This is a genomic window from Vibrio sp. LB10LO1 (genome assembly GCF_010092875.1).
GTDB classification, from domain to species: domain Bacteria; phylum Pseudomonadota; class Gammaproteobacteria; order Enterobacterales; family Vibrionaceae; genus Vibrio; species Vibrio campbellii.
This window is the reverse complement of sequence record NZ_JAADJW010000001.1, coordinates 57,672-115,342: the sequence shown is the minus strand read 5'-3', so window position 1 is coordinate 115,342 and position 57,671 is coordinate 57,672. Positions and strand designations below refer to the sequence as shown.

At 44.6% G+C, this 57,671-nt stretch carries 50 protein-coding genes (2 of these 50 cut by a window edge); 23 read left to right on the top strand and 27 right to left on the bottom strand.

Annotation, left to right across the window (positions count from 1 at the left end; genetic code table 11):
• Window positions 1–1,507: the 3' portion of a bifunctional acetate--CoA ligase family protein/GNAT family N-acetyltransferase gene (locus tag GXP65_RS00485; protein WP_162091705.1), read on the top strand. Its footprint begins 1,127 nt before the window's first position; only the last 1,507 of its 2,634 coding nucleotides appear in the window; its start codon lies beyond the left edge, outside the window; it ends in the stop codon at window positions 1,505–1,507.
• 123 nt (window positions 1,508–1,630) lie between these two features.
• Here the strand turns inward: GXP65_RS00485 and GXP65_RS00480 are convergent, their stop codons facing one another.
• Complete coding sequence (locus GXP65_RS00480) at window positions 1,631–2,518, bottom strand: LysR family transcriptional regulator (RefSeq protein ID WP_162091704.1); 888 nt, start codon at window positions 2,516–2,518, stop codon at window positions 1,631–1,633.
• 234 nt (window positions 2,519–2,752) lie between these two features.
• On the opposite strand from GXP65_RS00480, the gene GXP65_RS00475 reads away from it, so the two are divergent.
• Complete coding sequence (locus GXP65_RS00475) at window positions 2,753–4,891, top strand: TonB-dependent hemoglobin/transferrin/lactoferrin family receptor (protein ID WP_045373531.1); 2,139 nt, start codon at window positions 2,753–2,755, stop codon at window positions 4,889–4,891.
• A 340-nt stretch (window positions 4,892–5,231) separates the two neighbouring features.
• Here GXP65_RS00475 and galE read toward each other — a convergent pair whose 3' ends face one another.
• Together galE and GXP65_RS00465 are read right to left on the bottom strand one after the other, a co-directional pair.
• Window positions 5,232–6,248, bottom strand: coding sequence for a UDP-glucose 4-epimerase GalE (gene galE / locus GXP65_RS00470; RefSeq protein WP_005531327.1), 1,017 nt, complete (start codon window positions 6,246–6,248; stop codon window positions 5,232–5,234).
• Between the two features lie 54 nt (window positions 6,249–6,302).
• Window positions 6,303–8,261, bottom strand: coding sequence for a diguanylate cyclase (locus tag GXP65_RS00465; protein ID WP_045373527.1), 1,959 nt, complete (start codon window positions 8,259–8,261; stop codon window positions 6,303–6,305).
• Window positions 8,262–8,547: 286 nt separating this feature from the next.
• On the opposite strand from GXP65_RS00465, the gene GXP65_RS00460 reads away from it, so the two are divergent.
• From GXP65_RS00460 to GXP65_RS00450, 3 genes are read left to right on the top strand one after another with little or no spacing between them, the layout of a single operon-like run.
• On the top strand, window positions 8,548–9,303 hold the full coding sequence (locus GXP65_RS00460; RefSeq protein WP_045373524.1) for a 5-oxoprolinase subunit PxpA: 756 nt from the start codon (window positions 8,548–8,550) through the stop codon (window positions 9,301–9,303).
• Window positions 9,303–9,986 (top strand): carboxyltransferase domain-containing protein, encoded by a 684-nt coding sequence (locus GXP65_RS00455; RefSeq protein WP_162091703.1) that lies wholly within the window; start codon window positions 9,303–9,305, stop codon window positions 9,984–9,986. Before GXP65_RS00460 ends, GXP65_RS00455 begins: the two co-directional genes overlap by 1 nt.
• Window positions 9,983–10,918: a biotin-dependent carboxyltransferase family protein gene (locus GXP65_RS00450; RefSeq protein WP_050917735.1), complete on the top strand. Its 936-nt coding sequence runs from the start codon at window positions 9,983–9,985 to the stop codon at window positions 10,916–10,918. The genes GXP65_RS00455 and GXP65_RS00450 overlap by 4 nt, the downstream gene beginning before the upstream one ends.
• A 54-nt stretch (window positions 10,919–10,972) precedes the next feature.
• Here the strand turns inward: GXP65_RS00450 and GXP65_RS00445 are convergent, their stop codons facing one another.
• The 3 genes from GXP65_RS00445 to GXP65_RS00435 all read right to left on the bottom strand — a co-directional run bounded on the left by GXP65_RS00445 (window position 10,973) and on the right by GXP65_RS00435 (window position 15,908).
• A complete protein-coding gene (locus GXP65_RS00445; RefSeq protein WP_162091702.1) occupies window positions 10,973–12,406 on the bottom strand; it encodes an FAD-dependent oxidoreductase in 1,434 nt (477 codons plus the stop codon).
• A 353-nt stretch (window positions 12,407–12,759) separates the two neighbouring features.
• Window positions 12,760–15,216 (bottom strand): FtsX-like permease family protein, encoded by a 2,457-nt coding sequence (locus GXP65_RS00440; protein ID WP_162091701.1) that lies wholly within the window; start codon window positions 15,214–15,216, stop codon window positions 12,760–12,762.
• The gene (locus GXP65_RS00435; protein ID WP_005430709.1) at window positions 15,207–15,908 is read right to left on the bottom strand and encodes an ABC transporter ATP-binding protein; all 702 of its coding nucleotides are present in this window, start codon (window positions 15,906–15,908) and stop codon (window positions 15,207–15,209) included. The genes GXP65_RS00440 and GXP65_RS00435 overlap by 10 nt, the downstream gene beginning before the upstream one ends.
• On the opposite strand from GXP65_RS00435, the gene tesA reads away from it, so the two are divergent.
• The 4 genes from tesA (at window position 15,907) to GXP65_RS00415 (ending at window position 21,637) form a co-directional block, all read left to right on the top strand.
• Complete coding sequence (gene tesA / locus GXP65_RS00430; protein ID WP_038889230.1) at window positions 15,907–16,509, top strand: multifunctional acyl-CoA thioesterase I/protease I/lysophospholipase L1; 603 nt, start codon at window positions 15,907–15,909, stop codon at window positions 16,507–16,509. The two genes, GXP65_RS00435 and tesA, sit on opposite strands and share 2 nt — an antisense overlap.
• 83 nt (window positions 16,510–16,592) lie before the next feature.
• Complete coding sequence (gene fabV / locus GXP65_RS00425; protein ID WP_162091700.1) at window positions 16,593–17,792, top strand: enoyl-ACP reductase FabV; 1,200 nt, start codon at window positions 16,593–16,595, stop codon at window positions 17,790–17,792.
• A 206-nt stretch (window positions 17,793–17,998) separates the two neighbouring features.
• Window positions 17,999–19,909 carry an EAL domain-containing protein gene (locus GXP65_RS00420; protein ID WP_162091699.1) on the top strand — a complete coding sequence of 637 codons (1,911 nt, stop codon included), beginning with the start codon at window positions 17,999–18,001 and terminating at the stop codon, window positions 19,907–19,909.
• 72 nt (window positions 19,910–19,981) lie between these two features.
• Window positions 19,982–21,637: an ABC-ATPase domain-containing protein gene (locus GXP65_RS00415; RefSeq protein WP_162091698.1), complete on the top strand. Its 1,656-nt coding sequence runs from the start codon at window positions 19,982–19,984 to the stop codon at window positions 21,635–21,637.
• A gap of 115 nt (window positions 21,638–21,752) precedes the next feature.
• On the opposite strand, the gene GXP65_RS00410 is transcribed toward GXP65_RS00415, so the two are convergent.
• Together GXP65_RS00410 and GXP65_RS00405 are read right to left on the bottom strand one after the other, a co-directional pair.
• The gene (locus GXP65_RS00410; protein WP_045373500.1) at window positions 21,753–22,373 is read right to left on the bottom strand and encodes a DNA-J related domain-containing protein; all 621 of its coding nucleotides are present in this window, start codon (window positions 22,371–22,373) and stop codon (window positions 21,753–21,755) included.
• A 113-nt stretch (window positions 22,374–22,486) separates the two neighbouring features.
• A complete protein-coding gene (locus GXP65_RS00405) occupies window positions 22,487–23,326 on the bottom strand; it encodes a 2OG-Fe(II) oxygenase family protein (RefSeq protein WP_012129391.1) in 840 nt (279 codons plus the stop codon).
• Window positions 23,327–23,548: 222 nt separating this feature from the next.
• Here GXP65_RS00405 and GXP65_RS00400 point away from each other — a divergent pair, with 222 nt between their 5' ends.
• Window positions 23,549–24,145 (top strand): DUF2238 domain-containing protein, encoded by a 597-nt coding sequence (locus GXP65_RS00400; protein WP_162091697.1) that lies wholly within the window; start codon window positions 23,549–23,551, stop codon window positions 24,143–24,145.
• Here GXP65_RS00400 and cutA read toward each other — a convergent pair.
• The 5 genes from cutA to GXP65_RS00375 all read right to left on the bottom strand — a co-directional run bounded on the left by cutA (window position 24,107) and on the right by GXP65_RS00375 (window position 27,153).
• Window positions 24,107–24,439 carry a divalent-cation tolerance protein CutA gene (cutA, locus tag GXP65_RS00395; protein ID WP_005424977.1) on the bottom strand — a complete coding sequence of 111 codons (333 nt, stop codon included), beginning with the start codon at window positions 24,437–24,439 and terminating at the stop codon, window positions 24,107–24,109. The two genes, GXP65_RS00400 and cutA, sit on opposite strands and share 39 nt — an antisense overlap.
• 9 nt (window positions 24,440–24,448) lie before the next feature.
• Window positions 24,449–24,700, bottom strand: coding sequence for a hypothetical protein (locus tag GXP65_RS00390; RefSeq protein ID WP_005531301.1), 252 nt, complete (start codon window positions 24,698–24,700; stop codon window positions 24,449–24,451).
• On the bottom strand, window positions 24,684–26,390 hold the full coding sequence (locus tag GXP65_RS00385) for an SgrR family transcriptional regulator (protein ID WP_162091696.1): 1,707 nt from the start codon (window positions 26,388–26,390) through the stop codon (window positions 24,684–24,686). Before GXP65_RS00385 ends, GXP65_RS00390 begins: the two co-directional genes overlap by 17 nt.
• A gap of 79 nt (window positions 26,391–26,469) precedes the next feature.
• A complete protein-coding gene (locus GXP65_RS00380; protein ID WP_005424989.1) occupies window positions 26,470–26,703 on the bottom strand; it encodes a DUF3389 domain-containing protein in 234 nt (77 codons plus the stop codon).
• A 12-nt stretch (window positions 26,704–26,715) separates the two neighbouring features.
• Window positions 26,716–27,153, bottom strand: coding sequence for a hotdog fold thioesterase (locus GXP65_RS00375; RefSeq protein WP_012129397.1), 438 nt, complete (start codon window positions 27,151–27,153; stop codon window positions 26,716–26,718).
• A 192-nt stretch (window positions 27,154–27,345) separates the two neighbouring features.
• Here GXP65_RS00375 and GXP65_RS00370 point away from each other — a divergent pair, with 192 nt between their 5' ends.
• A complete protein-coding gene (locus GXP65_RS00370; RefSeq protein ID WP_205455416.1) occupies window positions 27,346–28,131 on the top strand; it encodes a M48 family metallopeptidase in 786 nt (261 codons plus the stop codon).
• A gap of 77 nt (window positions 28,132–28,208) precedes the next feature.
• Here the strand turns inward: GXP65_RS00370 and GXP65_RS00365 are convergent, their stop codons facing one another.
• Complete coding sequence (locus tag GXP65_RS00365; RefSeq protein ID WP_045420777.1) at window positions 28,209–29,237, bottom strand: site-2 protease family protein; 1,029 nt, start codon at window positions 29,235–29,237, stop codon at window positions 28,209–28,211.
• Between the two features lie 412 nt (window positions 29,238–29,649).
• On the opposite strand from GXP65_RS00365, the gene GXP65_RS00360 reads away from it, so the two are divergent.
• From GXP65_RS00360 to GXP65_RS00340, 5 genes are all read left to right on the top strand, one after another.
• Window positions 29,650–30,906: an outer membrane protein transport protein gene (locus tag GXP65_RS00360; RefSeq protein ID WP_162091694.1), complete on the top strand. Its 1,257-nt coding sequence runs from the start codon at window positions 29,650–29,652 to the stop codon at window positions 30,904–30,906.
• 22 nt (window positions 30,907–30,928) lie between these two features.
• Complete coding sequence (locus GXP65_RS00355; protein ID WP_162091693.1) at window positions 30,929–33,337, top strand: VolA/Pla-1 family phospholipase; 2,409 nt, start codon at window positions 30,929–30,931, stop codon at window positions 33,335–33,337.
• A gap of 133 nt (window positions 33,338–33,470) precedes the next feature.
• Entirely contained in the window at window positions 33,471–33,680 is a 210-nt protein-coding gene (locus GXP65_RS00350) for a YgdI/YgdR family lipoprotein (RefSeq protein WP_012129402.1), read from the top strand.
• Window positions 33,681–33,959: 279 nt separating this feature from the next.
• Window positions 33,960–34,517, top strand: coding sequence for an alkylphosphonate utilization protein (locus GXP65_RS00345; RefSeq protein ID WP_010451854.1), 558 nt, complete (start codon window positions 33,960–33,962; stop codon window positions 34,515–34,517).
• 167 nt (window positions 34,518–34,684) lie between these two features.
• Window positions 34,685–35,590, top strand: a complete 906-nt coding sequence (locus GXP65_RS00340; protein WP_162860241.1) for a homocysteine S-methyltransferase family protein — start codon at window positions 34,685–34,687, stop codon at window positions 35,588–35,590.
• Window positions 35,591–35,706: 116 nt separating this feature from the next.
• Here the strand turns inward: GXP65_RS00340 and GXP65_RS00335 are convergent, their stop codons facing one another.
• From GXP65_RS00335 to GXP65_RS00325, 3 genes are all read right to left on the bottom strand, one after another.
• Complete coding sequence (locus GXP65_RS00335) at window positions 35,707–35,898, bottom strand: hypothetical protein (RefSeq protein ID WP_005424996.1); 192 nt, start codon at window positions 35,896–35,898, stop codon at window positions 35,707–35,709.
• Window positions 35,899–36,176: 278 nt separating this feature from the next.
• Window positions 36,177–37,196, bottom strand: coding sequence for a TerC family protein (locus tag GXP65_RS00330; protein ID WP_045420770.1), 1,020 nt, complete (start codon window positions 37,194–37,196; stop codon window positions 36,177–36,179).
• 529 nt (window positions 37,197–37,725) lie between these two features.
• On the bottom strand, window positions 37,726–39,468 hold the full coding sequence (locus tag GXP65_RS00325; protein ID WP_162091691.1) for a bifunctional UDP-sugar hydrolase/5'-nucleotidase: 1,743 nt from the start codon (window positions 39,466–39,468) through the stop codon (window positions 37,726–37,728).
• Between the two features lie 273 nt (window positions 39,469–39,741).
• Here GXP65_RS00325 and GXP65_RS00320 point away from each other — a divergent pair, with 273 nt between their 5' ends.
• Window positions 39,742–41,376, top strand: a complete 1,635-nt coding sequence (locus GXP65_RS00320; RefSeq protein ID WP_005425003.1) for a DUF2813 domain-containing protein — start codon at window positions 39,742–39,744, stop codon at window positions 41,374–41,376.
• Between the two features lie 140 nt (window positions 41,377–41,516).
• On the opposite strand, the gene GXP65_RS00315 is transcribed toward GXP65_RS00320, so the two are convergent.
• Together GXP65_RS00315 and GXP65_RS00310 are read right to left on the bottom strand one after the other, a co-directional pair.
• Window positions 41,517–41,996 (bottom strand): DUF1097 domain-containing protein, encoded by a 480-nt coding sequence (locus GXP65_RS00315; protein ID WP_005530845.1) that lies wholly within the window; start codon window positions 41,994–41,996, stop codon window positions 41,517–41,519.
• Window positions 41,997–42,293: 297 nt separating this feature from the next.
• Complete coding sequence (locus GXP65_RS00310) at window positions 42,294–43,199, bottom strand: LysR substrate-binding domain-containing protein (protein ID WP_005425005.1); 906 nt, start codon at window positions 43,197–43,199, stop codon at window positions 42,294–42,296.
• Between the two features lie 286 nt (window positions 43,200–43,485).
• Here GXP65_RS00310 and focA point away from each other — a divergent pair, with 286 nt between their 5' ends.
• Window positions 43,486–44,937, top strand: coding sequence for a formate transporter FocA (focA, locus tag GXP65_RS00305; protein ID WP_162091690.1), 1,452 nt, complete (start codon window positions 43,486–43,488; stop codon window positions 44,935–44,937).
• A 125-nt stretch (window positions 44,938–45,062) separates the two neighbouring features.
• On the opposite strand, the gene GXP65_RS00300 is transcribed toward focA, so the two are convergent.
• The 3 genes from GXP65_RS00300 to GXP65_RS00290 all read right to left on the bottom strand — a co-directional run bounded on the left by GXP65_RS00300 (window position 45,063) and on the right by GXP65_RS00290 (window position 46,585).
• Complete coding sequence (locus tag GXP65_RS00300; protein ID WP_038889246.1) at window positions 45,063–45,632, bottom strand: YceI family protein; 570 nt, start codon at window positions 45,630–45,632, stop codon at window positions 45,063–45,065.
• On the bottom strand, window positions 45,629–46,168 hold the full coding sequence (locus tag GXP65_RS00295; RefSeq protein ID WP_038889248.1) for a cytochrome b: 540 nt from the start codon (window positions 46,166–46,168) through the stop codon (window positions 45,629–45,631). The genes GXP65_RS00300 and GXP65_RS00295 overlap by 4 nt, the downstream gene beginning before the upstream one ends.
• Window positions 46,169–46,342: 174 nt before the next feature.
• Entirely contained in the window at window positions 46,343–46,585 is a 243-nt protein-coding gene (locus tag GXP65_RS00290) for a DUF2164 domain-containing protein (protein ID WP_045376563.1), read from the bottom strand.
• A 130-nt stretch (window positions 46,586–46,715) separates the two neighbouring features.
• Here GXP65_RS00290 and GXP65_RS00285 point away from each other — a divergent pair, with 130 nt between their 5' ends.
• Together GXP65_RS00285 and GXP65_RS00280 are read left to right on the top strand one after the other, a co-directional pair.
• A complete protein-coding gene (locus tag GXP65_RS00285) occupies window positions 46,716–47,348 on the top strand; it encodes a hypothetical protein (protein WP_050918831.1) in 633 nt (210 codons plus the stop codon).
• 196 nt (window positions 47,349–47,544) lie between these two features.
• A complete protein-coding gene (locus GXP65_RS00280; protein WP_038889250.1) occupies window positions 47,545–48,333 on the top strand; it encodes an EAL domain-containing protein in 789 nt (262 codons plus the stop codon).
• Window positions 48,334–48,362: 29 nt separating this feature from the next.
• Here the strand turns inward: GXP65_RS00280 and GXP65_RS00275 are convergent, their stop codons facing one another.
• Both GXP65_RS00275 and GXP65_RS00270 read right to left on the bottom strand, forming a co-directional pair.
• Complete coding sequence (locus GXP65_RS00275) at window positions 48,363–49,616, bottom strand: DEAD/DEAH box helicase (RefSeq protein WP_045376560.1); 1,254 nt, start codon at window positions 49,614–49,616, stop codon at window positions 48,363–48,365.
• A 107-nt stretch (window positions 49,617–49,723) separates the two neighbouring features.
• Window positions 49,724–50,320 (bottom strand): ACP phosphodiesterase, encoded by a 597-nt coding sequence (locus tag GXP65_RS00270; RefSeq protein WP_162091689.1) that lies wholly within the window; start codon window positions 50,318–50,320, stop codon window positions 49,724–49,726.
• A 608-nt stretch (window positions 50,321–50,928) separates the two neighbouring features.
• Between GXP65_RS00270 and GXP65_RS00265 the strand changes: the two genes are divergently transcribed.
• Entirely contained in the window at window positions 50,929–52,359 is a 1,431-nt protein-coding gene (locus tag GXP65_RS00265) for a methyl-accepting chemotaxis protein (RefSeq protein ID WP_162091688.1), read from the top strand.
• Window positions 52,360–52,873: 514 nt separating this feature from the next.
• Here GXP65_RS00265 and GXP65_RS00260 read toward each other — a convergent pair.
• The 3 genes from GXP65_RS00260 to GXP65_RS00250 all read right to left on the bottom strand — a co-directional run bounded on the left by GXP65_RS00260 (window position 52,874) and on the right by GXP65_RS00250 (window position 56,119).
• Window positions 52,874–53,542 carry an HAD-IA family hydrolase gene (locus GXP65_RS00260; protein ID WP_045376554.1) on the bottom strand — a complete coding sequence of 223 codons (669 nt, stop codon included), beginning with the start codon at window positions 53,540–53,542 and terminating at the stop codon, window positions 52,874–52,876.
• Window positions 53,543–53,785: 243 nt separating this feature from the next.
• The gene (locus GXP65_RS00255) at window positions 53,786–55,540 is read right to left on the bottom strand and encodes an HD domain-containing phosphohydrolase (RefSeq protein WP_162091687.1); all 1,755 of its coding nucleotides are present in this window, start codon (window positions 55,538–55,540) and stop codon (window positions 53,786–53,788) included.
• A 69-nt stretch (window positions 55,541–55,609) separates the two neighbouring features.
• A complete protein-coding gene (locus GXP65_RS00250; protein WP_005431602.1) occupies window positions 55,610–56,119 on the bottom strand; it encodes a hypothetical protein in 510 nt (169 codons plus the stop codon).
• A gap of 213 nt (window positions 56,120–56,332) precedes the next feature.
• On the opposite strand from GXP65_RS00250, the gene GXP65_RS00245 reads away from it, so the two are divergent.
• Window positions 56,333–56,806 carry a CreA family protein gene (locus GXP65_RS00245; protein ID WP_005431604.1) on the top strand — a complete coding sequence of 158 codons (474 nt, stop codon included), beginning with the start codon at window positions 56,333–56,335 and terminating at the stop codon, window positions 56,804–56,806.
• A gap of 130 nt (window positions 56,807–56,936) precedes the next feature.
• A protein-coding gene (locus tag GXP65_RS00240; protein ID WP_038889254.1) for an inosine/guanosine kinase crosses the window boundary here: on the top strand, window positions 56,937–57,671 show its 5' portion. Its footprint extends 570 nt past the window's final position; 735 of the gene's 1,305 nt are visible here — the first part of the coding sequence; it begins with the start codon at window positions 56,937–56,939; its stop codon lies beyond the right edge, outside the window.

Here is a 57,671-nt window from a genome sequence, read left to right as displayed (position 1 = left end):
TGCCCACGCGGTAATTGAAGCTATTCAAGCCCATCCGAGACACAAACACTTTAATGTTCTGACTAATTGGTCTGGCGAACAAACCTCTCGGGAAGCTCGTCTTGCGTTCACTCAAGCTGGCATTCCTACTTACCGAACGCCAGAGAGTGCCGTTGTCGCTTACATGCACTTGGTCGAGTACAGGCGTAACCAAAAACAACTGATGGAAACACCAACGACGGCGGAACCATTACACTCTGGTAGTGTGAATTCTGCGCGCGAGTGGGCCCGCGAACAATTACTGGATAAAAACACAGTAACACTAGATACCCACCAATCCAGTCCATTATTTGAGCAGTTTGGTTTTCATATTCTCCCTACTTGGATCGCTTCGGAAGTCACAGAAGCCGTACATATGGCAGAGAACATCGGCTATCCGGTGGCGGTAAAACTTCGCTCTCCTGATATACCTCATAAATCGGATGTACACGGTGTCGCACTTAACCTACGTAACAGCCAAGAAGTCTCGAGTGCCGCACAAGCGATCTTAGACACTGCGAAGCTCAGTTACCCTGCCGCGAATCTTCAAGGCCTTTTGGTACAAGGGATGGCGAAGCTTGGTAGCGCCGAAGAGTTGCGCGTCAGTATCGCGGTGGACAAGGTATTCGGGCCGGTGATCTTACTTGGGCAAGGTGGTTCAGATTGGAATATCACGCAAGATGCGGTTGCAGCCCTGCCTCCACTCAATATGAACCTGGCGCGCTACTTAATCGTCATTGCGCTGAAATCTGGTAAGGTGCGATTACAGAAACATAAAGATGCGCTGGACATCACCGAACTGTCTAAGTTCTTAGTTCGTATTTCTCAAATGGCGGTTGAGTTGCCAGAAATAGAAAGGCTGGATATACATCCAGTGCTCGTATCTGGTAATGACTTAACCATTATTGATGCCGACGTAACATTGAAGCAATACAAAGGTGATGCGCAAGAACGGTTAGCGATTCGTCCTTTCCCTGCCGAGTTTGTTGAAACCGTCACATTGAGAGATGGCCAACCTATTCTGCTTCGTCCTATTTTGCCGGAAGACGAGCCAATCCACGCAGAGTTCATTAATAGTGTCTCTAAAGAAGATCTGTACAACCGATTCTTTTCTGACGTGGGCGAATTCAACCATGAAGCGCTCGCGAATCTCACTCAAATCGATTACGACCGAGAAATGGCGTTTGTTGCAGTAGCATTTGATGAGAACGGCCCTTCTATCATCGGTGTAGCGCGCGCTCTGATTACTCCGGACAACAGCGACGCAGAGTTTGCCATTTTGGTGCGTTCAGATTTAAAAGGAAAAGGTTTAGGCAAAGTGTTGATGCAAAAGATCATTACTTACTGCCAAGCGAAAGGCACAAAGCAGATGTCTGGTATGACAATGCCAACCAACCGAGGCATGTTGTCACTCGCGCAAAGTTTGGGTTTTGAATTGGATGTACAGTTCGCTGATGGTACTGCCGATATGATTCTTCCTCTCAACTAATTGAGTCCTATCAAGAGAAAGATCGGCATAACTTATTGAAAATAAATAAAGGGACGCTTAATCACGTCCCTTTGTTGAGCGAACTTACTGTTTGTCTTGCAAAAATCGAACAAAGTTACAGCATCACTTTAATTTCCAATTCTTCTTTAAGTATTGAACGCACCATGATTTCGCTTCACCCATCGCGTTTCTTCGCCACGCAAGAATAATGTCAACCGGCTGATCGTCCGTACCTTCGATTCGCTTTAAGGCGCCACTTTCAATCAAAGGCTGAGCAATTTGGTTTGGGAGAGTGCCTATCCCCAATCCGGAAGTCAGTGCTTCCACTTTCGCGGGAAAGTTCGTGACGGTGAGCCTTGGCTGTTTCTGCATAACATTAATCGACATTGCCGGCTGTTCTCTTGCCGTATCCGCGATCGCAATCACTCGGTATTTCGCCCTCGCCGCATCATCGAAGTCACCACTCCGTTTATGTACATAGTGATCGGATGCAGCCACCCATACCATGCTCATTTTACCTATGTTTTCGGCCTTTACGTCCTGAGGTAAAGTGTCTAGCGGAGGACAAACGAGCAGATCTGCACGGCCTGTGTTGAGTGACTCCCATCCCCCCGCAAGAATCTCTTCTTGCAGTCTTACCCGCGTACTACTTACGTTGGCTAGCGCGTCAACCATTGGGAAGAAATTTGAAATGGGAATAATGCCATCAAAAGCGACCGTAATATCGAGCTCCCACCCATTAGCGAGCAAGGTGGCGTCATTAACGAGCTTTTCGCTTGCTTGTAGTATCGCCCTGCCACGTTCAAGTATCAATTTTCCCGCTTCAGTGAAATGTGCTTTGTGGCCTGAACGGTCAAAAATGTTGATATCAAGGTCTTGTTCAAGCTTTTGTATTTGATAACTGAGTGACGACGGCGCGCGATCTAACTCGTTCGCGGCAGCAGCAAAACTTCCTCTTCTATCAATAGCATCAAGAATATGAAGTGCTTCTAAAGTGATTGGGCTCTGCACAGAAACTCCTATTTATGTGATAGCTATCACAGTAGTGGTGTTTGAGAAAAAATTAAAAATGTAGCTTCAACCAATATAACAGATTGATATTTAAAGACTACCTTTCCTATAGTACAAATTTTGACTTATAGAATTAACATTAAACAATAATTGGAATGATAGTAATTACCATTTAGATCTAATAAGATACCGCACGTTGTTATTGCCTCTTATGGATTTAAGGTATTGAAGCCAATGTATAAAAAATCAATTTTGTCAGCCTCTATTCTTATCGCCCTCTCCCAAGGTGCTTACGCTGAAGATACATCCACATTTAATGAAGTCGTTGTATCAGCAACTCGTACAAACCAAACTATGGATACTGTAGCAGCTTCTGTTGCCGTTGTTTCTGAGAAAGATCTCGAAGAGAACATGGCAAAAGATCTCAATGATGTATTCGAGTACACCCCTGGTGTTACGGTGAATGGCACTCAACGCCAAGGTGTTCAAAGCATTAACATTCGTGGCATGGAAGGTAAACGAGTGAAAATCTTGGTGGATGGTGCATCTCAACCAGGTGTTTTCGATGGCGGCCCATACTCTTTCATCAACTCTAGTGCGGTTACTGTAGATCCAGACATGCTAAAGAGCGTTGAGATCGTAAAAGGTGCTGCTTCTAGTTTGCATGGTAGCGATGCTATTGGTGGCGTTGTTGCATTTGAAACCAAAGATCCAAGTGACTTCTTAAAAGATGGCAAAGACTTCGGTGGTCAAGCTAAGCTCTCTTACTCTTCTGAAGACAACTCATTTAGTGAGCATGTTGCTTTGGCAAAGCAGTTTGACAATGTTGAAGCGTTGGTCGCTTACACACGCCGTGATGGCTCTGAACTACAAAATTTCGCAAAAGCCCCTTATGACGATTATTCAGTAACAGACCAAGATTACTACAAGAACGATTTGTTGGTAAAACTGCAGTCGCAACTTAATGACGATCACCGTTTGGAGTTTTTAGGCGAAGTTATTTACAACCAAACGGATTCAGACATTGCGAGTTCGTCTTACAAAAACTTCAATGCTGAAGACACAACCAAACAAAACCGTCTAGGTCTGAAACACATTTGGTTCGCAGATTTAGCTATCTCTGACACCATCACTTCTCAACTAACTTGGATCAGTAAGGAAGAGAATGGCGTAACAAATCGATTTAAAGAAGCCAGCGCAGGTCACCCACCTTGGGTTCCAGCAAACGGTGATAACCAGCAGAAGAAAGATTACGAATACACGGAAGATAAAATTGAATTTGAAACTCAGCTAGATAAAGAGATTCAAAACCACTACCTCGTGTACGGTTTATCATACAAACATAGTGACATAAGCAATACTAACCGCGAGTTTAACTCTGATCCTAGTACTCCAGACAAGGTTTATGTCTACACACCAGACGCGAAAGAACAAAGCTTTGGCCTGTTCCTTCAAGACGAAATCGCGTTGCTAAACGACAAGCTAATCTTAACGCCGGGTGTTCGCTACGACTACTTCTCTACCGATCCATCAGATACGTCTGACGAGTCATTCAAGAAGTTTAGTGACTCTGCGTTTACGGGTCGTCTAGGTGCAACTTACAAAGTGTCTCAGCCAGGAACTGTATTCGCTCAAGTAAGCCAAGGTTTCCGAGCTCCGTCATTTGATGAGCTTTACTACACGTATGACAACCCAGGCCATGGTTACACCAACCGCCCTAACCCAGATCTAGAATCAGAAAAAAGCTTGTCTTACGAGTTAGGTTACCGTCATAACACAGCCGCATCGGCAACCGAGTTCGCGCTTTACTACAGCGATTTCACGGATTTTATTGATCAAACATCAACAAGTAATGGCGGCTTAACAGAATACACATTCATCAACATCAATGAAGCAACCGTAAAAGGTGTTGAACTGTCTAACAGCCTTGATTGGCATGCGATTGCAAGCCTTCCGCAGGGTGTTACAACGCGCGTAGCCGCTGCATACACTGAAGGTGAAGATGGCAATGGTAACCCACTTAATAGTGTCAACCCTTGGAATGCTGTGGCAGCGGTTAACTACGACTCGCCAAACGCGCTTTGGGGTACAAGCTTAAAAGTTAACTACACTGCGAAGAAGTCTGACAGTGATATCAACTCAGATGGTAATAATGGCGGAACTAAAGACCAAGTTGCACTACCATCAGCGACAGTTGTTGATCTAACCGCTTACTACAAGCCAATGAAAGACCTGACCGTTCGTGCAGGTGTGATGAACTTGACCAATGAAGAGTACTACTTGTGGAACGATGTACGTGGTGAAACTGAGCTAAGCCGTGACATCACGCAGGCAGAGCGTAACTACAACATTAGTGTCAAATACGAGTTCTAAGTGTTACAAACACAAAAAAGCCAGCATTATGCTGGCTTTTTTATCCGTTTTCATTTCAAAAATGTTAAGAAAAGAATGAAAAATGAAAACTTACTGCTTTGCCATCTCTTTCTTCACCATAACTGCTGCAGCTACGATGAAAGCGATGATTAGACCAAGTTCCATGAACTACCCCGATAGTCTTGAGAAAATTTACGACCTAAATTAAGAGTCGGACATAGTTTAGCACTTCTATTTATTGAAGCTACCTTTTAACCAGTAATTTACGAATTTTTCCGATTTAGATCAAAAAAGGCGCAGAGCTGCGTCCTTTTGTTAATAAAGTGTAAAACTTAAGATTTTAAGCGTCTGGGTAACCTTGAGGGTTATTTGACTGCCAACGCCAAGTATCACTTGTCATCTCTTCAAGCGTACGAACCGCTTTCCAACCAAGTTCGTTAGCTGCTTTTGAAGGGTCAGCCCAACATTCAGCAATGTCACCAGGGCGACGATCCACCAGCTTAAACGGAACTTCTTTACCAGATGCAGCTTCGAACGCTTTTACCATTTCTAGTACGCTGTAACCGTTGCCTGTACCAAGGTTGTAAATATGAAGGCCTGCTTTGTTACCTACTTTGTCTAGTGCCGCTACGTGACCATCAGAAAGATCCATTACATGGATGTAGTCACGAACGCCTGTACCGTCTTTTGTTGGGTAATCACTACCAAATACTGATAGGAATTCACGACGGCCCACTGCAACTTGAGAAACGAATGGCATCAAGTTATTTGGAATACCTTGTGGATCTTCACCAAGCTCACCCGTTGGATGAGAGCCAACTGGGTTGAAGTAACGAAGCAGCGTGATACTCCAATCAGGGTTTGCTTTTTGGAAGTCAGTCAAACACTCTTCTACCATCAGCTTGCTGCGGCCGTATGGGTTTGTCGCGCTTGTTGGGAAATCTTCCATAATTGGCACAGAAGCTGGATCACCATAAACCGTTGCAGAAGAGCTAAATACGATAGATTTAACGCCTGCTTCGCGCATTGCATCAACCAGAACAAGCGTACCGTTTACGTTGTTGTCGTAGTATTCCAGTGGCTTTTCTACAGACTCACCCACCGCTTTAAGGCCAGCAAAGTGGATAACGGCTTCAATGTTGTGCGCTTTCATTGCATCGACAAGCGCGGCTTTATCACGAATGTCAGCTTCAATGAATACTGGTTTTACGCCGCAAACTTTTTCAATGCGCTCAAGCACGGTTGGTTTGCTGTTGTAAAGGTTATCGAGAATCACTGGTGTCATACCAGCTTCGATCATTTGAATACAAGTGTGGCTGCCAATGTAGCCCATACCACCCGTAACAAGTACTTTCATTTTATCATTCCTTCTGACGCGAATCGGGCTAGTCTAAAGGTTTCTAACCCGTTTTTAAACTGTATCTGGGGATTCGCAACCCATTAAAATTGCTTGGCCTTTACCTGCTTTCTTCGCTTGATACATGGCAGTATCCGCGCTCTTAAGAATTCTGGTCGCATCTCTTTCATTTACGCCAACCAGTTTCACACCAATACTGACGCCAACTTTAAGTAGTGAGCCTCGGTATTCAATTGGCGAACAAATCGTCTCAAGCAACTGTTCCGCGATTCGTGTTACGACTTTTTGATTGGCAGGATTAACCAACATTACGAACTCATCGCCAGACAAACGTGCGATTAAATCGCTGTGCCGCGTCGCACCAGTCATACGTTTAGCAACGATCTTGAGCACTTCATCGCCCGCATCATGACCATAAGTATCGTTGATACCTTTAAAGCCGTCCAAGTCGAGATAAAGTACCGCAAACTCGTCACGTAGGTAGCCTGATCTTTGTACTAATTCTTCAAGCTCTAGGTGGAACTTGGAACGATTCGCCAGCCCTGTCAACGCATCGTGATGAGCTAAGTATTCTAAACGCTCCATCTCTTTTGCACTTGAGAGGTCGGTTAAAATAATCACCATGTCATACGCATTTTGATCTTCGCTCTTAATGATACGATTTACTCTTGCGAACATGGGGATGAGCTGACCTAGATGATTCTTTTCAATGACTTCCCCTTGCCACATGCCATAGTTATCGATCGACTCGAGGATGCTTGGCATCATGGCTTGCAGTTTGCGCCAGCGAATAGATTTTATGAATGGCTTACCAACTAATTGGTCCGAATCCAAACCAACAAGTTTGGTCACTGCGGGGTTCACCATGGTAATGATGCCTTGATGATTCAGTACAACTAGTCCATCTTGGCTGCTCTCAAACACACGCCCCGCGACACGCTGACGATTCATTGCTTCTTCAATTTCAGTGATGTCTTGAATCACGAATAAAAGGTAGCCGTGCTTGCTAAGAAGTCGGCTCGTTAGGCTCAGTTGCTGTTCGCCTTCCCTATTTTCAAGGTGGATGTCATCGCACTCTAAGCCACGACTCAAAATTTGTCTGAGCTCATTTGGTGTTTTAGTCTGAATCAAATCACAAATGTTAGCGGTTTCTATCCCATGGTAGGTCTTTTCAAAAATTCGATGGGTCGCCCTATTGCAATGTATTACACGCCCTAAATTGTCAGTCACGATCAGTGCGTCTTGAATAGAGTCCACGACTTCTTCAGCGAAGGCTTTACGGCGCTCTAATACTTCCAAGCTGTGCTTACGTTGTTTCTCCAACCTTTGTTGACGATCGAGCATGAAGTTAAAAGAAGACACCAACTCACCGACTTCATCTTTCGCGCGATGCTCAATACGGCCACTAAGATGATGACCATTTGCTACGTCCTGAAGCGCACGATTAACTTCAATGATTGGTCGCAGCACGCGGCGCTCTACACCAATGTAAAACACAACACTACCGACCAAAAGAATCGCCAAGAACAGCAGCCCATCTTGGAGAAGCGCGTCTCTCACTTCCATCAGAGGCAACTGGGAAATAGTGACCCGTATTGTACCGACAACCTTGCCTTCATGAATGACAGGTTCTAATACATAAAGAAAGTGCGCCGAAAGAGCGTAACCCACCTCATGCAGACGACTACGCTCTGTCACTGTCGGCGACGGGAGCGTCGCACCATCCAAAGTAAAGATCGCAAATAACTGATTCTCTTTGTCGTAAAGCTTGACGCGTGATACGTTTGGCTCCTCCAAGAAATCAGCCAAGATCAATTGTGCTTGTTGCTTGTTCTTTGTTGCGAGCGCATCTTTAATAGAATGAGAGACATCGTTGATGAGAACCTTGGTTTGATCAACCAGTTCATGTTTCGCGGATTGATAAGTAATGTATGACGTGTAACTTTGAGATGTAACAAAGATGACCGTGATGAAAGCGAGAATCGGCCATATTAGCTTTGCTCGTAATGACATATATATTCCTGTCGCAGAAAGCAATCAAAAGACCAAAAGGATTGCTATGCAAACTATCACACAAAAAGAAGAAATAAGATTAACACGACATGCAATGAAATAAACCTGAAATTCTCAGATATTAGACTGATCAGTCATGAATTTCTTGAAACTTCGGATCATTTCAAAGAACTTGATGATCTTTTCATCGTTCTATCAATAACCTTCTGCTCGAAAAATGAAGTTAGTCACTGAACTTAAACGCATTTTCCTGCATTTTTAAGCATACTTTGGACTTTATAAACGTATGACATTGAATAATCAGCAACTGACACTAAATTGCGACATGGGTGAAAGCTTTGGCGCATGGAAAATGGGCGCAGATGAGCGTGTGATGCCTTTTGTCGATATGGCAAACATCGCTTGTGGTTTTCATGCTTCTGACCCAAATGTCATGCACGATACGATTACCCTCGCCAACCAGCACGATGTAGAAATCGGCGCTCACCCAGGCTACCCGGACCTACAAGGTTTTGGGCGTCGCAGCATAAAAATGACCAACGACGAAATCACTAATATGGTGATTTACCAAGTCGGAGCTCTGCAAGCTTTGTGCAAAGCGCAATACACAGACATTGGCTATATCAAACCCCATGGTGCGCTGTACAACGATATGATGCAAAGTGATGGCGTTTTTCTTGCTGTCGTCAAAGCTGTGGCGCTGTTTAAAGTGCCGTTGATGATTTTAGCCTCCCAAGAAAACGAAAAGTATCTCGAAATTGCTGACGATTTCGATGTGCCATTGCTGTTTGAAGCCTTTGCCGATCGTCTCTATCAAGATGATGGAATGCTCACACCAAGAACTCAGCCTAATGCAGTGCTAAACAGCGAACATGCCATTTTAGAACAAGTAAGAATGCTGGCAGAATCTGGTCGGGTAAAAACCGCTTCTGGTCGGTACATTCTTCTAGAAGCCGACACAATTTGTGTCCATGGGGATAACGACGAGTCCATCGCTCTCGTTCAAAAGATTCGTCAAAGTCTCTACACCGGAGGAAATTAATGAATCAAGGGCAGTTTTCTATCTCTCCCATTTCTGAATGCAGCATCTTAATTCGATTCGACGACACCATTACTGTCGAACATATTGGTGAATTAGCGCATCAGATTGTCGATAAGCTCAAACTTATTGTTATGAACGTGGTTCCTTCTTATCGAACCATATTGATCGATTACTTGCCCTTTAGAATTCAAGAAACCACGATTCTGCAGGAACTCAATCAAATCGTCAGCCGGTTTGATGTCCAGTCAATGGCCAACAAGCAACCGAACTATATTTCTATCCCCGTTTATTATTCGCAAGAAACCGCTCTGGATTTTGCGCGCTTCGAACAAAACGGATTATCGATGAATCAACTCATTGAGTTACATACTAAGCCGGTTTATACCGTTTCGGCGATTGGGTTTGCCCCTGGGTTTGCTTTTCTCTCTGATGTTACTCAGAAGCTGCAAATGCCAAGGCATCAAACACCTCGAACCCATGTTCCTGCGGGCAGTGTTGCCATTGCAGACAGTAAAACCGCAGTCTATCCAGCAGACAGCCCTGGTGGGTGGAATATCATAGGCCGCACGCCAATTTCGCTATTCACTGATACCCCTCCCTTCATTCCATTCGAGGTGGGTGACAAGGTCACGTTTGGTTCGATATCCAAGCAGGAATTTGTGAATTTAGGAGGCGTTTTATGAGCTTCGTAGGTTTATTGGTAGAAAAGCCAGGCCCGCTCTCTTTGATTCAAGATTTCGGTCGCTTCGGGTTAGCACACATCGGTATCACTCAAAGTGGACCAGTCGATGATTACGCTTACAGTTGGTCTAACCATCTTCTAGGCAATCCCGTTAACTGCTCTGTGATCGAAATTACATTGGGCAATGCGAGCTTTAAAGCCCTAACCGATTGTCATATGGCGATTTGTGGTGGTGACCTTAATGCAACGGTTAATGGGGAGCCCATTGCCAATTGGTCTGACTTTTGTCTACGTAAAGGCCAAACACTTAAGTTTGGTATCGCGAAGAATGGTCTTCGTGCTTACTTAGCAGTTAAAGGTGGCTTTGATGTGCAAACACACTTAGGAAGTACATCCACTGCCGTAAGAGAGTCGTTGGGCGGTCTAACGCAAAACGGCGAACCGCTGAAAGCCGGAGATATGATTGGATTTGAACCGCATACACTTCCCTCATCAAAATCGAGGCAGATGACGTTCCGATTCAAACCTGATTACAACTTACCCTTAACGCTTAGGGTAATCGAAGGCTATCAATACGAAGATTTTGCTCAACAATCGATTGATGACTTTTATTCAACTGGCTTTACCATCTCCCCCAATTCAAACCGCATGGGCTATCGTCTTGAAGGCGAAGCGATACAACCGCCTTATGAAGGGGTGCTTTCTGAAGGTATTGCGCTTGGCTCTATTCAGGTTCCTAACGACGGGAATCCCATCATATTATTGAACGATCACCAGACCATCGGTGGTTACCCTAAATTTGGCTGTGTGGCGAGAATTGACTTACCACGATTAGCGCAAGCCAAACCGGGACAAGAAGTGCGTTTTGTTCGCGGAGACAGACAAGGTCTGCAAGATGTGTGGTGCCAGTGGGCTCAATTCTTTGGTTATTAGTAAGATAGCCGAGCCCAGATTGAAACACACCAAATTGAAAAACAAATGTGAGCGTTACATGCCGTAACGCTCTGCTAGTGCTTGAGGGTAGCCGCGTTCTTGCGTCAGTTTAATCGCAAACTGTTCTACTTCTTTTTCACTCCAATGCACAGTGACTGGGTGTTGCGTTTCAACATTAGATTCAGGCTCAACCCCAAACCAATGTTTTGCCATCTTTTGTGCGGCAAGTAAGGTAGAAGAAGCCTTAACGACTTCGATTCGAGCGTAGTTATTCTCTTCAAATGTGACGTCAGCGGCACGCAATACAGGATCGGTTCCCGGGATTTGTTGCGCTCCAAATAGCGCTTTGCCACCCTTAACGGCATTTTTGTAATCCGGAATAAACTGAGCCATATGCTTAATCGCATTGCCCGTACGCTCATCTAGGATTTCTTGTCGCCAGCCATTTCGGATCTTAGACAACAACCGAGTCGGCAGCTCTGGCTGTGCAGAAGTGTTAGAGCTCTCCACCAAGCCGTCATCAAATAATGTGATGCCTTTTGTCATACCGTGCAATTGGAAGTAACCGTCACCATAAGGCGTTAATTGAGCCATGCCTTTGTCGGTACCGCGAGGGCCATGGAAGATCACTTCTGGCCACTGCTGCGTACATTCATTCCAACGCGTAACGTAAGCCGCCTTAAACTCAACCAATCGTTCGCGTTTCACGCCAATAGCGTCATCCACTGCACCAGTTTCAAAACCGCAAGCATTGATTAGGTAGTCGCAGCTTAAAAGCTGATGCTTATCGTCTTTAAGATATGTGAGCGCCCAATGTGAACCATCCCAATGGGCTTGCTTAAGTTCCGCTTGAGTCAATACCTCAACATTAGGCAGTTGAGCTAGCGTCATATTCGCTACCGCAGCTAATCTGAACACGCTCCATCCGTACTCCTGAACTGCGACGACTGGATATTTAAGGGCTTCCAGATCTGCGTGTTGAGCAAACGGAATGCACCATTCATCGATGCTCTTTGGGCTTTGCGGTTGTGTTTGCTGCGCCAGCGCAAGAAGTTCAGCTTTCGAGTACAGCTTGTAGTACTCATCGGGCTCACCAAGCACTTTGTTATCAGGCGCTTGTTGAACGAGCTTCTGATACGCCGATTTGATGACTTCTAAACGCGGTAACAACGCTTCCGGATCTCCTCCATCAGAATGTGGAACCGCGATTAAGGTAGGACGGACATTCAGTGAATGCGGATACAAACGAATCGTATCGATAGACTGAGTCAGAAGATCCAAGCACTGTTGCTCGGAAATCTCTCGATAAAGGTTACCACCAGCATGTAAATGACAAATTGGAGGACCATTGACCAAAGAGACGCCTTTTTCGATTACGGACACTTTGAAACCTAACTCGGCAAAGTGAATGGCTGCAGTTGAACCCGCAACCCCACCACCGATAATAGCGATGTGTTTATCTTTACGATTTGGAAACTCAGACTTCATTGCTTCACTGAAAATTTTATAAGGAGAAATCTTTACTTAGTGTGATTCTACTCGGGTTTGAGCATGATTAAAATCACAAAAAGTTCATGGGTTTGCATTTGTTCACGGTGTACGAAAAAAGTTACTTTTGAGAGCAAAAAATTTCCTAAAAAAGTGCTTGACGAGGTTGTAGGGAAAGCACTTTTTTTTACCTGTGTGAATAATATTTTAACGCTAACACCCATGGCATAAAGCCTGCGGAAACACCCCACTTTACTAACACTTCAGTTATCCCAAAAGTTATCCACCGTTTTTGTGGATAACTAAAATAAAAGTGTCATGGAGCGCTTCCACTTGCTGCGAAAAACGGCAGACTAAGTGTTTACCGGTGTTAACAATCTTTTTATAAGACTCATTACCACGAGTGCTAACACAGAGAACGTGGCTACTGGTAAAGCTATCCACAATTCAGGGTGAATCTGTGGACTAAGTTGGAAACCATACTTCATTACTGCTGCCACACACGCTTCTGCGGCAAAGACTGCAACACCACTCGCGACAAGCGCCATAATCCCATATTCAGCCCACAGCGTTGTATTGATACGTTTCTTACTGGAACCGAGGGTTCGATAGAGTCGAATCTCTTCCTGACGCTGAGATAAGCTCAAACGTAATAGTGTAAATATTAACAACAAACCCGCAACGACACCGAGAAGCGCCAGAATGGTAATCGCTGATACTATCTGTTGGATAAGTTGTTGGATTTTGTCGCCCATGGTTCGAATATCGAGTACTGATACCGTAGGATGAGCCCGAGACATTGAAGTCAGCAGAGCGTCGTTACCATCGTCGATTCGATAGCTGATCAAATAAGAACCCGGTAAGCTTGCCATAACATCTGAAGAGAAGATGAAGTAAAAGTTTGGCTTCATATCTCGCCACTCGACATGACGAATGCTGTCGACGGTAGCATCGAAGTTCTGACTGTTAATCACAAAACGCAGTTTGTCACCCAGTTCAATACCAAGTTCGTCCGCGACTTGTGCTTCGACAGACACGCTTGCTTTGTTCGTCCAAGAGCCTGACAGGATTTCATTGTATTCTGGCAACGCATCCCCCCATGTTAGGTTTAACTCTCGGCTTACTGCATCAGAACCTTGACCTTGAGATTTTATCTCTTTGACACTCACATCGTTAATTTCGGCAAGTCGACCACGAATAATTGGGAAAGCCTGTGACCTTGTCACGCCATTTTTATCCAATGTCTCAAGGTAGCTATCGAGCTCATAGTCTGCAATATTCAATGCGAAAACGTTGGGAGCATCCGCTGGCAGCGTCCTCGCCCAATCAGCAAGGATATCGCTGCGTACAAGCCAAATAATAGAGAGCAACATTAATGACAGAGATAAGGCACCGAACTGCAAGCCACTCGTCACTGGGGTTCGGTTAATTCGACTTAAGGCGAGCTTCATCGCGGGCTTTGTCGATATTCGAGCAAACAACTTGGTAAGCATGACACTCACGACGGCAAGCACAACAAACAAGGCAGCAATGCCTGCAAGCACAATCCACACTAACGTGTTATTTGCGTATAGGATCAGCAATGGCACCACTGGGACCAGAACTAACCACATGCGCTTCCAAGAACGCTTACCGGAACCTTGCTGTAGCACTTCTAACGCAGGCGTTTTTATTAGACCAAGCAGAGGAATACCAAGCGCTGGTACCGTAATAAGAACGGCTGAAACAACAGAGATTAAAATCGGAGTGACGCCGTAACTAGGAAGTGGATTTGGGAGAAGATCTTTGAGTGGAATTCGCAACAAATATTCCAAGCCGCTACCCAATAACAGACCAACGATGCTCGCACTCACCAGCAAGATTGTGACTTGAATCAGTAACCATTTTTCAATCCAACGACGACTTGCACCCAAGCTTTTCAGCATCGCGATGGTTTGAGTTCGGCTGTTTACGTAACTTTGGCAAGTCAAAACCAACGTCGTTGCCGCCATGATGATGACGATCGCAACTGTTAACGAAAGATATTGAGTTGTGCGCTCGAACACTTCATTACTGCGACTTGCCGTTTCTTGCGTGCGCCAGCGATCACTCGGAGAGAGTTCAGTGCTGTTTTGAAGTTGAGTCAGCGTTGTATCATCACCTTTGATGAACAGGCGATATTGAACACGGCTCCCGACCTGAATGGCGCCCGTTTTCTCAACGTCACTTTGGTGAATATACGCCGAGGGCATTTGTTGGAAAGGGTTGAAGCTCAGTCCTGGCTCCATCAACACAGCACCAGAGACCGTGAAATCAGCATCGCCAATAGTGACAGTGTCACCTTTATTCACATCCAACTGCGCCATAATGCGCTCGTCTAGCCAAAGTTGGTTTCCCTTCACATGGCCTGACGAATTGCTGTCGAGAACCAGATCGCCCATCAATGGGTATTGCTCATCAACGGCTCGAACGGAAATAAGCTGCATCCCTGTCTCGCTGAATGCCATCGTCGCAAAGCGCGTCATGGTTGAGCGTTCTAGTTTATCTGTCGCAGCAATAAGTGCATCAGGAATGGGGTTAGCGGAAACAAATACAGCATCGGCGGTTAATGCATCTTTGCCCTGTTTTACAATGACCTGCTCCATTCGCTCGGCCAAAGCAGAGAGCGCGAAGATGCTGGCAATCACCAAAATCAATGCGACACTGATCGGCCACAGGTTCCCTTGACGTATTTCCCCCAAGCTCCAACGCACTAGGCTTTTGTTCGGAGAATGCTTCGCCTTTTGGTTGCTTGGCGCCGAGTCTTGTTCACTAGAAGAGATCACGGACATGTCACCTCCTCTTTCAATTCTCCGGCTTCCATTCGATACACTCGATCACAACGGCTGGCTAAAAGGCTGTCATGCGTAACTAAGATTAAGGTCGTACCGTGTTGTTCATTCAAGTCAAAAAGCAGCTCAATAACTTTCTCGGCGGTTTGGTGGTCCAAATTCCCTGTTGGCTCGTCTGCAAACAATAACTCTGGCTGAGTCATGAACGCACGAGCAAGGGCAACCCTTTGTTGTTCCCCGCCTGAAAGCTGACTCGGTAAATGATCTAAGCGCTTTTCTAGACCTACCGCAGTCAGCAAATCCTTTGCCCTTGAATCGTCTTCAGCCTCACCACGTAGAAGGCAAGGCAGGGTTACGTTGCGCAGAGCAGTTAAGCTCGGGATAAGAAGGAAGCTCTGAAACACAAAGCCCAGCGAGTCAGCGCGGATTTTTGCACGTGCTTCGTCGTCCATTTTGGAGAGTTCATGACCGAGCAACGTAATCTCACCCGACGTTGGTGTGTCCAAACCGGCAAGAAGTGTCATTAGTGTAGATTTGCCCGCGCCAGATGTGCCGACGATGGCAATTCTTTCACCCTTTCTAATGTCAACATTTACATTTTTAAGGATTGTTAATTGTTCTTGATTAGTAGAGACTTGTTTAGAAACCAAATTCGCTTGAACAATAGGTGCGTTAAGTACAGGTGTTTGCATGATTCGTATACTTTCCTTAGTTCTCTTTTTCTGCCTTTCCGCTACAGCACATGCTAGCGAAAAGCTACTTGTTTTGGGCGACAGCCTGAGCGCTGGTTATCAAATGCCTATAGAGGAGAGTTGGCCTAGCTTACTCCCAGACGCGTTATTAGAACATGGCCAAGATGTAAAAGTTGTAAACGGTAGCATCTCTGGTGACACCACAGGCAATGGCCTTGCACGGTTACCTTCTCTCCTTGAGCAACACACGCCCGATTTGGTTCTGATTGAGCTTGGCGCTAACGATGGCCTACGCGGTTTCCCACCTAAACTTATTACGTCAAACCTATCGAAAATGATTACCATGATCAAAGATTCTGGTGCGGATGTCGTCATGATGCAAATCCGCGTTCCACCAAATTATGGTAAGCGTTACAGCGATATGTTCTACGACATCTACCCTAAACTGGCAGAACATCAGCAAGTAGCACTAATGCCGTTCTTCTTAGAGCATGTCATCATTAAACCAGAATGGATGATGGACGATGGCTTGCACCCAAAACCGGAAGCTCAACCCTACATTGCTGACTTTGTCGCTCAAGAATTGGTTAAACATCTCTAATTTTACTGGTCTAGCTCAATAAGTTTTACCTAACTTTACGTTACCCTAACCGGTATCTTATTCACCAAGGTTAGATAATAACAATGCAAATAGAACCGTTAATTCAGGGTGTTGTAGCTCGCTCGGCACACCCGTATGGGTGCCGCGCTTCCATCAAAGAGCAAATTGAATACGTAAAACAGGCACCACAGATCAAAAATGGCCCCAAGCGCGTTTTGATTATTGGTGCCTCTTCAGGTTTCGGCTTAGCCGCTCGCATCGCCCTTACATTCGGCGGTGCAGAAGCAGACACGATCGGCGTCTCTTTTGAACGCGGCCCATCAGACAAGGGCGTTGGCAGCGCAGGTTGGTACAACAACATCTATTTTAAAGATGAAGCCACTCATCATGGCCGTACTGCGGTTAACATCGTAGGCGACGCCTTTTCTGATACTGTTCGTAACCAAGTGATTGAAGCGATTGAAACCTACTTCGAAGGTGAAGTAGATTTGGTGATTTACAGCTTGGCGACAGGTGTTCGTCCAAAACCAGAATCCGACGAGTTCTGGCGCAGCGTCATCAAACCTATTGGTGAATCGGTGACGGGTGCTTCTATCATGCTTGAAAACGACCAGTGGGTTGAATCAACGCTCGCTCCAGCGACAGAAGAAGAAGCGGAAGCAACGATTAAAGTGATGGGCGGTGAAGACTGGGAAAGTTGGATCGACACACTGATCAACTCAGAATCGGTAGCCAAAGGTTGTAAAACCATCGCCTTCTCCTACATGGGGCCGGAAGTAACACACCCTATTTACTTGGATGGCACGTTAGGTCGCGCAAAAGTAGATTTACACCAAACCAGCCATTCATTAAATATCAAGATGGCAAACTTTGGTGGCGGAGCGTACGCCACTGTATGTAAGGCCTTGGTAACTAAAGCGAGTGTTTTCATCCCTGCTCTCAGCCCTTACCTTCTTGCGCTATATCGTGTGATGAAAGAAAAAGGCACTCACGAACGTTGTATTGAGCAAATGCAACGTCTGTTTACGACCAAGCTTTATGACCAACCAAAAGTGCCTGTCGATGGCGAACGTTTGATTCGTATCGATGATCTTGAATTGGATCCTGAAGTCCAAAAAGAAGTGTCGGCTTTGTTAGAGCAAATGAACGAGAACAACTTTGCCGAAATCGGCGATTATGAAGGCTTTAAAGACGAATTTATGAAGCTGAATGGTTTTAACTTTGAAGGTGTCGATTACACTCAGGACATCTCAATGAAAACGCTTAAGGCATTGAAACCGTAAACTGCCTCCCAACTCTGGCGTCTCACTCCTGAGATAGTGCCAAGTATTTCAAAGTCCTGAAAGGTTTTCAGGACTTTTTTTTGTCTGAAGTTCTCGTCCCCCTATACTTAATTTAAACGAGTGGTTAAATAACAAGTTCATCTAACAACAAATAGAAAAATGACGCTTGTTCACAGGATGTGGACCAACGGGAAAGGACTGCCTTTATGGGTACATTACAAACACTAGATTACGAGATACCCGAATCGATGCGGAGAAGTTGGCAAAATATCGTCAACCTCTTAGCCCGCATTGCCGATGTACCCACCACGCTGATCATGCGAATACACCCCGATTACATCGAAGTAAACACCTCCAGTGAAACCGAAAATAACCCTTACCAAGTCGGCGACAAAGAAACGCTCGGACACGGTCTTTACTGTGAACATGTTATTGAAAACAAATGTGAGCTATTGGTCCCAAATGCGCTGGTTGACGAGAATTGGAAAGATAACCCAGACATCAAGCTCGGAATGATTTCTTATTGCGGGCTGCCGCTGTATTGGCCGAACGGAGAAACCTTCGGCACCATCTGCATGTTGGATGCGAAAGAAAACCAGTACAACGACACCTACCGAGAACTTCTCGCCTCTTTCAAAGAGTCTATCGAAGCGCAACTTGCCGTCGTTTTTCAACAACATAAGCTTGTCCGATTGAATAACGAACTTAAAAGCCGAGTTGAGACCCGTACTACCGACCTTGCTCAGCTTAGTTACTCTTTGACAAGGGAGATAGACCGGCGTAAAGCCGCCGAGAAGCAAGTCAGTTATCAGCAAACTCACGATCAAGGCACAGGCTTTTTGAATCGAGCAGCACTCGAACAAGTGTTAGACCAAACCTTAGATGGCATTGATACTGAGCAACACTCTTTGGTGGTGATTAACGTGGGCTTTAGCAACGCTCGAAGCATACAAACGAAATACGGCTTCGAAGCCTTTGACGAGGTATTGAAAGAGTTTCGCTTTCGCCTTGGCCACACCGAATCCAGCTATTTTGTCACAGGAAGACCAAGCTCTAACGACGTCGTTATCATCGTTACCGGCGAAAACATAGAAACGAAAGTACAGCACCTCCTCGACGACATTAATCATGTCAGTTTGGGTAATTTTTGTATTGAGGACAACGAAGTCCACCTTCACTCTTATGTGGGCGTTGTGCAAGCTCATAAAAACAGTTACGCGAAACAGTTACTGCAAAACGCGTGTTATGCAATGTTGCTGTGTAAAGAATCTGGAGAGTCCTATAGCTATTTCTGTGAAAGCCAATCCCAAGAGCTAAATAATCACAACCAACTTGAGAGCTACTTACTGCAAGCAGTTCGTAACGATGACTTAATGCTGTACTTCCAACCGAAAGTCCTCCCACATACACATAAATGGATTGGTGCTGAAGCACTACTGCGTTGGCGCCATCCGGTACTGGGCGATGTCTCTAATGAGGCCCTAATTCACATGGCCGAGCAAAATGGCTTAATCTTTGAGGTCGGTTCGTTTGTCCTTCGTACTGCAATAGATAAAGCTAAGCAATGGTCTGAGCTGGTGGATAACTTTAAGATTGCCGTGAATGTCTCACCTATCCAATTGCAAAACGTTAACTTCGCAGAGCAAATTGAACACCTATTAGATACCTTTCACCTACCCGCGCACTTCCTCGAACTGGAAGTCACCGAGAGCGCGCTCATTGCTGATGAGGTTGTTGCACGTAATACATTGAATAAACTACACGAACTTGGTGTGACATTGTCACTCGATGACTTCGGGACGGGTTATGCCTCTTTCAGTTATCTGAAAAAATACCCGTTTGATGCGATTAAAATTGATAAAAGCTTTGTTCAGCAAATGGAAAAGTCTGACGACGACAAAGCCATCATCTGTTCTATCATCCACATCGCCAAAAAACTGGAACTTCAAGTGGTCATTGAAGGGATTGAGTCCACTCAACAAGAGCAATTTTTGATTGGTGAAGGCTGCGATATTGGACAAGGCTTTTTGTACGGTAAGCCAATGCCTTGCAATGAATTTGAACAAAGTTTGTTTAATCAAAACCTATTAGGTGGACAATACACCTATTCTTCCTAAGCATTTCCTTTACTCTGCTGGCGGTGGTTTCTATAATCGCCGCCCGCTTCCAATAAAAAGGCCATTATCTTCATGGATCAGTTGACTGCCACGCTTAAAAAAATCGAAAAGCAGAACTATCGCGCATACCAACAAATCAAAGGTCAGTACGACTTTGGTGATTTCGACTTGTACATTGATTACGTACAAGGTGACCCGTACGCATCTGCTTCTCGCCTACGTGCTACTCGCGCGTGGTCTTTGACTGGTCTTGAATGGCTTAAAGACGAATCCCCTGCATTCCAACGCGCGGCTCGTGACTTTATTGCTCGCAGTTTTGATGAGTTTGCAAAACAAGAGAACGCCGTTTCTATCTCTCTAAGCGGTCAAACCGTTCTAGATAACACTGCGGTGCTTTTCACTGAAGAAGGCATTGAGCTTCGCTTCCGCGTGAATTTGCCAGCTGAAGGTCGCTCTGTTCTTGGTAAGAAAGCGAACAACATTTTGACGTTCTACTTGCCGAAGTTTATTCGTCGCGCAACGTTGGAGCGTGAGCTGAACAAAGATGCGTTGATTGAGCACTGTAAAGTGGTGGAAGATCAAGCGTCACTGCGTGAACAATTAGAAGCAAATAATCTTGTCGCTTTCGTTGCGAATGGTAGCGTTCTTCCACGTATTGCCGGTAACTGCGATCTTCCGATGAAAGATGCGGTCGAATTTAAAGCGCCAGAATCACTTCAGGTCACTCTGCACGCACCAAACAAAGGCTATGTAACCGGTTTGGGCATTCCAAAAGGCATAACGCTGATTGTTGGTGGCGGTTTCCACGGTAAATCAACGCTACTGAATGCGGTAGAACGTTCTATCTACGATCACATTCCTGGCGATGGTCGTGAATACATCGTAACAGATGCGAATGCGATGAAGATCCGTGCGGAAGATGGTCGCTGTGTTCATCACTTGAACCTATCGAACTACATCAACCACTTGCCAATGGGTAAAGACACGGCGGATTTCTCTACGCAAGACGCGTCGGGTTCAACTTCTCAAGCGGCTTGGCTACAAGAGTCTATCGAAGCAGGCGCAAGTTCACTGCTTATCGATGAAGATACGTCAGCAACTAACTTTATGATTCGCGACGAACGTATGCAGGCGTTAGTAGCAAAAGGCGACGAACCCATCACTCCATTGGTTGATCGTATCGGTCAACTGCGTGACGAGTTAGAAATCTCTACCATCATCGTTATGGGTGGCTCTGGTGACTACCTAGACGTTGCGGATACGGTTATCCAAATGCACGACTACCAAGCGGTTGATGTAACAGAAAAAGCCAAAGAGGTTATCGCTCAGCACCCTACTCAGCGTCATAACGAATCAGAAGAGAGCCTACAAACGTTCCGTCCTCGCGCGCTGAACCGTGTAGCACTGATGAACATTCTGACAGATGGTAAGTTCCGCGTGAATGCAAAAGGCAAAGACTCTCTTCGCTTCGGTAAAGAGTTTGCAGACCTAAGCGCACTTGAGCAGCTGGAGTCCGCAGATGAAGTCAACACCATCGGTTGGCTATGGTTCCAAATCGCGCAACTTCCTGGTTGGTGTAACCACCCAGCGAAAGAAATTGAAGACATGCTATCTGGCGAATGGTACGCAACACTGCCGAAACAAGGTGACCTAGCGAAACCACGTACATTAGATGTCATGGCGGCACTGAACCGCATGCGTAAGTCTCAGTTCAAACCTTCTCGTTAATACTGAACCACACGAATAGCAAAAAGGCAGCGATAGAACGCTGCCTTTTTTGTTTGAATTAGATTGGGGAGTATCACCAATAAGCTCAATTTGTTACGTCGTCACGCAAAACCTATCATCCGTTACGTAAAACATTCCATGCATCGCATAAAACCCGAAAGCGTTCTGAATCCCCATTATCTCTGTCTGGATGCCAACGTAGCGCGAGTTTGCGCCACTGCTTTCGGATTTCTGCTTTAGTCGCATCAGCACTTAACTCAAATAAACTCAGCGCCTTGGCGCGGTCTAAATCAGAAGATGAGCTTCCACCGATATAACGTTGGTATCGGCTCCAGAATTCATTAAGCAGCCTACGTACCTCACCTTCATCCGCTTCGTAGTTCTTCCAATCAAGGTAATACTCTCTTAGAGGATCATTGATATCGATACTGTGACGAGAGGCTTCAATGGCCGACATCAGGACAATATTCATTGCTTCAACTTGCAGCCAGCCGTCTGGGTATAACGTTTCTTGTAGCTGATAAAGAGCGTTCATCAGTAAGAAGTTACGTTTAAACAAGTCTTTATCTGGGGATGAATCTAATTGAGGAATGTAACCGTGCTCACCAAGCTCCTGCGCGAGTGTGTGCACCTTCCAGTTTGTAGGTTGTTTTCGGAGAATGTCTAGAATCGGCCACAACAATGGATTTTCCATATATTGCTGTCCGTTGTGGCAAACATCAAATTGTTCGTCCATGTATCCCCTAACCGTTTTAAGTACCTGTTATTAAAGCTAGTCAATTTGTACCATAAACACAAAAAGGCTGACAGTCATAAACCGTCAGCCTTTTGAAGGAGGATCTCGTTAACTTAAATTACGCCCAGCTCTCTCAGACGCTCCATCAAGTAACTGTGTGCGGTGTAACGCTCAGAAAGCACAGTATCCGGTTTTGGGTGCAGGAACAGTGGCAAAGAAATACGAGATTTTTCTTGGCGACCGCCTGTTGGGTTGATAACGCGATGAGTCGTCGATGGGAAGTAACCACCCGATGCTTCTTGCAGCATGTCACCAATGTTGATGATTAGGTTACCGAAGTCACATGGCACATCTAGCCAATCACCTTCTTTGCTCTTAACCTGAAGACCCGGCTCGTTCGCTGCTGGCAGTACCGTCAGAAGGTTGATGTCTTCATGAGCAGCCGCACGAATTGCGCCTGGTTCTTCTTCACCCGTCATTGGTGGGTAATGCAGAACGCGTAGAAGTGTTTTATCGCTGTTGTTGATCATTTCAGACAACGCGATAGAGAACTTCTCTTGTACCTCTTTTGGTGCGTATTCTTCTACCCAGCCAAGCAGTTCTTGAGCAAACGCGTTAGCACGGTCATAGTACTCCATGATTTCCGCTTTTAGCTGCTCAGGCATTTGTCCCCAAGGGTATACATGAAAGTACTCTTTAATATCTTTTACTGAGTGGCCTTTCGCGACTTCAGAAACTGATGGTGGAAAATAACCGTCTTGTGTTTCAACATTGAAGTGGAAGTCGTTCTTTTGCTCAGAGCAGAAAAACTCGTACCAGTTTTTGTAAATAGACTCCACCAGCTCTTGTGGGATTGGGTGGTTTTTAAGGACACCAAAGCCTGTTTCGCGCAGTGAGGTGACGAACTGTTGAGCAGCGTCGTCAGCAAGATAATCGACAGTTTCCAGTTTCATGATATTACTTCTTTTATATTAGACTGAGCGTTGAATTCTATGGATGGCCATGTTGTAAATCAAATTTTAATGAAATGTTTGTGCGCAAACGTTTTATTGTTGAGCAGTTTCGCAATATATCAACATAAAAAGTAAGCATTACCCCTGCAAAAGAATCAATTGCACACTGTACAATTAAGTGTAATCATAAACACAGTTTTCAATTGAAGGATCAATTTCTCTATGAAAAGTACTTCTACTTTATTAGGTTTAACGATTTTCTACGCGATCGTTTTTTTGTTTTCTGCGTTAGAACCAAATTCCCGCGCGGTGTGGTTTGCAGAGATCGTTCCTGCCATCGGTATTCTTGTGGCCATTTGGGCACTGTCCATTCGCTACCAATTCAGTAACACCGCTTATGTACTGATGTTTATCTGGCTGTGTCTTCATACGATTGGCGCCAAATATACCTTTGCCGAGGTGCCTTTTGATTGGTTCAACAACTTGATAGGTTCGGAGCGCAATAACTTTGACCGCGTTGCTCACTTTTCTATCGGTCTCTATGCGTACCCTATTGCTGAATACCTAATTAACAAGAAAAAAGTCAGCGCTAAATTGGCTTGTTGGTTCGCGCTCTTTGCCATTATGTCACTGGCAGCAGGCTATGAAATCATTGAATGGTGGTATGCCGCAATCGCTGGCGGTGATGAGGGTATTGCCTTCCTAGGCTCCCAAGGAGATATCTGGGACGCCCAGAAAGACATGTTATGTGACACGGTGGGTGCCATATTATCTTTGGTTTTACTGACAACTCAGCGTCGACTGGCGAAGCCACTCTAGATATGGGTTAAAACCCTCTACAATTGGGACTTGCACGATTTGAGCAACTTCATACTCGTGCAGGTCTTTTATTTTGTCTTCAACCAAAGCGTAAAGATCTTTGCGCGTTTTAATGATCAATAGCCATTCACTATCACTGCACACTTCGCCTTTCCAAACATAGTGGCTTTCAATGGCCATGGTTTGAATGCAAGCCGCTAGCTCTCCTTCCAACAAACCTTTGATGATTTCGTCGCGGTTCTTTTCTGTACCAGCGGTACTCAATACCATGCAGTATTCGTGTTGTTCGCTCATAACTGACTCTTATTTCATCGTCACCTTGCCGCCGATCATCTTGTAGGCAGGTGTTCCTCTTACTAACGTATCTCTTGCAAACTCTTGTTCACAGCCCGGGCAAATGCAAGGTGTTTGAGTGAAGTCTTCTACAATGCGCTCTTTGAAACACTTCACCAGCGCGCCTTTGCCGCCTTTTCGATATTTAAACAGCTGCGTCTTACATTTCGCACAATATATCTCGACCGTTTTGGTCGGTTGTTTCTTATTCGGTTTTGCCATCTTGCTCTATTTTTGGTTTTACCCACACGTTGCTGAAATCAAACCAACCAAGGGCATTGCACTTGGCATTCTGTAGTGCACCACTGTGGTCTTTGTTCACGCCTAACCAACAGTGGAACATTGGGATCACCTGGCAGCTTTTCACAAGTTGCCTTCCCAATTCTCGAGCTGGGAAATCAGCATGTTGCCCTGCTCGCCATTGGTCCACCAGCCCAGCCCAACCAGAGAAATCATAACCTGCACTAAACTTGTCGATGTCGCTGTAATCCAGTAACCATCCAGCTAACGCATCGTTACGGTTAGTGGCAATACCCATTGCTTTAATCCAGATATCGACCTCTTCTGGTGATGGAGGTTGCGTGTCATAGCGAATAAATTCAACATCAATACCATGAGGTTTTAATAAGGTTCTAATCGCCTTTGCGATGACTGGAAACATCGGATGCTTCTTTTGATAAGCAACACAAATGGCTTTGTCTTTCTGAGGGGCTTCACCGGCAATGGTCGGCCTAAGGTCTATCCAGCCCGGCTTTAGACCAAACGCTTGCAGGACACCGAGCTCGATTACCTTGTCTTGAGGAACATGGGCATACACTTGGTAACTGTTCAGTGTTTGGCTTAAAAACTCCGCCCAACGCGGGTCTCTCGCAATACCTGTATTTTTATTCAGTAATAAGAATGTACAGCCCGGATCGAGCTCGACTTCGTCCGTCGACGCTTGTTTGTCCATTTGTGGTTTGGTCAGGCTTGGATACACCATCGAGGAATATGCCTCGTCGATCACCCATACCTCGACTTGATCCAAGAGCGGACGTAGCCCGAAGTAGCCATCGAATGCCGTCAAAATTAAACGTTTGTCATCGTTGACTTTCACTTGAAACGGCCCAGTTCCTACGGGCTTTCTATCAAACTCTTCCGCGCGCATATTTTTTGGCAAAAGGACTTTGGCTTGAGACTCACTCAGAGCAAGCGGCAGGTACTTATCAGGACGAACAAGATGAATATCGACTGTCCAAGGTTCAGGCGAAACGACTTTTTCGATGTGTGAGAATAGATTCAATTCGCTTAATACGCTGATGCTTTCAATCACGCAATCGGTCGTGAGCAGTTCCCCATTATGGAAACGAACACCACGGCGTAAGTAAAAACGCCAATGGGTATCTGAGAGCGCTTCCCAATAATGGGCAAGGTCTGGTTGAAGTTGCTCATTGTCATCCAGCTTAGTTAAGCCACTAAACACTTGGCGCGCAATATGCTGCTCAGAGCGGCGCATCGGTTTTTGCGGGTTCAACATCGCAAGTGGGCGATAGTAAGGTAAACGGACGACCTGCTCGCCTTGACGGTGTTGTAAGCCGAGGTAGCCTTGAATCACTTGAGTGAGTTTAGCTGCGTCATTATCTAACGCCTCTAACGCCTGCCCGATTTTGCCTTCGTCTAAGTAACGACGTGCAAGGTTTTCACTGACATCACTACGATTGCGCTTAAAAACCAGTTTAGAGAGTTTTCCGCGACCTGCGGCAGGATGCCATTCGATCCAGCCTTCTTCTTCTAACTTATTAAGAACGATTCGAGCGTTGCGGCGGGTACAAAAGAGTGCTTCGGTAATGTCTTCGAGTTGCACTTCCGTGTCATTACCAGAGAACTTTTCAAACAGCGTTTCGAACTGAACGCGTAAACGAGGGCTACTCATAAAGAGGAAATTTTAGTTTTCATAACGATAAACTAAGTTTCCTCATTTTTTACGGAAAGTGCAAACTCCGACGTGCAAATTATTGAATGTCGATACCAATTTCTTGCGCTAGGTGGCGTAATTGATCTTCATCGTCGAGTTTGATCGACCATTTTGTTTCCGCACCATGTGCCAAAACCACGTTAGCACCGCGACCAAGCAGCTGAATTGCATCCGTTTGAGCTTGCAATGTGACCATCCCATTGCCGGATAGCTTTATCACGACTTCACGCTGCGTTGCGATAATTTTTCCTAAAGAGAATTCAATAACCATATGTGTATTCTCTTATTGAACGGTTTTTTCTTTTGGATGTTTTACGGCAATCGTCAAACGGCTCGTGCAAACCAAACGTCCGCGTTCATCCGTGATTTCGATTTGCCATACTTGAGTCGATACCCCCAAGTGAACCGGCTTCGCCGTGCCAATAACGTGCCCGCTGCGCATGGCTCGAATATGGTTCGCATTGATGTCTAGCCCAACGCAGTAACTGCCCTCACCAACACAGAAATTGGCAGCCAGTGACCCCAGCGTCTCTGCAAGTACAACAGAAGCGCCACCATGAAGCATCCCAAGAGGCTGATGTGTAAAGCTGCAAACTGGCATGGTCGCAGTGAGTGAGTCATCCGTAAAATCGGTATAGACGATTTGCAGGTGCTCCATCATGGTGTTTTTCGACGTCGCGTTAAGAATGTCTAGATCGATTGGCTTTTTCCAAATACTCATTTTTCGCTCTTATCTCGCCCCGTATTGCACTGGGCGATTTATCTATGAAAAGTGTGCCTAGCATAGTCCTGATCGCATTGTGACTTCAAGGTCAAACGCAAGTCTCAACGTGATCAACATAATGACTTAACGTTTCTTTACGAAGCGTTATACTATTGGTACAAAACAGAAAATATTTATATGGACCCTATTATGAGAACATGGATTAAAGCCTCAGTGCTTTTGACAATAGCTGGCTTAACGGCATGCAGTTCCTCACCGACTGGTCGAAATCAAATTCTTATGTTTTCCGATCAAGAGATGTCTTCGCTCGGTGCTAAATCTTTTGATCAGATGAAGCAAGAAATTCCGATAAGCAAAGATAAAAAGGTCAACGCATATGTTCAATGTGTTGCCAAGCAAATTACCGATACGATCCCACCTCAAGCAGGGTTTAAAAATTGGGAGGTTGTGGTGTTTGATAGTGACCAAGTCAACGCATTTGCCCTACCCGGCGGTAAAATCGGCGTTTACACTGGATTGCTGAAAGTAGCGAAAAACCAAGACCAACTTGCAACGGTTATTGGTCACGAAGTAGCACACGTTTTAGCAGACCACAGTAATGAGCGTTTGTCTCAAAGCCAACTAGCAAACGCGGGATTGTCGCTAGCTAACGTCGCGATTGGTGCCTCTGAATACAAAGAGTATCAACAGATGACCATGGCAGCACTTGGTGTCGGTGTTCAGTACGGTGCGATACTTCCTTATGGCCGCACTCAAGAATCAGAAGCTGATATTGTGGGTTTAGGCTACATGGCGAAAGCGGGCTTCGATCCAAATGAAAGTGTTGATCTTTGGAAAAACATGGCAGCTGCGGGTGGTGGACAACCGCCGGAGTTCTTCTCTACTCACCCATCACACAGCACTCGCATCAAAGACTTACAGGCAACCATAAAAACGTTACCAGCGTCGAATGCGAAAGCACCAAGATGTGGTTAGTTTAAATGAGTAGTGAATGCAGTTCTAAAAAATAAAGCTCCGTAATGGAGCTTTATTTTTATAGATAGAATTATGCTTTAAGTGCCGAGGATCTGCAGCGGCAAACTTAACAAGCTATCGCCTAACCCTGCGAAGTACCAAATGATCGCGATAAAACCGCCAACCGATACCAAGTACCACGCAAACGAAAACAGCTGACCATAACGTGTTAACGGCAATAAGTGGCTATGATGGCGAGTTCGCCATTCCATTACCACTTCGAGCATTCCCATCATCAACAAGAAACCAAGCAGTGTTAAGCCGAAGGTATAGCTGATGTAGATACCGAGCAACGCCGTGACAATACTACCTGCCAAACCTATCCATGTGTTCATTGAAAAGGTTATGCTTTTAAGTACATGCCCGCCATCTAACGGCAAAATTGGCAATAGGTTGAATAGGTTTAACAAGGCGTTAAATACGGCCAATCCTGCAAAGATCATCTCACCGGTCATCCAATACAAGACGGTGAACACAATGCTGAGCACCAAACCAAAGAACGGCCCCATGATGGAGATAACCACATCTTGCCAACGCGTGTTTATCTTTTCATCGCTCAACGCCAAGCCGCCCAAGAATGGAATTAAGTAAATGCCTTTCGTCTTCATGCCAAAGTACTTCATCGCACGGATATGACCATATTCGTGGAATACCAGACACGCAACCAAAGCCAACGCAAACTCAATCGAAAACAACCAAGAATAAGCAGCCAAACTTGCGGATGCTAACGCAACCTTGATCACTTTGGCGCTTTTTAGCGCTTTCATTCCAAGCGAGACGAGGCCTATCAAGCTAAAACGTTTTTCTGCTGGTGGCGCTTCAACTGGCACTTGGCGTTCGATGTCCTTCTCGTCACGACACCCTTCGGTCACAAGTGTTTCATTGATGCTTGCTTGGTATTTAAAATCAAACGGTTGCCAGTTTAATTCACAGCTCAATTGGCAATGCAGAACTTCCTCACCAGATGAAAGTTTAAATTCATGCAGCGACTTCCCAGTCTCATCATCACTGGCTGCGATTTGTGAAACCAGAGTGTTATCCCAAAACAGCTGTTGCCAACCTGCCATAGAGCCTTCGAGCCTCAATGGCTTTCCTAAAAATTCAATGTGTAGTAATTCCAACGCGATTTCCAATGCGACAAACACAAAGTGCGAATTATGCCTGTAATGGAATAGAACGCAAACCATGTTAACAACACGTATTTGATTAGCTTTTAACCATAAGATTTACAAAACAACTCTGGTCATACCATTCTTCAAAAAAATATCACGATAATACATGGCCTTATTGATTGCGGTTTGACCTATGCATCAAATTTAAAACGTAATATAGGCGTGATCTTTGACAAGTTAATAAACATACAATTAACATTATATTTACATTGCAGTTGTAACGCGAACCGACAGCAACTGGTGTAAAAGGCACACAACAAATACAAAGACTTCGGTCTATTATAATGACACCCTAGGAGGGTCAAGGATGAACAAGAAGCACTGCTCTCTGCTGACAATTTCAATATTGTTTGCGTGTAATGCCCAAGCTGCGGGCTTTCAGGTAGCTGAACATTCGGCATCTGGTCTTGGTAGAGCATTTTCAGGTGAAGGCGCGGTTGCGGATAACGCCAGCGTTTTAGCACGAAACCCAGCTGCGATGACACTTTTTAAAGAAGCTCAATTTTCAGGCGCGCTGTCAATCGTCGACCCTGAAGTTAACGTCTACGACACTTATCACAACGAACATGCAAAAGACGTAGCACCGCTACAAATTGTCCCAGCGGGTTACTACATCAGTCCGATCAATGACCAATGGGCTTGGGGTATTGGCATGTTCACGACTTACGGTGTTGCAACCGATTACCCAGATGATATCTCTGCTGGTGATATGGCAGGTGATACTTCCCTACTTTCCGTTAATATCAACCCTAACGTTGCTTACCGCATCAACGAACAGTTCAGTATTGGTGGTGGCATTAACCTTGTTTATGCCCATGCAGAATTGACTCGTCACAAAGGTGAGTTAGCCCCTTTATTTTTTGGTCCTGACAGCAAAAAGTCTGACAACCTCATTGGTATGGAAGGCGACACATTTGCTTGGGGTTGGAACATTGGCGCACTATACGAGTTAGATGAAAACAATCGTTTTGGATTCGGCTATCGCTCTAAAGTTGACCTCGATTTTGATGAGGGTGAATTCAGCAGCTACGACTCAGGTAGAGCAACCGCTTCAAAAGTGGATGGCCGCTTGCAAATTTCACTGCCTTCCATCATCGAACTTTCAGCGTTCCATCAACTTAACGAACAGTGGGCGATCCACTATGGTTGGCAACAGACGGATTGGAGCACTTTCAAAGAACTGAAAGCAACCAGCCCTCAATGTAATGATAATGGAATATCAGGCCAATGTTTCTACAAACCAGAAAAATACGAAGATAACAACCGTTACTCCTTCGGTGGTACTTACACGCTGAATAGTGAATGGACGCTTCGCGCAGGTATTGCTTATGACGAGCAAGCAGGCAAAGCAACATTGAGTATCCCTGACAGCGACCGTTTCTGGTATAGCGCAGGCGTGACTTATGCAATGAAAGAGAACCTAACATTCGATGCTGGCTTTGCATTTGTGAAGAGTAAGTCAGGCTCGTTTAATGAAACCAACGCTGCAGGTCGTGAGATCACGTTCGATTCAGAGGGTACTGCATACATCAGTGCTGTGCAGATGAACTACACCTTCAAGTAATCAGGATTAACGGAGTAAACCAATGAAACACACGTTTAAACTATCACTGCTTTGTTCTGCGATCCTACTTGCAGGTTGTGGCGATGACACATCAAGTTCTGGTACATCTGATACCGTAACGTTTGAACCAGCAGTACAAGCGCTACTTGATCGCAATACGTCGATTAGCTTTACCTTACAAGGCGCGAACGCAGACGTCCCAGCTCCTTCTTACTTGTTGATGGATAGCACAGACGGGACGCTTGGCATACCGACAGACGGTGATGATGCGCTAACAAACCCGATTGCCTCAATGAACACGATGGATGGCTGGTCAACATCAATGCCAATCGTGCTTAACTTTAATGGCGACGGTTTCTCAGATGGTCTTGTTACGTCTGGCGTCAGCGTGATCAAAATTAACCAGCGTCTAACGGATTGGGATGGCGCATCTAACCCAATCGAGAAAGTACTGACACTTGGCACTGACTTTGTTGTCCAAGCAAGTGACAACTCGCTGTACATCCAATTCATGAACTCGCTTGATGAATCAGGTGAATACATTTTCGCTGTAACGCAGGCCATTGAGGATGTAAACGGTAACCCTATCGGTACATCTGGTAGCTATGCGGTTGGCAAATCTAAAGAAGTCGTATACGAGTCAGGTGACCTAGCGTCAGTACAAGCGGCGACCACGGCAGTTGAAGGTATCTTCGGCCTTGCAAGTGTTAACCCTGCCGATATTGTTTACTCTTCATGGATCAGCACTCAGTCTGTCGGTGACACGCTTGCTGCCGTTAAGGGTGTCACTGCGACAGGCTTCGCTACTGGTGCAAATACGCTAAACACCGTTTACAAGAATGATGCAAATGAAGGTTCTGTTGATCTCGCTACTGCATACACAATGACATTGGGTACTACTCAGGACTTTGTGACAGCACTGGATGCAGATGAAGACTTCAATAAATACATCAGCGATCTCGATGCCGCTAAGACAGCGATCAAAGGTTTGTACGCTGGCGCAGCAGTCAATGTAAACGTCACTCAAGGTGTTGTACGACTTCCACATTACCTAGAGAAAGGTGCAGACTGGAACATGCAGCCGATGGTTTCTGCGATGCCTAGTCTTGCTAAGCTAAGTGCAGCGTTGGCCGATCCTGCAGAGCAAGCAAACATGGTTCAACAACTATCTAGCGGTGTCTTTGCAGATGATCCTGTTGATGTAACTAAGCTAGCAACCGATCCAACTGAACAGTTGAAATTGGTTGGCTCTAAGCTGTTCCTATCGGACGGAACACAACTGGACAGCGACCGTATCATCACTCGCTACTCACCTGTTCCTGTGGTTAAGTCATTAGAAGACGTTGAGTTCCTGCTGTTCACACCAGAAACAGGGACACCAACTGACGTCGTGATTTACCAACACGGCATCACATCAGCAAAAGAAAACGCCTACTCTTTCGCGTTCAACATGGTGAAAGCTGGCGTTGCTGTGATTGCAATCGACTTACCTATCCATGGTACTCGTAGCCTAGACGAACAACGCTCTGCTAACGCAGATGTACTGGCTTACTTGAACCTATCTAACCTAGCGGTGGCACGTGACAACCTTCGTCAAAGTGTGCTTGATGTTCTAGGTCTTCGTGCAAGTTTAGTGGTTTCAGCACAAGCGGGCCTTCTAGCAAGCAGCCCTCTTCAAGGCTTTAACCCAATGGCAGGCTCAAAAGTGAAGATGCTTGGTCACTCACTGGGTGGCATCGTTGGCACTTCAGCTGTTGCTGCTGCAAATAACACATTAGGTAGCCCAACGGCAGACGCGTTGTACACATTTAGTGGTGCATCAATCCAAAACGCAGGTGGCCAAATTGGTAACCTACTGCTTGGTTCGTCTAACTTTGGTCCACAGATCAAACATAACCTGGCTTATGCAGCGTCAGCAGACTATGCGAGCTACGCAGACGCATCTTGTGCAGAGCTATCAGATAAAGCGTGCTACGAGGCATTTGAACAAGTAGCAACAGAAGAGCAACTCAAAGCACTTAACTCTGGCTTCTCTAGCTTTATCTATGCGGCGCAAACAACACTAGATACGGTTGATCCATTTACTAATGCAAGTGATCTAATGTCTACTGGTTCACTATCAACACCGTTCTTCATGACCGAAGTAGATGGTGATGCAACCGTTCCAAACAACGTACCTAAGGCGCCATTTGCAGGTACCGAGCCACTTGCGAAGAAGCTAGGCTTGAAAACGGTTAACAGCTCAGACACTGCTGTGAATGCAACAGCAAGCTTTGTTCAGTTTAACGCAACAGCAACGCACAGCACGTTTGCTTCTCCAGCAGGAACACTGGCTGACTTTGACCATCACGTAGAAATGCAAATGGAAAATGCGGACTTCTTGGTGGATGACATGCTGACCGGTGTCACCAATACCTCAGTGCTTAAATAAGCTCTCACTTTAGACCAAAGCCCAGTTTCGACTGGGCTTTTTCGTTTCTACGCTACCAAACCCTGAGTAACTTCCTCTGCTATAGTTAAATCGTTGTCTTTATCTAACTCACTTGTTTGAAAAGGAAAACTCTATGCGCGTATTGACCGTGATTGCCACTGCACTACTTCTTGTCGCTTGCGGCAGCAGCCAATATCTTATGTCTACGGACGAAGGGAAAATCATCACTTCTTACGGTAAACCAGACTTAAATGAAGATACTGGCATGTACGAATATGAAGACGTAGATGGCAAAGAAATGAGCATTTCTAAAGACAAAGTCGTACAGATTATTGAACGATAAAACACCATGCCCTCTGAAAATCAGGGGGCATTTCTCATTCATCTTGCAGAACTCTCGCCTCAATCAATAATAGTAATCAATGCAACTGATTCATCATTCGAAGTAATCAACACCTTTATTTATATTCTAGATATTATTTGTTTAGCCAATATTTTACATCTTCACTCCTTTCAGGTTGGAATATTGTAAAATCTCGCCTTTAATTCTCTAACACCCTTTTATTTCTCAGGATAAAGTGGATAATACCGCCACCAAAAAACATTACTAAGGTGAGTCCTTATGTCTATCGAAGCTACTCTGCTTGCTCGCTGCGAGTCAAAATGTGAACTGTGTTCTTCTGAATCTCAACTAACTGCTTACGCTGTGCCACCACACGGTAACGTAACGGTTGATACTGCTATCATGGTTTGTGATAAGTGTCACGGTGAGATCGAAGATCCTAAAGACATTAACCACTGGCGCTGCTTGAACGACAGCATGTGGAGTCAGGTTCCTGCGGTACAAGTAACTGCATGGCGCCAACTTACTCGCCTAAACACTGAAAGCTGGGCTCAAGACGCTCTTGACATGATGTACATGGAAGAAGAGCAAATGAACTGGGCTATGAAAGGTATGTCTGCTGACGACAAAACTGTTGACTGCAACGGCACTGAACTTAAGAAAGGTGACGACGTAACAGTAATCAAAGACCTACCAGTTAAAGGTACAAACCAAGTAATCAAACAAGGTACTGTTATTCGCGGTATCAGCCTTGGTGATGATCCTAAACTTGTTTCAGGTAAGGCAAACGGTGGTCAGTCAATGTACGTGATCGCTGAGTACTGCCGTAAGAAGTAATCTCAACATTACTTTCGAGATTAAACGGGGTTCCAATTGGAACCCCGTTTTCGTTTTTACGTCCTCTTTTCTTTCTCTCTCTTCCTTTGATTCACCTGAAGCAACGCTTTCGCTATTAAGCATTTTCGATTAAGGTTCGGAAAGGAAAAAATAAGATGGATTGTAGTATGAAGAAGTTAACCATCCTTGATGGCGGCATGGGAAGAGAGCTTAAACACATGGGCGCCCCATTCTCTCAACCGCTTTGGAGCGCACAGGCTCTGATTGAAGCACCAGAGTTCGTTTACCAAGCACATGACAACTTTATCCAAGCGGGAGCAGAGATCATCATTGCGAACAGCTACGCCTGTGTACCTTTCCACCTTGGTCAAGAACTTTACGATCAACAAGGCAGTAAGCTAGCACGCTTTGCGGCCAAAATTGCGCGTGAATGCGCGAATAAGTCAGACAACCCTGTTCGAGTTGCGGGTTGTATTCCTCCCGCGTTCGGTAGCTACCGCCCTGACCTTTTTGAGCCAATTCAAGGCGAAGCCATTTTCCAAACTTTATTTGAAGCGCAAGCAGAATATGTTGACCTTTGGATCGCCGAAACCATCTGTAGCCTAAAAGAGCTCAAGTGCTTGCAAAGTGTCTTTGAAACTAGCGCCAAACCTACCGCTTACGCCTTTTCCCTTAGCGACGATTCATTGGAAACCGCACTGTTGCGTTCAGGGGAAACCGTTACACAAGCCATTGAGCAACTTACACAAAGCAAGCAAACCGACCATACCATCAGCATTTACTTTAACTGCTCAGTACCTGAAGTGATGGCAAAAGCTGTCAGTGATACCAAGACCGTTTTAGGCCAGCACAATCTTAATATTGAAATTGGGGTGTACGCGAACAACTTCACCGCTATCAAATCTAACCATGAAGCCAACAGCGCATTACAATCGATGCGAGAACTGACGCCAGAGGAATACCTAGCTTTCGCGCAAGAATGGTACTTGCGCGGAGCAAGCGTTGTGGGAGGATGTTGCGGAATTGGTCCAGAACACATCAAAGCCCTGTCAGATTGGAAGCGCTCCCTTTAAGAATAAAGGTAGCCGCTCCACTCTTTGATGAAAGCGTAGATTTAGTGAAAGTGTAAATTGCAGATACAAAAATGCCGGCGATTAAGCCGGCATTTCGAATTCGCTTTTCACTCAGATTAACGGTACATACCGATGTCTTTCTGAATGTGTGCAGATAAGTCTTCAGCGTAGTAGCTGCGAGGTGCAGAGTTATCTACGAAAAGAATATCCAGTAAGTGAGCAATCAATCCTTTGAAGTTAACCGAGTAGGTTTTCTTATCCATAGAGGTTGGTAAAGCTACATTTGTCATTTGCATTGCTTGTGCCATGATTGCCTCTCTATAAAGCAGTAATTTGTTTTGTTGACTGTATATTAGTCATTTTTTCTTTGAGCAAAAAATGACAAAATTTGGTTTTTCAGATTAGTTTTTCTTATGAAACAAATCCGTTACAAACCCTAAGAATACAAAACCCAACTAACTGCATATCCATTCAATAAAGCCAATCTTTAGTTGAATAACTTGGATTTACGTGTGTAAACCCAAGTTGATTTGCAACATTTAATTAACTAAACAATCTTTTTAAGGATTTCAAATTTACAAAATACTTAAGAGTTTTGATTAGTAATATTAACGCTAGAACTATCGCTTTCTCTGTTCTTATAGATAGAAGCAATAACCGCGGTTGTCATCACTGTCACCAGGAAGGTCAGAGACCAAACGGTTGGTATTTCGTACTGGGTACCCACCAATAGCATCTTCACACCAATGAACATCATGATCACTGAAAGCGCTGGTTTTAGGTACACAAACTTATCCAACATTGCCTGCAATACAAAGTACAGAGAACGTAAGCCCAGTAGAGCAAACACGTTAGCCGCCAAAACTAGGAATGGTTCACGCGTTACCGCGAAGATTGCAGGGATCGAATCCAGTGCGAACATTACGTCCATTACAGCAATCACACCAACAACGATCAGCATTGGCGTAGCGACCCATTTACCTGCTTGTTTCAAGATCAGGTGGTTACCTTGATACTCTTCTGTCACTGGTAAGAACTTACGAATGAACTGCTCTGGATATGGGTTCACCTCTTCTTCTTCACCTTTATCGCGTGCCAGCTTAATACCCGTCCAAATGAGGAACGCAGCAAATAGGTAAAGTACCCAGTGGTATTGCGCTAAAAGTTGAGCACCGACTGCAATCATAATTGCACGTAGAACAAGCGCACCAATCACACCCCACAATAGAGCACGTGGGCGCAAATGCTCTGGCACCTTGTATTGAGCAAAGATAATCGCAAACACAAATAGGTTGTCGACACTTAACGACTTCTCAAGCAAGTAACCGGTTAAGAATGATATGGTTGCTTTTTCATGGGTATAAACGCTGTGTGGCGCGTAATAATCCCAAAAGAAATAGATTGAGCCTGCAAAGACAAACGCTAATAAGAACCAGAATACGCTCCAACCAATCGCCTTTTTCATGGTAATGACGCCGCCACGAGTCTGATAAATATCGAGAGCAACTAAAACCAAAGTAAATAGGCCGAATACACCGTACATTGTCAGTGATTCTTGCAGTGGAACAGACTGGGTTAATTGGGTGGTATTTTCGATAAGAGACATGCTTCCTCCCATGCGGAAGGACATTATTCGGGCTGACCTTCCGCAAACAATACAAACCAGCAGTCACATTACCCATGTGTCCGCCAGCCAATGAATGCGTTGGTCTCGTTGAAGTGATCACTTGATGAATCAGGTGACACCTTTATTTACCGGATAAGCTGATGCTTAACGAGATGACGATAAATAAACTTGCGCTAACTACTCCCCAAACGCCGCCATCATACGCCTGCACTGCGGGATCTCCAACAAAAAATCGTTATCGATAACAACAAAGTATTTTGTGAAGAATGTTTATCAACGTTATGAATTTGAAGCCGTTCAGATACAAAAAAGGAGCACTCATGCGCCCCTCATTTGTTGAATAGTCGGTCTTTAAAAACCAGTTAACGGTACAAAATAAACCAGTGTTGACCAAACTGCTACCCATGCTACGACAACCGCAGCATCAGCCCAATCTTTCTTCCACATACTCTCTTCCCTCTTAATCGCATGTGCATTAGAAAGAGAGCAAAAAAGATACCAATAGTCGTTACTGGTTTCTCTGAGAGTAAAGTTTGTGACCTCGGTTCAGACAGTTTGGTTCATCCGTTAGTAACTCGATAAAACAATCTGCCATAGAAAGGTTGCTGACAAAGCCTTCACCCTTCATGTTGAGGAGTGCTTCATAGCCTTCTTTACCTTTCATTGTGTATGCAGAAGAAGCGCCACAATACCAAGATTCGTCTTCCATTTCGCACCAACGATTGCCATCGAATACCTCAAGGTTTTTAATGCGTTGTCCCTTCGGTGCATCAGCTTGATATTCAAAATTCAAATTATGTGTGTATGGGTAGCTGCCAGAACCTGTACCTTCAACCCCATTGTTGAGTGCATTGTTGATCGCCCCTTCTAATGCCAAGCGAACGGCTTTTCCTTGCACCTCATAGCAGCCAATCGGAACGGCAAATGGCAACAATCGTCCGGCAACATCTGCCACAGTAATATTTCCCGGATTGAGAGATGTACGCACGCCTCCCGCATTATGAATGGCAAATTGAACCTTATGGCCACGCTTGTTGAGCGCATATAAGAAAGAATGCGCAACGGAAGGGGCAAGTTCACTGCCACCGAATTCATCCGGAATGCGAATATGGCGCTTCTTCTCTGCGACATTGGCAATCACTTGAGACTGAAGCTTACGCACTCGGGGGATATATTTGTCTCTTAAAATGGCTTGTGTCTCTGGGTGCTTTTTACAAACAACCACATTGGGTTGACCGTGGATAAAGTCACACGCTTCTTCAAAAACGCCTTGGTCTAGTTGTTCATTAAGCGTTGAATCCCAGAAAATTCGACGTCCCAACAGCAATTCATTTTGACCACTTAACATGGTTGCTTTGCCGTGTTCATCAAACTCAAGTACACAGTGCCCCATGGTTAATGCATGATAGCCAGCCTGAACCACATAAGTATCGTTGACTTTGATGCCATAAGGATCATCTCCGCCTAAGCCAATAGATGTAAAGTTACCTTGTAACCTATGACTATGACCACCAACAATGATACCAATGCCATCCACTTGTGCTGCGAGCTCTAAATCCCCTTCATAGCCTAAATGACTTAAAAGAATGATATTTTTGATACCGGCTTGGTGGATCTCATCAACGGTATGCTTTGCGGTTTCGATTGCGTTGATAAATGGTGTATCAGCATCAGGGTTAGCAATATCGCTCATCTTGTCGATAGACAGACCAAAGATGGCAACTTTCTCTCCATGAAACTCTTTCACTAGGTATTGCGCGCTTTGGGTGTCAGTATCGAAACTCAGCACGTTATCGCAATCGCCCATGCGATGTTCTTTATTAGGCAATTCGTTCGACAGATCCCAGTTGCCCGCGAGCAATGGGAATTGCGTACGCTGACAAAACAGAGCAACCGGCTCATTACCCATGTCGAGTTCGTGATTGCCTAATGCCATCGCATCAATGTTAAGCGCATTTAATAAGTCGGCGTTTGCTTTGCCTTTGAATAACGAAAAATACAGAGTGCCTTGGAAACAGTCACCTGCATGAAGAAATAACATGCCCTGACCTTGACGTTGCGCGTCGTCGCGTAACTGCTCTACGCGAGTCGCAATACGTGAAAAGCCACCAGCACTCACGTAAGGTTCTAATGTTCTTTCGTTATCGATATTGAGTTTTAGCTGTAATGACGTTGGCTCAAAGTAGGAATGAGTGTCATTGATGTGTGCCAATTTGATTCTGACTGGCTTATGATTTTTATTCATCGTCATCTTCTCTCTTTTCATTCCTTTTAATTATTAGAACTGAATCATGACAGAATCATGAATTTTATGAAACAGAGAAATTGTCATTTCATTTTAACGTGATCAAGATTCATCTTGCGTACAAGTTTGAAAGTGACTTTACGCCTAATCGGTCTTTATTCATAGGATGAATGCTCTTAATTTTGTGAACTGAGCTTAACTTGACATGATCAATTTCATATATGCTTATGAGGAGCAAAAGAACTCTCGATAATTCAAATAATTGCAAGGAGGAGTGAGATGAGACTAGAACGCATCGAAATCTCTGGGTTTAGAGGCATCAAACGCCTTTCACTCTCTTTTGACGAACTGACAACTTTGATCGGTGAGAATACATGGGGTAAGTCTTCCCTACTCGACGCTTTGTCTCTCGCCCTGCCCGCTGACGGTTCTCTTTATCAGTTCCAAATGACGGACTTTCACGTCGACTACGCAATTTCACACCCACAAACCCAGCACCTTCAAATCGTACTTTGCTTCAAAGCGCAGGATAAGCAAGAAGTAAACGCTGGTCGCTACAGACGAATTAAACCAACGTGGTGTGTTAACGAAAATAATGAGCATGTGATTTATTACCGTTTAAGCGCAAGCAGAGACGGGCATAACATCACCACCAAATACGCATTCTTGGACTCCGATGGTGAAGCCAAACAGCTGCACCATTCTGAAAAACTCGCAATAGAGTTGATGACACTGCATCCCGTGATCCGATTGCGTGACTCTCGCCGTTTCCCTGAGCCAAATCACATCAATGGTGACAACAAGAACGCTCGCATCGAGAAGCGCATCAATAACACCTGCCGCCGCCTATTTGCCATGCCTGGTCATGTTAACAAAGGTGAAGTGCGCAGCAGCCTTGATTCAATGCACACTCTGGTCGAGCACTACTTTGCATTCCGAAGTGTGAAAAAAGGTCACCCGAGAAAACCGCGAGATGGCTTGTTCTACGCCAGTCCGTCAGCAGAAAAAGGATTGTCGCAGTTTTTAAGGGAAACAAACAACAAACAAACCCGACTGCTACTCATGGGGTTGTTGAACGCGTACCTACAAGCAAAAGGTCCTACAGATTTAAGACGTTGCGCTCGCCCCATCTTGATCATTGAAGATCCAGAGGGTCGTTTGCACCCGACTCACTTATCTCGCGCTTGGAGTTTGTTGCAGTTACTGCCAATGCAGAAGATCCTCACCACAAACAGTGCGCGTTTACTTGGCTCCGTACCTTTGGCATCAATTCGTCGTTTGGTTCGCTTGTCGGATCGAACCATCGCAAAATCGCTCAATACTAATCGCTTTAGTGTCGACCAATTACGACGTATTGGTTTCCATATTCGCTTTCATCGCGCTGGCGCCCTATTTGCTCGTTGCTGGTTATTGGTCGAAGGAGAAACGGAAGTCTGGCTATTTAACGAGTTAGCACGCCAATGCGGTTACGATCTCGCAGCGGAAGGGGTTCAAATCGTTGAATTTGCCCAATCGGGTCTGAAGTCATTAGTTAAAGTGGCGCAAGAGTTTGGTATCGACTGGCATGTGGTGACTGACGGCGACCCGGCTGGTAAAAAATACGCGCACACAGTGAGAGCCCATTTAAATAACGACCAAGAGCGTCATCGCCTTACCGAGCTGCCCGATAGAGATATAGAACACTTCCTCTATAACAATGGCTTTGAAATTTTCTTTAAGGACATCATCAAAGTTCCTCATGATCATCCAATCCCAGCTAAGAAAGTCGTAAACCGCGTTTTGAAAAAACAAGCAAAACCGGATCTCGCACTCGCAATTGTTGCCCATTGTGAAGAACGTGGCGTCGATTGCATCCCCGTGCTTTTGCGCTGGACGCTAAAACGCGTGGTAACTATGGCAAACGGGAATACGTAAAGAGCGATACCCAAAAATAGACAGACAAAAAAAAGCACACCAATTAGGTGTGCTTGTATCAAGAATCAGTAATTTTGATTAACTGTATTGACCGGGATAAGTCTCAATACACAGCGGATACAAATAAGATCGGGGGTTCACTACTGTACTTGCTCTGCGAGCGAAGAAGTAGCGGCTGATTTCGCATGCAACCAAAGACCTGTTGCTTTCATTAGGTAACCAAACACGCCACCTAAAATCAGCGATGGCACCACAAGTTGCCAATTGCCGTCTGCAGCAAAAGTCGCGCATGAGCCAATGAAAGTACCAGGGATGTACGCTAACCAAGCTTGTTTCGCTTGAATACACATGAAGAACGCTACGATAGCTGTAATTACATATCCGATGATCTCCATACCTACGTAAGTCGAGCCATAGATGATAACCATCGCCCAGAAAACACCTGTCATATTGGTAATCAAGCTTTCTGCTAGCCCTTTCAAGCCACTTGTCGGGGACGCAAAGTAACTCGTACAGCCAAGAAAGCCTGCCCAAGATAACAGGCCAAGGGAGATAGCGATCCAGCCCCATACGCCAGAGAGAATGCCAGTTGTAATTGAAATAGCTAAAAGTGTGGTCATGGTATTCTTACCCGCTTCGTTAGTTTCGCACCATTTGGTTTGAAAACTGCCTTCATACATTGAAATCAGGCAGTCAATACTAGGCATATCCCCCACGAACTTCGGTGATCGAGATCTCATTAACTCCCTATTGCGTTGCATGTTTTACACATAAAATTTGACGCAACCGATAAATCAACAGATTTCGAAAATAACAAAATCACAATCAATTGGGCAAAATGAGCAATGAATGACAAAAAAGGCCCTGCGAGATGCAGAGCCTTTTCTAAAATAACAGCCAGTTATTACGTATATCGCTTAAAGCACAGAAGGTTTGCCTTTCATCATGCGTAGCCCTTCACGCTTGATACAGTCAACTAACGGGTTTTCCGCCATATCTGCTCGCCAGATAAACGATAAAGTTCGATCCATCTTGAGATCAGGTACATTTAACGCCACCAAATCCCCTGCTTCAATGTAACGTTCTACATCGAGATAAGGCAGACACGTCAAATACTGCCCGTTTGATACTAAACTTCTTAATACTGGAACGTGTTCGTATTCACGCCACACGTCTAAATCTTCAATAAGATGGTGAATAGAGCTATCAAAAATCTTGCGGGTACCTGAACCGTGTTCTCGCAATACCCATTTTGCTTGTTCAAGTTGAGCTAAGCTCACCGATGAGTTACGCGCAAATGGATGATGCGACGCTGCGACTACAGTAAGGTGGTCTCGGCACCAAATTTCTTGGTGTAAACGGTTATCGTCGCAGCGACCTTCAATGACGCCCAGATCATAGCGGTAATCCAAAACGCCATCGATGACGGCCTGAGTACTCTGTACGCCGAGAGAGATACGCATCTCTGGAAAATCATTATCAATGATACTGATAAGGTCAGGAACTAGGTGCTCTGCTGGAGTTTGACTTGCGCCTAATCGAATGTGTCCACTCAACAAATGTTGCTCGTAAAAACCCATTTCAATTTGAAGCGCGTCTTGCAGTAAACGCTTTGCTTTTGGTCTTAACCACATCCCCCAATGCGTTAAAGCCATTTGCTTGCCTTGCCTTTCAAATAAAGGTCTGCCAAGCATTTTTTCTAACTGAGCAAGCGACATGCTCGTCGCCGATTGTGTCAGAGCCAGTTTATCCGCGGCCTGGCTTACACTGCCGGTGTCTGCAACTGCGTCAAATACCGCTAATTGCTTAAGTGAGTAGCGCAAAGTTTCCTCCCTAATTGGCGAGTATTCCCCATACTCTCGCAACCCCAAAATACATGCGCTGATACGCAATGAGGTTCATTTTACCTGCCTTTAAAAACTTATCAAATTATTTGATGAGGATTCTAAATATTATCAATTTTACCTGTAGCTCTGACCTGCTTAATCTGGATATGCGGTTCGGGAACACCGCAACAAAAAACAATAACACCTTCATTTTCGAGTACAGACAACGTCTCGATTTCACTAACCAAGGAGTTCATATGGAACCACAGACTAAGGAGTCATTATGGCGGTGACCAGCTCTCAAAATAACCAGTATTTCTCTCCAAAAGAAATGATGGCTGAAGCTGAGAAGTTTGCACTTAGTAAAGCAAACAAAACCAGCGGCATGACACTGGGTTTGGCAATTATGGCAGGCGCATTCATTGGTTTAGCATTCTTGTTTTATATCACAGTGACAACAGGTAGTGCGGATGCAGGTTGGGGCCTTAGCCGTCTTGCAGGTGGTTTAGCATTCAGTATGGGTTTGATACTCATCGTTATTTGCGGTGGTGAGTTGTTTACCAGCTCAGTGCTTTCGAGCATCTCATGGGCAAACAAACAAATCTCATTCGGCAAAATGCTGTCAATTTGGGGCAAGGTTTATGTGGGTAACTTCATCGGTGCAATGTTCCTACTTGCATTGGTAAGCGCTGCAGGCTTGTACCAAATGGATGCGGGTCAATGGGGCTTAAACGCACTAAACATCGCACAACACAAGTTACACCACACATTGGTACAAGCTTTTGCGTTGGGCATTTTATGTAACCTGTTGGTTTGTCTTGCTATTTGGCTGACATTCAGCTCTGCAAACGCAATGACAAAAGCGGCAATGACCATCATGCCAGTCGCAATGTTCGTAAGCAGTGGCTTTGAACACTGTGTAGCAAACATGTTTATGGTGCCGCTAGGTATCGTTATCGCAAACTTCGCACCGGAATCTTTCTGGACAGCGGTTGGCGTACCGGCTTCTCAATATGCAGATTTGAATGTCGGTCACTTTATTACTGCAAACCTAATTCCAGTAACCCTAGGCAACATCGTTGGTGGCGCCGTATTAGTTGGCTTAGCTAACTGGTGTATCTACCGTCGACCAGAACTTAAAGCAGCAAAAGTTGCATCAATTACAAACACTACAACACTCACGTCAGTTAAGGAACGCACTATGAAAAACGCATCGATTGTAAAAGAGATCATGAACCCGAGCCCAGTTACTCTGAGCGTAGAAATGCCAGTATCAACTGCACTAGATACCCTATTGGACAACAATCTAATCAGTGCACCTGTTGTTGACATCGAAAACCGTTTGGTTGGTTTCTTCTCTGCTCACGACGTAATGGTAGAGCTTTGGTGTCAGGATTACATCCCAGCTCAAGAGCAGAAGGTTGTCGATTTGATGAGCCGTGACGTAGTAGCCATTGATGCAAATGACCGCTTAGTCGACGTTGTTGAGTTTCTATGTATCGATAAAGAACAACTTTACCCAACAACAAGCATGGGCATGGCAACACGCTTTACTTCTCTTTCTTTAGAAGAGCGTGCTAAGAGCATCAAAGTAAGCAAGCCTCAAGTGCTTCCTGTATTAGAAAATGGTTTGATGGTTGGCGTGGTGACACGTAACGAAGTACTTAAAGCACTACGTCCAGTTTATGGCGAGCGTCTAAACCTAGTTGAAGAAAACGTTCTAGAAACCGCATAAAACTATCACAACGAATAACTAGTAACTAGCAAGACAAGTTGGCACCAATAAAAAAGCGCTCTTATTTAAGAGCGCTTTCTGCATTTATGTCGTTGAGAACGAGGTATATGGTGAAGAACGAGAAGTTACTTCTTAACACCTTCGATGTGCAGTTCCATATCAACATAGCTTGAAGAACCCATTACTGGAATTTCAAAATCAGCAAGCTCAAGACGAGTTTGACCGATGAAACCTGCACGCTCACCACCCCATGGGTCGTTACCTGCACCAACAAATTCCGCTTCGATTGTGATTGGTTTTGTTACACCGTGAAGAGTCAGATCACCCGTTACGTCTAGCTTACCGTTGCCTTTGTCTACAACTTTTGTGCTCTTGAACGTCGCTTCACTGTATTTGCCTGCGTCGATGAAGTCGCCGCTACGGATGTGCTTGTCGCGTTCAGCATGGTTTGAATCCAGGCTTGTCGTATCAACCACTACGTTTACTTTAGAGTCAGCGATGTTTTTTTCATCAAAAGAAAAGTCACCAGAAAATGTATTAAAACGACCTTTGATGAAGCTGTAACCTAGGTGGCTAACTTTGAAGTTGATTGATGCGTGAGCACCTTTGGTATCGATAACATAATCTGCAGCGTTAGCACCAAACGGTAGTGCCATAGCGATTGCTAATCCTGTAGCGAAAAGTGACTTTTTCATTTTGAAGCTCCTAACATTTTTCTTAATGTGTTGTCTTTATCGATAAAGTGATGTTTTAGTGCAGCAACAGCGTGTAAACCTGCCATTAGGATTACAGCCCAAGCTGCGTAGAAGTGAATTTCACCTGCAATATCCGACTGGCTCGGGAATAGCTCCCCTGCGCCGGGTACCGTGAACCAATTAAATACTTCGATTCCACGGCCATCAGATGTTGAGATGAGGTAACCTGAAATAAAGATAGTGATGAGTAATAGATACATCACACCATGCGCGGCTTTCGCGGCAACGACTTCATAAGGTTTCCCTTCCACTTTTGGTGACGCCGTCACATGTTTCCATACGATGCGTGCCAAAGTGAGGATTGCTAATAAAATGCCCACAGAACGGTGATAATGCGGTGCAGTGCGATACCATTCACTGTAATAGCTAAGATCGACCATCCACAAACCCACAGCAAATAAGCCGATAATGCAAAGCGCCGATAGCCAATGCATAAATCGCGCAGGTAGATTGTAATTCTTTACCAGTGTTTCCATCTCACGTTCCTAGATATATTCCTAAGTTGATGTTGAGCAAGAAACACAACATTAACTTATTTACCTTGTATGAAACAGATTATTTACCATCCTTTACATCCAACCAATAATACCTTTTCAAACAACTTGTTCGAAAAATTAGAAGGAACTTTAAATCACTTTAAAAACGGACAGTTAGAGTTGAACTTCTTGCTCGATCTCATACAGTTCGTCATTCATCTCAAGCATACGTCGTTCAATAACGGATTTTGCGTCCTCAATGCCTTTGTTGTAATAAAAAGGCGCCAGTTTCTCCGTGATGAAATCAATCAAAAACTCACTATCAAATTGACCGATTTCCACTTCTAACTCGTCTTGCATATATTCTTGGATGGCGGCTGCCAACGCTTCTTTTTGTGCTCTTTCTAGTTTGATCATATTTTACCTGCGGAACTCTATTATCAATTTTGATGTTTAGATCAAGAAGTTGCCTATCGAAATTAGTCTATCCTAAAAGGACTATGCTAACCTTTCGCCGTTCAATTTGTTAACCGTTAAGGGATATTCTTTGCTACTCGACTTAGTCATCCAAAGTGTCAATGATTTTCAGGACGATTGCCTCAAACTTTGTGAGAAGCATTATCCTGCGGTGCATAACCAAGGAATGAGCGAACACCATTTAGGAATGGCCTTCGCGAGACGAATGGAACATACGTTTCGTCACTTTGGCCACAGCAGTGTCATCAAACCCATTGAAGTACTTGATTCTCCCGACTTGCCTCACCATTATCGAATCACCTCTGAGATAGGCACAGTTTGGGTATTAAGTCATCATATGGTGAGTGCTGGTAATTCTTGTCGAGAGAACTTGCTCTCTTCCATCATGGAATGGCAAAGCGAATATGGCTATGCCCTACAGCCCAACGACTTGTTGTTTTTAGTCAGTGACCACTGGATCAGTCGCAGCAAAACCAGCCGCGAACTTTTGCACTGGTGGATGGGTGAACTTCCTGAGCCAATCACTGAATACACAGAACAAGGCATTACGCTTTACACAAGCGAGTCACAGCTGACCCGCTCACTTGATACGCGCTTTGGTATTAGTCCTTGCTACATTAAATTTGGCCATCCTTTGCGCCGATCGAACAAGCAGCAACTGGTTCGAAAATACCTTCAACTTTATGCGGTCTTACAGTGGTAGCATCAAATTGCAACGGGTAGATTATCAGCCCGTTCATCGATTTGTTTGATGCTGGTCGATATTTCCATCCAATCAACGCTAACTCTCTTGCCTTAACCCCACTGCCACAATTAGATTCAAACTACTGTAGTAAAACTAGATGCACAACAATCAGTTAAGCATCAGTGAAAGTATCTTGGTCTAGGTTACAACAATAATGATGAGCATCACGCAGCTGCTTGGCTGCATTTCAAAACAATTAGATGGGCAGTATATTGCACACTACAAGCAACTGACGCTGAGGAGTGTGTTTCAACCTATTTATCAGAGAGATCTTTCTATTATCGGCCTTGAAGCTCTGGTTCGTATTAGTAACCAAGACGGACAAATGATAAGACCAGACCAATTTTTCCAATCCAATACCATTCCAGTCAAAGACCAAATTAATGTCGAGCGATTAAGTCGCCTGATCCACATCAGTAATTTTGGCCAATCCAAGTTTAGCAACAAAAAGCTTTTTCTTAATGTCTTACCTAAAGCAGCAGAAATGCTCGCGAAAGACATGTCGTACAGCAACCTATTGAAGCAAGCCATCATCGAAGCAGATCTTCGCCGTGAACAAATCGTGATGGAATTAGTGGAGTTGGATGCGAGTGACGAGAACTTTCTCTATAAAGCGACGAAAGAACTCAGTGATAACGGCTATATGCTTGCCATCGATGATTACGGAGTTGACGCCTCAACGGTTGAACGCGTGAAATGCGTAAGACCAAACATCATCAAAATAGACCGATCATTACTTTTGCGATATGAGAGTGGCGACTTTGCTTGCTTGATGGAAGCATTGTCTTTGGCAAAAGATATTCGCTCAAAAACCGTTATAGAAGGAATTGAAACCGAGCATCAACTTAATTTAATGAAAAAGCTCGGTTTCGATATGTATCAAGGCTATTTACTGGCGATGCCTCAAACGCTTGAAGCCTACCAAGAAGTTAAGACGGCGTAATCAAAGTCATTGATAACCGCCATCACCTTTTATTTTCGGTTTTTACCGCGGTTTTTATGAATAGCGAGTTTCGCTTTCATCTTACGTTTTTCCGAAGAGCGACTCTTACGGCGACCACCACCATTACGCTCTGGCTCAACCTCTTCGATTAAACTCGGTTCGAAACCTTCTAACCATTCTTGCGGTAAACGTTGGTCAAGTAGGTTTTCAATCGCCGTCAATAAGTACTCTTCGTCGCGGCTCATTAAAGAAACTGCCAAGCCTGATTTACCAGCGCGACCTGTACGCCCGATACGATGAACATAATCTTCGGCTTTAAACGGCATATCGAAGTTCACCACTTGCTCTAGCTCTTGAATGTCCAGACCACGAGCAGCCACATCGGTTGCGATTAACGCACGTACTTTACCTGCTTTAAATTCATCGAGCGCACGTTGACGAGCACCTTGAGATTTGTCGCCGTTGATAGAGACCGCTTTGATCCCATCCAGTTTAAGCTCTTTTGCTAGCTCATCACTGCCTTGCTTGGTTTTTGTAAAGACAAGCACTTGTTGCCAGTTACGAGAACCAATTAAGTAAGCCAATAGCTCACGTTTACGCTTTTTATCAACTGGATAAACCATCTGCTTAACAGTTTCTGCCGTAGTGTTGGCTGGCGACACTTCCACTTCGACTGGAGAGTCCATCAGCTTATAAGCTATGGTTTTAATGCGCTTCTCAAACGTTGCTGAGAACAGCATGGTTTGTTTATCTTGAGGTAAACGACGAAGAATGCGTTGCAGATCTGGCCAGAAACCCATGTCTAACATGCGGTCTGCTTCATCAAGTACAAGAATGCCCGTTTTAGCGATGATTACATTGCCGTTAAACAAGTGATCCAGCAAACGACCTGGCGTCGCGATAAGAATATCTGCGCCCTCTTCCAACTTTTTCTTTTGAACGCCAATGCTCGTACCACCATAAACACAAACAATCTTAAGGTCCGTATTTGCTGCGTACTGAGTCAGGTTATCCATAACTTGTTGAGCAAGCTCTCGCGTAGGTACAAGAATGAGTGCTTGTGGTGCGCCGTTACGTTTCTTCTGCTGAACCGATTGGATGATAGGTAAGCCAAATGCGGCAGTTTTGCCAGTACCTGTTTGCGCAGCAGCCAGGAGATCTTTGCCTTCCAATACGTGTGGAATCGACTTTTCTTGAACAGGTGTCGGAGTAACAATATTCATACCGCTTAGGGTATCAACCAACTGTTGTTCAATGCCAAGATCAGCGAAATTAACGGACATGATAAACCTCATAATTTTTGGAGCGCAGAGTTTACCAGAGCGCCTTTGGTCATACTACCTTTAGCAGACAAGGCGCTATGAAATTATTGAGTTATGAATGAACTCACTTAAAAATTCACTAACTGTTGATGGAATTGGCTGGACTGCTCCAGAACATCTTGATAAAGAGTCGAAAACTTCCCTTCCAATTGTTCATATTCGCGATCGAGAACTTCAAATGTCGTAGTGAGGTCGGCCATACGAGGGCTTCTTTGTGACATTCGATGAAGCGCAAGCTCGATGTTCTCCAAGTCTCGATAAGACTGCAGCCACCCTCCACTCCACATTCGACTGTGAAGCAATAAAAATCGTGGTGGTAACTCATCAGAAATTTGGTTATTCACTTGCTGATACGCGTCTCGGACAAACGAATCTAAAGACTGGTGACTAAATGCATGCCAGTGCTTCGCTAAGCAATGGTCCCAAAACATATCCAGTGCAATTGGCGCAAAGCGACGTGACACGCCCGTAAAATGCGGTTTGCACTCTTCAACAATGGAATGGTGATCGGTGATACGATCGACAAAACGGTGGAGTTTTATGCCATTGGAAATATCAGTCTGATACTGCTTGCTTGGATCTCCCTTTACGAAATCTCCAAGCAAGTTTCCCATTAAGTGGCTATTACAGTGATCTGCAATATGCAGGTGGGCTAGAAAGTTCATTAGACGCTGTGAGTGGCCTTTTGGCTCGTCTTACATGAACTTAAGTATAACGTCTGTTGTGACGCGGTGAGAGTACTAATTGTACTTATTCGGCTTCGTCTTCTGAGCCAATGTAGTCCGACAAGATAATACCGATCTCAAGTGCATCAAGCATCTCTAGGCATTCGTCGTTGTGGTATTGGTCGCTCATTGTGACCTCCTTTGTGTTACATCTCCTGAAGCAATCTTGCTTCAATCTTTACTGCCATTTCTTTTCTTCATCGATGACAGCAACTCCTTTTTATAGCCTTTATATGACACATTCATGACAGCGAGAAGTAAAGATTTAGAAAGCTATGACAGAAATCATAAGTAAACGTTTGCGCAACATCTCTCCTAACCTACTGACTTTTAGTCAGATTTGCCGCTAGTTCATATGCAATTCATTGTTAAAATTAATCAATGCAATTGTCATTAATAGATATAACATACCGTTAGATGTGATCACAGTTCTCATAATTTGAAATCAATCAACTACTTGTTACATATTTTGCTGATTACCATCTCATATTTTGTTTCGATAGTTCTCTAACTTAGTTCACCCCTTTTCATCTCAAATGGAGCGATTAATGAGAGAAGTTGAGTTTAGAACGATAGACAAGCTATTTATTAAAATGTCTATCAACGACAAAATCTGGGTCATTTTTCTTCTATTCCTAGTGACTCTGACTTCAGTGGCAGGAAGCCGATATTTCAATGATATTCAGCAGTTTGAAGACCAGTCTATCCTTACTGTAGAAGCCAAACTTGCGGGTATTGTTCAAGCGCAGCCTCAAAGCTTGGCGAACCTAAATGGTGTGGTGAGTACAAGTAACGCCGGTGATGCGACGTTCAACAATGGAACGGTAACGGCTTACGCAAAGCTGAATTCCGGTCAGGCAATCCAACTGACAGAAAACCTTTCACGCCAATTTGAGCAAGCTAAATCTGACGCCCTGACCTCTTTTCTTCTGAGCTTTCTTTGGGTGGTGCCGTTTGCCCTGTTCAATTACTGGGTTGCCACTTTCCTTGGCGGCGCACTTTGGGTGCTTTACACCACCACACAAAAGATTGGTGAAGGAGACTTAACCTCTCGTCTTGGTTTCCATCCGGGGCGAGACGAGTTTGGTACGATTGGCTGTGCGCTCGATAAATCAATGGATACGCTAACTGAATTAGTAAACAGCGTAAAAGACAATGCCAATACAATGAGCGAAACTTCTGCCGCGTTCGAACAAGACATGAAGTTGAGTGAAACTCAAATTGCCCATCAATATCAAACGCTGGATTCTGTCGCCACGGCAATGGAAGAGATGACGGCGTCAGCAAAAGAGGTGTCGAGTATTTCTCAACAAGCGACACTTCAATCAGACCAAGATGCCCAGCAGATTGAAAATAGCCGCGCTCGCGTTCAAAGCGTCATTTCAGAGATTGAAACCCTTTCAAGTTACATCGAACAGGCGTCAACTTCAGTAAACAGTTTGAATGAAAACACGACGCAGATTAATGATGTCATCACGACGATCAACGCCATCTCAGAGCAAACTAATCTGCTCGCATTAAATGCTGCTATTGAAGCCGCTCGTGCTGGGGAGCAAGGCCGTGGGTTTGCCGTAGTTGCAGACGAAGTCCGCACCCTTGCAAGCCGTACCCAGCAAGCGACGGTTGAGATCCAAGCCATGATTGAAAAGCTTCAATCTGAGAGCCGAAACATTGCATCAATTACTGAGCGTACCGTTCAGCAAGCTCAAACCAGTAGTCAATTGATCGATGAAATTGGAGGGGACGTGACTGCTATCGCTGATTCTGCACGATCTTTGATGGACATGAGTATTCAGATCTCGACGTCAGCAGAAGAACAAAGTGCGGTTGCAAATGACATTGCATCTGAGCTGTCAGATATTCGCTCACAATCCAACACCATTCGTGAAGTGGCACAGCAATCGACAGTTGGCGTAACCAATTTAACCCACGCTTCTGTTTCACTTGGCGAAGTATTGAAACGCTACCGAACGGCTTAAATACCGTTTCGCCATCAGGTAAGTAGGTTCAAATCGATACAATCTAAGGGATACCAAATGCAAAGGGCTCCGTTTTTGGAGCCCTTTTTAAGTAGGTGTTTTAACGTTGCCTAGGAAAGCACCATAGAGTTTTCCCGACTTGTAAACAAACGTGTATTTATTTAATCAAGTATTAACTGAGTAGCAAATTAATTTACTTTGAAGTGAATCGAAATAATCTTCGGAATTTGATGAAAGAATGTTCAAAGGATAGGTGTTCAGCTATTCTAGATCTTGCCAATTTAATTTTGCTGCTGGTGAACAATATGAATAATTACAAAACAAAAGACACTGAAGATCTTCAGTGTCCACTCTGCCAATGCGATGAATATATGATTTCATCCGACGGTGAGAAATTCACATGCGCCTCTTGCGGGTTCCACACGAAAAACTTCTCTTCCATCCAATGTTTACACCAAACTCCGTTTCTACAAGCCAAATTCAAACATATCCATAGCTTGAGTAACGTTTGTCATTAAACTGAGCAGCCTAAGAGCTGCTCTTTTAGTTCGTCAAGATGATGAATTCGGATAACGCGCTCGTCTTCCACTCGGTTGATTGGCGCGCCGTTATATAGCTGCACTGTTTTCACACCTGCGTTTAATCCAGCCTCAACGCCCTTTGGGGTGTCATCAATATACAAGCAATCGCTTGGCAGAAAACCCATATTCATCGCGCTATACATGATCAAATCAGGCTCTGGCTTCCAGCTATTCGCGTCGAAAGCAGAAAAGACTTTTCCTTTAAACGCATCTAGCAGCCCTGTTAGCTCAAGCGAGTATTCGATCTTGTCTTTCGGTCCATTAGAAGCCACACAATACTCGATGTTGTGTGAATCCAAGAATTGAATAAGACGCTTTGCGCCATCCATTGGTTTTAGGTGGCGGACAAAGAGTTTCTGTAGCTCCTCACGGTATTGTGGTTCAAGAACATCAATAGACACATTAACGTTCATGAGCGCTTTGGCATCACGCAGGATATCGGCCAACTTGCCACCTTTGAAATGTGCGACGCACTCTTCGAAACTCATCTCTACGCCGTATTGCTCAAACACATTAACCAATGCCTGACAGCACAAGCTTTCGCTGTCGACCAGCGTACCGTCACAATCGAATATGACGCACTTAATATTGTTGATAGCCATACGCCTTTCCCCCGCCAACAAATATCTCAAACCATTCGTTGAACAATTAACGTTGTTCTTATTAACTTATTTATTTGTACTAAATATGTATCAACATAATAGGTAAGTTTTGAAATGTTTAAACGACAGACTTGGCATTTCGTAGAAATGAGAAAAGGGAATTAACGTTTTTCTAAGCAAGATCACCGAATGAAGCCCCATAAGTTAGAAATATGAAACTTCACTCAGCAATGATAGATTGAATTAAATATCGTTATCTGGATACATAAAGCGCACTTCTATAAAGTCATCTAAATTATCCAGTAGTAATTGACTCAGGGCTGGGTCAAAGTGTTTGCCTTGCTCACGCTTGAAAAGTTCAACCACTTCCTCAATTGTCCAAGCACGTTTATAGCAACGCTCACTTAGCAGAGCATCAAACACATCCGCAATCGCCACAATACGTGCAAAGAGATGAATCTCTTCCCCCTTCAATCCATTCGGGTAGCCAGTACCGTCCCAGCGCTCATGGTGTTCATGCGCGACAACCGCAGCCAATTTGGCAATTTCGCCCTCGCGATTGCTCAGCAGTTCATAACCTTTGACGGTATGACGCTTCATGATCTCCCATTCTTCTGCGTTCAACTGACCGTTCTTATCGAGAATGGACTCCGGAACCGAGATTTTGCCCACATCATGCATTGGGCTGATCACTTCTATCATTTCGACTTCTCGGTGACTCAATCCACAAAACTCAGCCAAAGTTGCCGAGAGTCTCGCGACGCGCTTAACGTGCTGACCAGTTTCACCAGAGCGTGACTCTATGGCTTCACCAAGGACGTGAATCATCTCCTTCTGCACATTCAAAGTACGCTTTTGCAAGGTGACGATTTTACGGTTTTTCTGATCGATGACTTTACGTTGTCTAATTGTCATGAACTGGCTAACAATCACCAAAGACAGCAAAACAATCAATGCACACGCGAACAAGAGTAATTTAATGTTCACTTGAATAGCAGGTGGTGGCGAATTTATGATGTGCGCGCTTCTTGGCACGTCGAATCGACTAATGCCGTAATGCTCCAACGCGTTGTAGTCTAATACCGCCTCAGAAATCAGTTCGTCCCCGACCTTAGTCATTGAGAGACCAAGCTTGCTCGCCATTAGCTCTGACGCAGAATATCCATATTGTTCAGAGCGATTAACGAATCCCCCAAGAATGCCGGGCTCATCCAAATACATTTCCCACAACACAAATACCGGTGCGGCACTTTTCTTACCGACCACATGAGCCACTTCTTGGTATGAATGATACGCCCCTTTTTCCAGCTCAGTATTAAAGTGAGTCAGTAATACTGCATCGTTAGGGTCAATATTTTTTAACCGGTTGGACGCATCCGCCAAAGTCTCATCGCGAAGCTCAATTACGTTTATGCGCGGATACTTTTCCATCTCCGCAATGACACGCTTATGAATAAGCTCTGATGTCATACTACGATCAGCTAGGTAATACAGGTTTTTAATACCTGGGCGCAATTGATTAATGAGTTTGATGTTTTCTTCTACGCGGTCCTGCTCGTAGAGAATACTGCCATCTGTACTGAGGCTATCTAACGTGGCTTGTGTATTGTTTATGCCCACAGCAACGAGCGGTGTGGAACGATTTTCATTGGAGAGGTATCGCTTGGCAAACTGCAAGGCCGCATCATCTGAAATGATGACGCCATCAAACGTATAGTCAGCATATTTGAGCTGTAAGTAGTTCGCCATACGCTCAAAGTAACCATCAGAATGCACACGCTTGGCATCCAGATATTCGATGGATAATTTTACTTCATTGTTGGTTTGCTCAAACCCTTCTTCGATCCCGTTTTGAATGTCATTCGTCCATTGGTAGGACGGTTCATACGAGTGAAGTACCAATATTCTTTTGATTTCCCAATCAGATTCATCAGCATTGACTGCGGCCGTCCCTAAGCACATTAATAGAGCCAATAAACGCGTCAAACGCTTAGTCATGTTTTACCCAGCCGAGAAAGGAGTTGTGCTTATATTAAATGTCGAAGCCCAAACGAGCCTCGACTTGAATCAATTTTCTAAGACTATTGTTTCATACAATTTTTGATCGGCGTTCAATTTTTTCGCTAAATCTGAGACAAACTGAGTCTTATCTAAATTTTGAGAAACCACAGTGTCAGAAATAACGGTATTGCCTTCATATTGACTTACAATCGCGGCGCCAACGGCTTCGCCTTCAGCGAAACCAACGTAAAGTTCAAATTCCGGTGAGAGTATGATTTGAGTAAGGTACTCGACAATCATTTCTTGTTCATGCTTATCAGACCAACGTTGCGACTGCAAAATAGAAAACATGACCGTAAGTCGATGAAAATCGACAAGAAAGATATCTTCAGCGGTCAAACGCTGCTCTTTATCTAGTAGTAAAGACTTTTCGACAACTTGGTACGATTGCTCTTCAAGCATTCGTGTGTAGATTGCGCGGCCTTCCAAACTTTCTTTTGTTGGAAACTCAACTTCCACCAAATCATGCAACCACGCGTTTTTTCTTTTAATGCTTTCTAACTGTTGTTCGTTCATTTTCTTACCTTAAGCGCTGCTAATGATGAAACTTACAGCGAGTAAAAGACAGGACTTTGATTAGAAATGTAGTGCTCACCTGTTCTGGAGCGGTACATTAGCATGAAGCCTCTTACAAACCTAGCTAAAGTCCTGAGGTAACGCCAAATTTTGTTTTAACCGTGCACGTCTGATAAATTGAGTTAATAAATTAGCCTATTTAAGGGAAGAAAAATGAAAAAGAGCTTGCTTGCGCTTGGATTGATCACTGTATTAGCTGGCTGTAGCGACAATGAAGTCGGTGACGTGTCGCTTGGTATGTTCACAATGAAAGACATTAAAATCGGTCACCTACAAGATGAAGTAGTGACAGGTGTTACTTGTCACATCGCCTCTATCGAAGCAAACCTGAGCTTGTCCGATCCAAGTGACAGCTCTATCTCTTGTCGCCAAACTGGTGACATTACCCCAGAAATGATTGCAAAAATCGATAAGAGCAAGTCTGGTGAAGTGGTCTTTAAGAAGTCGAAGAGTATCTTCTTCAAAACCATGAAAGTGCGTCGTATCTACGATCCTGAAAACCAAACATTGCTTTACTTGTCTTACACAACGAAAGAGACAGAAGGCAGCTTTAAGCACAGCCTATCAACGGTCCCATTGTACGGAACCAAAGCTTACGTCGAACCGACTGTAACTCCTACAAATTAACCCCAAATCGCTTGTAAAAACATCAGCCCGCTGCATTTTTCAGCGGGCAAATTTCTTTGTAATAAAACGCAACGAATTTCAAAATTTTGTGATACAATCCCGCCTCTTTTTTTCTCACTCAAGAACAAGCATGAAGTTTCCTGGTCAGCGAAAATCTAAACACTACTTTCCAACTCACGCTCGAGATCCATTAGTCAACCAAATCCGACAGGCGCCTAAGCTGTACCGCCCAACGATTGTCGGTGTTGGTCAAACCATCGTTGATATCGAAGCGCGCGTAGACGATGCGTTTTTAGAAAAATACAACCTTAGTAAAGGTCATTCTCTCGTTCTTGAAGAGAGCAAAGCAGACGCATTGTATGAAGAGTTAGTAGAACAAGGCCTGATTACTCACCAATACCCTGGTGATACTATCGGCAACACACTACATAACTACTCTGTTTTGGCTGATAGTAAATCAGTACTCTTAGGCGTAATGTCGAAGAACATCCAAGTGGGTTCTTTCGCATACCGCTACCTATGCCGCACCTCTTCTCGCATGAACCTTAACCACCTGCAAACGGTAGATGGTCCTATTGGTCGTTGCTACACGCTAATTTCTCAAGACGGCGAGCGTACCTTCGCAATTAACGAAGGCCACATGAACAAGCTGTCTCCGGAAAGCATCCCTGAAGAAGTCTTTACTAAAGCATCAGCTCTTGTGGTTTCTTCTTACCTTATGCGTGGTAAAAAAGAAGACCAAATGCCTCAAGCGGTTCAGCGCGCAATCGAATTTGCTAAGAAGCACGAAGTCCCTGTAGTACTGACTCTAGGTACAAAATACGTGATTGAAGGCAATGCAGAATGGTGGCAAGAGTACATTCGC

Coding starts and splice junctions, on each gene's coding strand:
- GXP65_RS00415 (WP_162091698.1), top strand. CDS start 19,982: ATGGATCAGTTGACTGCCACGCTTAAAAAAATCGAAAAGCAGAACTAT.
- GXP65_RS00335 (WP_005424996.1), bottom strand. CDS start 35,898: ATGGCACAAGCAATGCAAATGACAAATGTAGCTTTACCAACCTCTATG.
- GXP65_RS00350 (WP_012129402.1), top strand. CDS start 33,471: ATGCGCGTATTGACCGTGATTGCCACTGCACTACTTCTTGTCGCTTGC.
- GXP65_RS00465 (WP_045373527.1), bottom strand. CDS start 8,261: ATGTCATTACGAGCAAAGCTAATATGGCCGATTCTCGCTTTCATCACG.
- GXP65_RS00270 (WP_162091689.1), bottom strand. CDS start 50,320: ATGAACTTTCTAGCCCACCTGCATATTGCAGATCACTGTAATAGCCAC.
- GXP65_RS00455 (WP_162091703.1), top strand. CDS start 9,303: ATGAATCAAGGGCAGTTTTCTATCTCTCCCATTTCTGAATGCAGCATC.
- GXP65_RS00390 (WP_005531301.1), bottom strand. CDS start 24,700: ATGGCAAAACCGAATAAGAAACAACCGACCAAAACGGTCGAGATATAT.
- GXP65_RS00410 (WP_045373500.1), bottom strand. CDS start 22,373: ATGGACGAACAATTTGATGTTTGCCACAACGGACAGCAATATATGGAA.
- GXP65_RS00265 (WP_162091688.1), top strand. CDS start 50,929: ATGAGAGAAGTTGAGTTTAGAACGATAGACAAGCTATTTATTAAAATG.
- GXP65_RS00345 (WP_010451854.1), top strand. CDS start 33,960: ATGTCTATCGAAGCTACTCTGCTTGCTCGCTGCGAGTCAAAATGTGAA.
- GXP65_RS00360 (WP_162091694.1), top strand. CDS start 29,650: ATGAACAAGAAGCACTGCTCTCTGCTGACAATTTCAATATTGTTTGCG.
- cutA (WP_005424977.1), bottom strand. CDS start 24,439: ATGAGCGAACAACACGAATACTGCATGGTATTGAGTACCGCTGGTACA.
- GXP65_RS00275 (WP_045376560.1), bottom strand. CDS start 49,616: ATGTCCGTTAATTTCGCTGATCTTGGCATTGAACAACAGTTGGTTGAT.
- GXP65_RS00255 (WP_162091687.1), bottom strand. CDS start 55,540: ATGACTAAGCGTTTGACGCGTTTATTGGCTCTATTAATGTGCTTAGGG.
- GXP65_RS00290 (WP_045376563.1), bottom strand. CDS start 46,585: ATGATCAAACTAGAAAGAGCACAAAAAGAAGCGTTGGCAGCCGCCATC.
- GXP65_RS00420 (WP_162091699.1), top strand. CDS start 17,999: ATGGGTACATTACAAACACTAGATTACGAGATACCCGAATCGATGCGG.
- GXP65_RS00370 (WP_205455416.1), top strand. CDS start 27,346: ATGAGAACATGGATTAAAGCCTCAGTGCTTTTGACAATAGCTGGCTTA.
- GXP65_RS00250 (WP_005431602.1), bottom strand. CDS start 56,119: ATGAACGAACAACAGTTAGAAAGCATTAAAAGAAAAAACGCGTGGTTG.
- GXP65_RS00450 (WP_050917735.1), top strand. CDS start 9,983: ATGAGCTTCGTAGGTTTATTGGTAGAAAAGCCAGGCCCGCTCTCTTTG.
- fabV (WP_162091700.1), top strand. CDS start 16,593: ATGCAAATAGAACCGTTAATTCAGGGTGTTGTAGCTCGCTCGGCACAC.
- GXP65_RS00320 (WP_005425003.1), top strand. CDS start 39,742: ATGAGACTAGAACGCATCGAAATCTCTGGGTTTAGAGGCATCAAACGC.
- GXP65_RS00365 (WP_045420777.1), bottom strand. CDS start 29,237: ATGGCAGGTTGGCAACAGCTGTTTTGGGATAACACTCTGGTTTCACAA.
- GXP65_RS00280 (WP_038889250.1), top strand. CDS start 47,545: ATGATGAGCATCACGCAGCTGCTTGGCTGCATTTCAAAACAATTAGAT.
- GXP65_RS00440 (WP_162091701.1), bottom strand. CDS start 15,216: ATGTCCGTGATCTCTTCTAGTGAACAAGACTCGGCGCCAAGCAACCAA.
- GXP65_RS00330 (WP_045420770.1), bottom strand. CDS start 37,196: ATGTCTCTTATCGAAAATACCACCCAATTAACCCAGTCTGTTCCACTG.
- GXP65_RS00300 (WP_038889246.1), bottom strand. CDS start 45,632: ATGAAAAAGTCACTTTTCGCTACAGGATTAGCAATCGCTATGGCACTA.
- GXP65_RS00405 (WP_012129391.1), bottom strand. CDS start 23,326: ATGAAACTGGAAACTGTCGATTATCTTGCTGACGACGCTGCTCAACAG.
- GXP65_RS00475 (WP_045373531.1), top strand. CDS start 2,753: ATGTATAAAAAATCAATTTTGTCAGCCTCTATTCTTATCGCCCTCTCC.
- tesA (WP_038889230.1), top strand. CDS start 15,907: ATGATTCGTATACTTTCCTTAGTTCTCTTTTTCTGCCTTTCCGCTACA.
- GXP65_RS00375 (WP_012129397.1), bottom strand. CDS start 27,153: ATGAGTATTTGGAAAAAGCCAATCGATCTAGACATTCTTAACGCGACG.
- galE (WP_005531327.1), bottom strand. CDS start 6,248: ATGAAAGTACTTGTTACGGGTGGTATGGGCTACATTGGCAGCCACACT.
- GXP65_RS00245 (WP_005431604.1), top strand. CDS start 56,333: ATGAAAAAGAGCTTGCTTGCGCTTGGATTGATCACTGTATTAGCTGGC.
- GXP65_RS00355 (WP_162091693.1), top strand. CDS start 30,929: ATGAAACACACGTTTAAACTATCACTGCTTTGTTCTGCGATCCTACTT.
- GXP65_RS00260 (WP_045376554.1), bottom strand. CDS start 53,542: ATGGCTATCAACAATATTAAGTGCGTCATATTCGATTGTGACGGTACG.
- GXP65_RS00385 (WP_162091696.1), bottom strand. CDS start 26,390: ATGAGTAGCCCTCGTTTACGCGTTCAGTTCGAAACGCTGTTTGAAAAG.
- GXP65_RS00435 (WP_005430709.1), bottom strand. CDS start 15,908: ATGCAAACACCTGTACTTAACGCACCTATTGTTCAAGCGAATTTGGTT.
- GXP65_RS00315 (WP_005530845.1), bottom strand. CDS start 41,996: ATGACCACACTTTTAGCTATTTCAATTACAACTGGCATTCTCTCTGGC.
- GXP65_RS00295 (WP_038889248.1), bottom strand. CDS start 46,168: ATGGAAACACTGGTAAAGAATTACAATCTACCTGCGCGATTTATGCAT.
- GXP65_RS00445 (WP_162091702.1), bottom strand. CDS start 12,406: ATGAAGTCTGAGTTTCCAAATCGTAAAGATAAACACATCGCTATTATC.
- GXP65_RS00400 (WP_162091697.1), top strand. CDS start 23,549: ATGAAAAGTACTTCTACTTTATTAGGTTTAACGATTTTCTACGCGATC.
- GXP65_RS00460 (WP_045373524.1), top strand. CDS start 8,548: ATGACATTGAATAATCAGCAACTGACACTAAATTGCGACATGGGTGAA.
- GXP65_RS00340 (WP_162860241.1), top strand. CDS start 34,685: ATGAAGAAGTTAACCATCCTTGATGGCGGCATGGGAAGAGAGCTTAAA.
- focA (WP_162091690.1), top strand. CDS start 43,486: ATGGCGGTGACCAGCTCTCAAAATAACCAGTATTTCTCTCCAAAAGAA.
- GXP65_RS00325 (WP_162091691.1), bottom strand. CDS start 39,468: ATGACGATGAATAAAAATCATAAGCCAGTCAGAATCAAATTGGCACAC.
- GXP65_RS00380 (WP_005424989.1), bottom strand. CDS start 26,703: ATGGTTATTGAATTCTCTTTAGGAAAAATTATCGCAACGCAGCGTGAA.